This is a genomic window from Futiania mangrovi, from assembly GCF_024158125.1.
In the GTDB taxonomy this organism is placed as follows: domain Bacteria; phylum Pseudomonadota; class Alphaproteobacteria; order Futianiales; family Futianiaceae; genus Futiania; species Futiania mangrovi.
Genome location: NZ_JAMZFT010000004.1, coordinates 110,849 through 166,169 on the forward strand (window position 1 = coordinate 110,849; position 55,321 = coordinate 166,169).

The 55,321-nt window shown below is 67.0% G+C and carries 54 protein-coding genes (2 of these 54 cut by a window edge); 35 read left to right on the plus strand and 19 right to left on the minus strand.

Translation table 11 applies throughout. From position 1 onward, the window contains the following. The 11 genes from pxpA to NJQ99_RS15415 form a co-directional block, all read right to left on the minus strand. Positions 1 to 97: the beginning of a 5-oxoprolinase subunit PxpA gene (gene pxpA, locus NJQ99_RS15365; RefSeq protein ID WP_269333755.1), read on the minus strand. It extends 617 nt beyond the left edge of the window; the window shows 97 of its 714 coding nt (coding positions 1-97); its start codon is at positions 95 to 97; its stop codon lies beyond the left edge, outside the window. A 204-nt stretch (positions 98 to 301) separates the two neighbouring features. After that, positions 302 to 1,741 (minus strand): exosortase, encoded by a 1,440-nt coding sequence (gene xrt / locus NJQ99_RS15370; protein WP_269333756.1) that lies wholly within the window; start codon positions 1,739 to 1,741, stop codon positions 302 to 304. Positions 1,742 to 1,815: 74 nt separating this feature from the next. Next, entirely contained in the window at positions 1,816 to 2,673 is an 858-nt protein-coding gene (locus NJQ99_RS15375) for a sterol desaturase family protein (protein ID WP_269333757.1), read from the minus strand. Between the two features lie 85 nt (positions 2,674 to 2,758). Then, the gene (locus tag NJQ99_RS15380; protein WP_269333758.1) at positions 2,759 to 2,914 is read right to left on the minus strand and encodes a hypothetical protein; all 156 of its coding nucleotides are present in this window, start codon (positions 2,912 to 2,914) and stop codon (positions 2,759 to 2,761) included. 388 nt (positions 2,915 to 3,302) lie between these two features. Beyond that, on the minus strand, positions 3,303 to 4,538 hold the full coding sequence (locus NJQ99_RS15385; RefSeq protein WP_269333759.1) for a M20/M25/M40 family metallo-hydrolase: 1,236 nt from the start codon (positions 4,536 to 4,538) through the stop codon (positions 3,303 to 3,305). Positions 4,539 to 4,554: 16 nt separating this feature from the next. Then, on the minus strand, positions 4,555 to 5,562 hold the full coding sequence (locus NJQ99_RS15390; RefSeq protein WP_269333760.1) for a phosphotriesterase family protein: 1,008 nt from the start codon (positions 5,560 to 5,562) through the stop codon (positions 4,555 to 4,557). 20 nt (positions 5,563 to 5,582) lie between these two features. Further along, positions 5,583 to 6,497: a DUF6282 family protein gene (locus NJQ99_RS15395; RefSeq protein WP_269333761.1), complete on the minus strand. Its 915-nt coding sequence runs from the start codon at positions 6,495 to 6,497 to the stop codon at positions 5,583 to 5,585. 29 nt (positions 6,498 to 6,526) lie between these two features. After that, the gene (locus NJQ99_RS15400) at positions 6,527 to 7,264 is read right to left on the minus strand and encodes an amino acid ABC transporter ATP-binding protein (protein ID WP_269333762.1); all 738 of its coding nucleotides are present in this window, start codon (positions 7,262 to 7,264) and stop codon (positions 6,527 to 6,529) included. Further along, positions 7,242 to 7,931 (minus strand): amino acid ABC transporter permease, encoded by a 690-nt coding sequence (locus NJQ99_RS15405; RefSeq protein WP_269333763.1) that lies wholly within the window; start codon positions 7,929 to 7,931, stop codon positions 7,242 to 7,244. Before NJQ99_RS15405 ends, NJQ99_RS15400 begins: the two co-directional genes overlap by 23 nt. After that, on the minus strand, positions 7,931 to 8,605 hold the full coding sequence (locus NJQ99_RS15410) for an amino acid ABC transporter permease (RefSeq protein WP_269333764.1): 675 nt from the start codon (positions 8,603 to 8,605) through the stop codon (positions 7,931 to 7,933). The genes NJQ99_RS15405 and NJQ99_RS15410 overlap by 1 nt, the downstream gene beginning before the upstream one ends. Positions 8,606 to 8,679: 74 nt before the next feature. After that, positions 8,680 to 9,492: a transporter substrate-binding domain-containing protein gene (locus NJQ99_RS15415; RefSeq protein ID WP_269333765.1), complete on the minus strand. Its 813-nt coding sequence runs from the start codon at positions 9,490 to 9,492 to the stop codon at positions 8,680 to 8,682. A gap of 176 nt (positions 9,493 to 9,668) precedes the next feature. On the opposite strand from NJQ99_RS15415, the gene NJQ99_RS15420 reads away from it, so the two are divergent. From NJQ99_RS15420 to NJQ99_RS15445, 6 genes are read left to right on the plus strand one after another with little or no spacing between them, the layout of a single operon-like run. After that, positions 9,669 to 9,983 carry a (2Fe-2S)-binding protein gene (locus tag NJQ99_RS15420; protein WP_269333766.1) on the plus strand — a complete coding sequence of 105 codons (315 nt, stop codon included), beginning with the start codon at positions 9,669 to 9,671 and terminating at the stop codon, positions 9,981 to 9,983. Then, positions 9,980 to 11,431, plus strand: a complete 1,452-nt coding sequence (locus NJQ99_RS15425) for an FAD/NAD(P)-dependent oxidoreductase (RefSeq protein ID WP_269333767.1) — start codon at positions 9,980 to 9,982, stop codon at positions 11,429 to 11,431. Before NJQ99_RS15420 ends, NJQ99_RS15425 begins: the two co-directional genes overlap by 4 nt. Before the next feature lie 38 nt (positions 11,432 to 11,469). Next, positions 11,470 to 12,573 carry an NAD(P)/FAD-dependent oxidoreductase gene (locus NJQ99_RS15430; RefSeq protein ID WP_407933371.1) on the plus strand — a complete coding sequence of 368 codons (1,104 nt, stop codon included), beginning with the start codon at positions 11,470 to 11,472 and terminating at the stop codon, positions 12,571 to 12,573. Next, complete coding sequence (locus NJQ99_RS15435; protein WP_269333769.1) at positions 12,570 to 13,538, plus strand: dihydrodipicolinate synthase family protein; 969 nt, start codon at positions 12,570 to 12,572, stop codon at positions 13,536 to 13,538. Before NJQ99_RS15430 ends, NJQ99_RS15435 begins: the two co-directional genes overlap by 4 nt. 16 nt (positions 13,539 to 13,554) lie before the next feature. After that, positions 13,555 to 14,967, plus strand: a complete 1,413-nt coding sequence (hydA, locus tag NJQ99_RS15440) for a dihydropyrimidinase (protein ID WP_269333770.1) — start codon at positions 13,555 to 13,557, stop codon at positions 14,965 to 14,967. A 13-nt stretch (positions 14,968 to 14,980) separates the two neighbouring features. Next, a complete protein-coding gene (locus NJQ99_RS15445; RefSeq protein ID WP_269333771.1) occupies positions 14,981 to 15,709 on the plus strand; it encodes a GntR family transcriptional regulator in 729 nt (242 codons plus the stop codon). Positions 15,710 to 15,768: 59 nt separating this feature from the next. Here the strand turns inward: NJQ99_RS15445 and NJQ99_RS15450 are convergent, their stop codons facing one another. Beyond that, a complete protein-coding gene (locus NJQ99_RS15450) occupies positions 15,769 to 16,416 on the minus strand; it encodes a redoxin domain-containing protein (protein ID WP_269333772.1) in 648 nt (215 codons plus the stop codon). Between the two features lie 346 nt (positions 16,417 to 16,762). Here NJQ99_RS15450 and NJQ99_RS15455 point away from each other — a divergent pair, with 346 nt between their 5' ends. From NJQ99_RS15455 to NJQ99_RS15470, 4 genes are all read left to right on the plus strand, one after another. Further along, complete coding sequence (locus NJQ99_RS15455) at positions 16,763 to 17,017, plus strand: hypothetical protein (protein ID WP_269333773.1); 255 nt, start codon at positions 16,763 to 16,765, stop codon at positions 17,015 to 17,017. 211 nt (positions 17,018 to 17,228) lie between these two features. After that, the gene (locus NJQ99_RS15460) at positions 17,229 to 18,200 is read left to right on the plus strand and encodes an AraC family transcriptional regulator (protein ID WP_269333930.1); all 972 of its coding nucleotides are present in this window, start codon (positions 17,229 to 17,231) and stop codon (positions 18,198 to 18,200) included. A gap of 107 nt (positions 18,201 to 18,307) precedes the next feature. After that, complete coding sequence (locus NJQ99_RS15465; protein WP_269333774.1) at positions 18,308 to 19,135, plus strand: Rossmann-fold NAD(P)-binding domain-containing protein; 828 nt, start codon at positions 18,308 to 18,310, stop codon at positions 19,133 to 19,135. A 66-nt stretch (positions 19,136 to 19,201) separates the two neighbouring features. Further along, positions 19,202 to 19,726 (plus strand): anthrone oxygenase family protein, encoded by a 525-nt coding sequence (locus NJQ99_RS15470; protein WP_269333775.1) that lies wholly within the window; start codon positions 19,202 to 19,204, stop codon positions 19,724 to 19,726. Positions 19,727 to 20,017: 291 nt separating this feature from the next. Here NJQ99_RS15470 and NJQ99_RS15475 read toward each other — a convergent pair whose 3' ends face one another. After that, on the minus strand, positions 20,018 to 20,440 hold the full coding sequence (locus NJQ99_RS15475) for a hypothetical protein (RefSeq protein ID WP_269333776.1): 423 nt from the start codon (positions 20,438 to 20,440) through the stop codon (positions 20,018 to 20,020). Between the two features lie 396 nt (positions 20,441 to 20,836). Here NJQ99_RS15475 and NJQ99_RS15480 point away from each other — a divergent pair, with 396 nt between their 5' ends. Both NJQ99_RS15480 and NJQ99_RS15485 read left to right on the plus strand, forming a co-directional pair. After that, complete coding sequence (locus NJQ99_RS15480; protein WP_269333777.1) at positions 20,837 to 21,610, plus strand: hypothetical protein; 774 nt, start codon at positions 20,837 to 20,839, stop codon at positions 21,608 to 21,610. 136 nt (positions 21,611 to 21,746) lie between these two features. Further along, positions 21,747 to 22,466 (plus strand): hypothetical protein, encoded by a 720-nt coding sequence (locus tag NJQ99_RS15485; protein ID WP_269333778.1) that lies wholly within the window; start codon positions 21,747 to 21,749, stop codon positions 22,464 to 22,466. Positions 22,467 to 22,740: 274 nt separating this feature from the next. Here NJQ99_RS15485 and NJQ99_RS15490 read toward each other — a convergent pair whose 3' ends face one another. Together NJQ99_RS15490 and NJQ99_RS15495 are read right to left on the minus strand one after the other, a co-directional pair. Beyond that, on the minus strand, positions 22,741 to 23,067 hold the full coding sequence (locus tag NJQ99_RS15490; RefSeq protein WP_269333779.1) for a YdhR family protein: 327 nt from the start codon (positions 23,065 to 23,067) through the stop codon (positions 22,741 to 22,743). An 88-nt stretch (positions 23,068 to 23,155) separates the two neighbouring features. Further along, a complete protein-coding gene (locus NJQ99_RS15495) occupies positions 23,156 to 23,713 on the minus strand; it encodes a DUF2585 domain-containing protein (protein ID WP_269333780.1) in 558 nt (185 codons plus the stop codon). Between the two features lie 374 nt (positions 23,714 to 24,087). Here NJQ99_RS15495 and NJQ99_RS15500 point away from each other — a divergent pair, with 374 nt between their 5' ends. The 4 genes from NJQ99_RS15500 (at position 24,088) to NJQ99_RS15515 (ending at position 29,403) form a co-directional block, all read left to right on the plus strand. Further along, positions 24,088 to 25,191 (plus strand): efflux RND transporter periplasmic adaptor subunit, encoded by a 1,104-nt coding sequence (locus NJQ99_RS15500; RefSeq protein WP_269333781.1) that lies wholly within the window; start codon positions 24,088 to 24,090, stop codon positions 25,189 to 25,191. Then, a complete protein-coding gene (locus NJQ99_RS15505; RefSeq protein ID WP_269333782.1) occupies positions 25,188 to 28,229 on the plus strand; it encodes an efflux RND transporter permease subunit in 3,042 nt (1,013 codons plus the stop codon). The genes NJQ99_RS15500 and NJQ99_RS15505 overlap by 4 nt, the downstream gene beginning before the upstream one ends. Continuing rightward, a complete protein-coding gene (locus tag NJQ99_RS15510) occupies positions 28,226 to 28,633 on the plus strand; it encodes a potassium channel family protein (RefSeq protein ID WP_269333783.1) in 408 nt (135 codons plus the stop codon). The genes NJQ99_RS15505 and NJQ99_RS15510 overlap by 4 nt, the downstream gene beginning before the upstream one ends. A gap of 107 nt (positions 28,634 to 28,740) precedes the next feature. After that, positions 28,741 to 29,403 (plus strand): cupin domain-containing protein, encoded by a 663-nt coding sequence (locus NJQ99_RS15515; RefSeq protein ID WP_269333784.1) that lies wholly within the window; start codon positions 28,741 to 28,743, stop codon positions 29,401 to 29,403. A 136-nt stretch (positions 29,404 to 29,539) separates the two neighbouring features. Here the strand turns inward: NJQ99_RS15515 and NJQ99_RS15520 are convergent, their stop codons facing one another. The 3 genes from NJQ99_RS15520 to NJQ99_RS15530 all read right to left on the minus strand — a co-directional run bounded on the left by NJQ99_RS15520 (position 29,540) and on the right by NJQ99_RS15530 (position 33,210). Next, complete coding sequence (locus NJQ99_RS15520; protein ID WP_269333785.1) at positions 29,540 to 30,877, minus strand: serine hydrolase domain-containing protein; 1,338 nt, start codon at positions 30,875 to 30,877, stop codon at positions 29,540 to 29,542. A gap of 121 nt (positions 30,878 to 30,998) precedes the next feature. Further along, positions 30,999 to 31,646: a TetR/AcrR family transcriptional regulator gene (locus NJQ99_RS15525; RefSeq protein ID WP_269333786.1), complete on the minus strand. Its 648-nt coding sequence runs from the start codon at positions 31,644 to 31,646 to the stop codon at positions 30,999 to 31,001. 127 nt (positions 31,647 to 31,773) lie between these two features. Then, positions 31,774 to 33,210, minus strand: a complete 1,437-nt coding sequence (locus NJQ99_RS15530; protein ID WP_269333787.1) for an amidase — start codon at positions 33,208 to 33,210, stop codon at positions 31,774 to 31,776. Positions 33,211 to 33,441: 231 nt separating this feature from the next. On the opposite strand from NJQ99_RS15530, the gene NJQ99_RS15535 reads away from it, so the two are divergent. The 16 genes from NJQ99_RS15535 (at position 33,442) to NJQ99_RS15610 (ending at position 50,599) form a co-directional block, all read left to right on the plus strand. Next, positions 33,442 to 34,629 carry a substrate-binding domain-containing protein gene (locus tag NJQ99_RS15535; RefSeq protein ID WP_269333788.1) on the plus strand — a complete coding sequence of 396 codons (1,188 nt, stop codon included), beginning with the start codon at positions 33,442 to 33,444 and terminating at the stop codon, positions 34,627 to 34,629. Between the two features lie 120 nt (positions 34,630 to 34,749). After that, complete coding sequence (locus NJQ99_RS15540; protein WP_269333789.1) at positions 34,750 to 35,550, plus strand: ABC transporter ATP-binding protein; 801 nt, start codon at positions 34,750 to 34,752, stop codon at positions 35,548 to 35,550. Then, positions 35,547 to 36,266, plus strand: coding sequence for an ABC transporter ATP-binding protein (locus tag NJQ99_RS15545; protein WP_269333790.1), 720 nt, complete (start codon positions 35,547 to 35,549; stop codon positions 36,264 to 36,266). The genes NJQ99_RS15540 and NJQ99_RS15545 overlap by 4 nt, the downstream gene beginning before the upstream one ends. Beyond that, positions 36,259 to 37,281, plus strand: a complete 1,023-nt coding sequence (locus tag NJQ99_RS15550) for a branched-chain amino acid ABC transporter permease (protein ID WP_269333791.1) — start codon at positions 36,259 to 36,261, stop codon at positions 37,279 to 37,281. Before NJQ99_RS15545 ends, NJQ99_RS15550 begins: the two co-directional genes overlap by 8 nt. Before the next feature lie 10 nt (positions 37,282 to 37,291). Further along, positions 37,292 to 38,383 (plus strand): branched-chain amino acid ABC transporter permease, encoded by a 1,092-nt coding sequence (locus tag NJQ99_RS15555; RefSeq protein ID WP_269333792.1) that lies wholly within the window; start codon positions 37,292 to 37,294, stop codon positions 38,381 to 38,383. Positions 38,384 to 38,706: 323 nt separating this feature from the next. Next, positions 38,707 to 39,330, plus strand: coding sequence for a trimeric intracellular cation channel family protein (locus tag NJQ99_RS15560; protein WP_269333931.1), 624 nt, complete (start codon positions 38,707 to 38,709; stop codon positions 39,328 to 39,330). A 185-nt stretch (positions 39,331 to 39,515) separates the two neighbouring features. Beyond that, positions 39,516 to 40,712, plus strand: a complete 1,197-nt coding sequence (locus tag NJQ99_RS15565; RefSeq protein WP_269333793.1) for an NnrS family protein — start codon at positions 39,516 to 39,518, stop codon at positions 40,710 to 40,712. Between the two features lie 4 nt (positions 40,713 to 40,716). Further along, positions 40,717 to 41,382 (plus strand): NnrU family protein, encoded by a 666-nt coding sequence (locus tag NJQ99_RS15570; protein WP_269333794.1) that lies wholly within the window; start codon positions 40,717 to 40,719, stop codon positions 41,380 to 41,382. A 115-nt stretch (positions 41,383 to 41,497) separates the two neighbouring features. Next, positions 41,498 to 41,944, plus strand: coding sequence for an RrF2 family transcriptional regulator (locus NJQ99_RS15575; protein WP_269333795.1), 447 nt, complete (start codon positions 41,498 to 41,500; stop codon positions 41,942 to 41,944). A 143-nt stretch (positions 41,945 to 42,087) separates the two neighbouring features. Next, positions 42,088 to 44,271, plus strand: coding sequence for a NosR/NirI family protein (locus NJQ99_RS15580; protein ID WP_269333796.1), 2,184 nt, complete (start codon positions 42,088 to 42,090; stop codon positions 44,269 to 44,271). After that, positions 44,264 to 46,168, plus strand: a complete 1,905-nt coding sequence (nosZ, locus tag NJQ99_RS15585; protein ID WP_269333797.1) for a TAT-dependent nitrous-oxide reductase — start codon at positions 44,264 to 44,266, stop codon at positions 46,166 to 46,168. Before NJQ99_RS15580 ends, nosZ begins: the two co-directional genes overlap by 8 nt. Before the next feature lie 2 nt (positions 46,169 to 46,170). Continuing rightward, on the plus strand, positions 46,171 to 47,433 hold the full coding sequence (locus tag NJQ99_RS15590; RefSeq protein ID WP_269333798.1) for a nitrous oxide reductase family maturation protein NosD: 1,263 nt from the start codon (positions 46,171 to 46,173) through the stop codon (positions 47,431 to 47,433). After that, a complete protein-coding gene (locus NJQ99_RS15595; RefSeq protein WP_269333799.1) occupies positions 47,415 to 48,320 on the plus strand; it encodes an ABC transporter ATP-binding protein in 906 nt (301 codons plus the stop codon). Before NJQ99_RS15590 ends, NJQ99_RS15595 begins: the two co-directional genes overlap by 19 nt. Continuing rightward, entirely contained in the window at positions 48,317 to 49,138 is an 822-nt protein-coding gene (locus tag NJQ99_RS15600; protein ID WP_269333800.1) for an ABC transporter permease, read from the plus strand. The genes NJQ99_RS15595 and NJQ99_RS15600 overlap by 4 nt, the downstream gene beginning before the upstream one ends. Then, positions 49,135 to 49,653 (plus strand): nitrous oxide reductase accessory protein NosL, encoded by a 519-nt coding sequence (locus NJQ99_RS15605; RefSeq protein ID WP_269333801.1) that lies wholly within the window; start codon positions 49,135 to 49,137, stop codon positions 49,651 to 49,653. The genes NJQ99_RS15600 and NJQ99_RS15605 overlap by 4 nt, the downstream gene beginning before the upstream one ends. Before the next feature lies 1 nt (position 49,654). Further along, positions 49,655 to 50,599, plus strand: a complete 945-nt coding sequence (locus NJQ99_RS15610; protein WP_269333802.1) for an FAD:protein FMN transferase — start codon at positions 49,655 to 49,657, stop codon at positions 50,597 to 50,599. On the opposite strand, the gene NJQ99_RS15615 is transcribed toward NJQ99_RS15610, so the two are convergent. Continuing rightward, on the minus strand, positions 50,560 to 51,564 hold the full coding sequence (locus NJQ99_RS15615) for a GlxA family transcriptional regulator (protein ID WP_269333803.1): 1,005 nt from the start codon (positions 51,562 to 51,564) through the stop codon (positions 50,560 to 50,562). The two genes, NJQ99_RS15610 and NJQ99_RS15615, sit on opposite strands and share 40 nt — an antisense overlap. An 89-nt stretch (positions 51,565 to 51,653) precedes the next feature. On the opposite strand from NJQ99_RS15615, the gene NJQ99_RS15620 reads away from it, so the two are divergent. The 3 genes in view from NJQ99_RS15620 to NJQ99_RS15630 are tightly spaced (at most 13 nt apart) and all read left to right on the plus strand, a layout consistent with a single transcriptional unit that may run on beyond the window. Beyond that, complete coding sequence (locus NJQ99_RS15620) at positions 51,654 to 52,904, plus strand: sarcosine oxidase subunit beta family protein (RefSeq protein ID WP_269333804.1); 1,251 nt, start codon at positions 51,654 to 51,656, stop codon at positions 52,902 to 52,904. A gap of 13 nt (positions 52,905 to 52,917) precedes the next feature. Continuing rightward, a complete protein-coding gene (locus NJQ99_RS15625) occupies positions 52,918 to 53,205 on the plus strand; it encodes a sarcosine oxidase subunit delta (RefSeq protein WP_269333805.1) in 288 nt (95 codons plus the stop codon). Then, positions 53,202 to 55,321, plus strand: the 5' portion of a protein-coding gene (locus tag NJQ99_RS15630) for a sarcosine oxidase subunit alpha family protein (RefSeq protein ID WP_269333806.1). 838 nt of this gene lie beyond the right edge of the window; the window shows 2,120 of its 2,958 coding nt (coding positions 1-2,120); its start codon is at positions 53,202 to 53,204; its stop codon lies off the right edge, out of view. The genes NJQ99_RS15625 and NJQ99_RS15630 overlap by 4 nt, the downstream gene beginning before the upstream one ends.

Below are 55,321 nucleotides of genomic sequence, written 5' to 3' on the forward strand. Positions count from 1 at the left end.
CATTGGCGATGTCGATGTGCTTCATCATTTCCGCATCGTCGCAGACCGAATAGATCGCGAACCCTTCGCCCATGTCGCAATTTATCTTGGGGTGCATTGTGAACTCCTTCGGTGGATGTTGCGCAAAAGAACGCGCTCGCGCCGATTTCTGTTCATGCGCGCAAACACGGCCAGAAGGGGATATTACGATTTTTCAGCCGAACCGCATTGACGGATAGAAGGCGGTTGAAAGCGACAGAAGATCGGTTCGGCAGGCGGTGCCATGTGTGGACGGCCGCGACGATGCCATGGCGGCCGGGTGTCAGTGTGTTCCGCGCCGGGCCATGAAGGCTGAGGCGAACTCTAGGAGTACGGCGTCGGGCAGCGGGGCCGTTCCTTCGTGTGCGACGACGAGGACGCCCGCCACGGGATGCGCACCCGCCAGCAGGCGTAGCGTGCGTTCCGCGGCAAGCGCCCGGCGGGAAGGCACGCTCTCGCCGTCGACGTGGAGAAAGGTGTCTGCGAACACCATGCGCGGCCCTTCGGTCTGATCGAGCACAACGGTCTCGCCCTGAAAGCAATAGCCGCCACCGCACACGCGGCGCGGCCGGCGCTCCTTGATCCACCAGAAGGCGTCTGGCGCGAGGTCGAGCGCCGCGCCCGCAACCTTTGCGCCGCGGCGCGCCGCCAGCGCCTGGAAGACCAGGACTCTTTGCCCGCCTTGCTCATAGACGGCCGCCTGGGTTGCGTCTGCATGCGGCGCGGCCGGGCTCCAGTCCTGCGGGCCGGTCACCTTCTCCCATCCGCCCACGCTTTGCGGCGCGGAAATGGAGGGGATGGCGGCGGCCGTCAGGCCCGGTGCCGGCCACGCGTGCGTCACGACGATCGCGGCGGCGGCGGCGGCGCCAGCCAGCGCGACCGCGCGGCGCGGACGCGCAACGCCTGCCTCGCGCACCGGCACGGTATCGCCTGCCTGGTCGCGCATGCGATAGGCCGCGGCAAGGAGCAGCGCGAGAATGACCGCCAGAACCGCCCACCCCACGCCGCGATGGGCGGAGATGTCCATCACCGCGCCCTGCCAGTGATTGTAAAGGACGATCAGGTTCACCCTTATGCCGTTCGCTACAATGGCCGCGACGGCCGCCGCCGCAGTCAGCGCCGCGGTCTTCAACACCGTACGAAACAGCAGCAGGCCGAGCGTCAGGCCAACGAAGGACGTCGCGAGCAATTCTCCCAGGCCGGCGCAGGCAGCGACCACGGCATAGGGCTGACCCGCCACGGTGATGTTCAGGCCGTCGCGTACCGTCTCCAGTCCGGCGAGTGCGCTACCCTGCGCGACGAACCAGGCCGTAAGCGATGTCAGCGCCGGCAGCAATTGCTGGCCTGTCGGAACCAGAAAGACCACGAGCAGCAAGGGCGGCAGCGCCGCCCGGAAGGCATGCGGACCCAATCCCGCGTGCAGCACGCCGACCGCCATGCCGGCGAGCGCAAGGTGGCGGCCCTCGGCAATGCCGGCGAGGTCCGCAACGCTCCAACCTGCGGCGCACGCGATCGTCAAGGCGACGCCTGTCAGGCTGCCCGAGGGCGGTTCCTGCAGGATCCGCCCTCGCCGGTCCCACAAGATGTACAGCAGCGTGGGCAACACGAGGAAGCCATGGTTGTAGGTCTCGTTCGCCGCCCAGATGCGCACCATGTCGGCCGCGGTCGCTGCGTGGGCCGCCAGCAGGCTGACGAGTGCCAGCGCGAGGCCCGCACGTACCATCCCCCATCCGGGTGCGTATGCGGCCTGCGGTGTTGCCGCGAGGCTTCCGGAGGTTCCTGCGGGATGCGCCCGGCTCATTCGGCGGCTTCGCCGGCGGGGGGCTGCGCGCGCCCGGCGTCCGGAACGGGAGCGCCCGCCTGCCGGTCGCGGACGAAGGGCAGCGCGAGTGTGCGCAGGAAGCGCATGTCGTCCGGCTCCCGGAAATACTCGAGGCCCGCCGTGATCTCGTCCAGACGCTCGCTTTCCGGCGCGCGGTAGGTTCCGAATGTCCGGTCCCAGAAGGAGAAGACCACGCCATAGTTGCTGTCGGTCTGCGGCTGCCATGTCGAGTGATGGATGAAATGCATTCCCGGCGTCACGAAAATCGTGCGCACCGCGCGATCCAGACCTGCGGGCCATTGCAGGTTGGCATGCGACCAGATGGTCACGGCGACCGCCAGGATCGCATAAAGCAGGATACCCTCCGCCGTCAGACCGAGGCCGCCCACGATGGCGAGCGTCAGAACCATGCTGCCAAGGGTCTCAAGCGGATGGTGCCGCTCTGCGGTGGTGAAGTCGATTTCGGTTTCCGCGTGGTGGACCAGATGCAGGCGCCACAGGAGGGCGGAGCGGTGCAGGACCACGTGCTCGGCATATTTGCAGGCATCGAGGATCAGGACCGTGGCGGCTGCGGCCAGCCACTCCGACCCGATCAGCGGGCGTAGCAGGCCGTGTTCGGCGGCAAATGCGGACCCCGCGACCTCGATCGCCGTCGCGGGCAGCACGACGCGGTGCAACAACAGCGTCATGGCATAAAGGCCGCCGTTCGTTGTCCAGCGGATCGCAAGGCTGACCCGGTGGCGATGCCACGGTGCGAAAAGCTCCAGCAGCGCGAAAACGATCAATGCGACGTAGAAGGCGTTCGCCTGTACCAGCGTGATGATCTCTGACATCCGTTCTGCCCGGCCTTGTAGCGGCGTCCGGCGAGGAGGCGGCCGGAATCCGGGTGCCCGGTGCCGGCCGCGCCCCGTCTGCCGGTTACTTTCTGCGGCGCGCCAGATAGACGCCGCCAACCACCGCCGCCGCCGCGAGACCCAGAATGCTGGGGCCGGGCAGGGTCGGCACGGGACCGCTCGCAAGCGCCGGCGTTGCAAGCAGCACAGCCGGTGCGATCAGGGTCAGGATACGAGACATGGAACCCTCCATCATTGTCTCTTCTTGTTTGCCGCATCCGAAGAAGCGGCAGGGGCGCGCCAGTCCGGCGTCCCCTGGAGGGTCTGACAAGCAATAATTGTGCCCATTTCGCACTCAAATATTTCAATAACTTGCGACCATATGATTTGAATGGGTGAAAAGAAGGCTGACGGTGCGTTTTCCATTGTGGAAAAGTCCGGAGCGACGGGGCGAATTCAGTCCCCTGCGCCCTGACCTGTTTTCAGCAGTCGCTCGATCAACGGGTGTCTTTGCGACCTGTCGAGCACTTGGGATCGCTATCGCCGCAAGGTCGGGAAATGTCGGCGGCGCATGACGTCGTCCCCCCAGGCGGAGACGGAGGCCCGTTCGCATTGGGCAAAGCGATCTCCTATGCCCGCTCGAGAAGCCTGAAAAGTACCCGGACGATCACCCGTGTGGCCTTCCTGAGATCCTCAAGCGCAACGCGTTCGTCTGCGCGGTGACCGTTGGCCTCCAGAAGTGTTGAAGGACCTGCTCCGTACATGACAGTCGGGATGCCTGCAGCCGCATAGTGGCGCGCATCGGCGTAGAGCGGCACACCTTCAAGCGGCACGTCGACACCCAATTCCACCTGTGCAGCCTCCGCGACGGTTGCCGCCAGCGCATCCGAACCGTGTACCGGGCCGAATGGGCGTGCGAGCAGCACCCGCTGTGTGCGCCAACCGATGCCCGGCAGCCCATCAAGCGCCCTTGCGACGACGGCTTTCAACTCGGCCTCCACGGCCTCGCAGTCCTCTTCGGGCACGATGCGCCGATCGATGCGCAGAGTGACCTTGTCCGGCACCACGTTCGTGTTGATCCCACCCGAGATAAGCCCGATCACCATGGAGGGAGAATCGATGCCCGGTACCGCCGAGTGAATGTCCGCAAGTCCTTTCCGGTAGGCGTAAAGCGCCGCGAGCAATGTCGAGGCGGCCTCCAGCGCATCGTGGCCGGTGTCGGGTCGCGCGGCGTGAGCGGAGGTCCCGGTCACGGTCACCTCCAGGTGAAGGCACCCGTTGTGCGCCACGGTGACGGCGTATGAAAAGCCTGCGCAGATCGCGAAGTCGGGCTTCGACAACCCCGTGTCCAGCAGGCGGCGCGGCCCGATCTCGCCGCCGGCTTCCTCGTCATAGGTCAGGTGGAGTTCGACGGTGCCCGAAAGCTGCACTCCAGATGCAACGAGTGCGCGGAGCGCAAACGCATAGGTCGCGAAATCGGACTTCGAGACCGCGACGCCGCGCCCGTACATCCAGCCGTCCCTGATCTCCGCGCCATAGGGGTCGGTCGTCCATCCCTCTCCTGGTGGGACGACGTCGCCATGCGCGTTGAGCGCTAACACCGGACCATCCCCGAACCGGTGACGCACGATCAGGTTGGTCGCCGATACCATTCCGTGAGCCTCGGCGTCCGCTTCGGGAACCGGATCGCGCGCGACCGTGAACCCCAACTGCTCCAGCAGCGCGGCCGTGCGCTCCGCGTGCGGCGCGCAGTCTCCCGGCGGATTGTCGGATGGCACGCGCACCAGTTCCGCGAGGAAGGCCGTCTCCTGCGGAAAGGCGCTGTCCACCGCGTCGAGGGCGCGTGCAAGGGTGTCACCGGTCATGACTTTGCTCTCCTGCTCATGCCGCGATTGTCAGAAGCCGGCGGGGCGTGTGAACGAACATCTGCTCTATCTCCGCCTCGGTGAACCCGCGTAACCGCATCAACGGGATCACGTTGCGAAACAGGTGCCCATAGCCGTGACCGCCCCCGGAGACGAGGCGCGTGCGCGTGCAGATGTCCTGCGAAACCGCGATGCGATCGAGGTGTCCAGAGTCGGCGAGACCGCGCAGCAGCCGAAGCCGCGTCCCGTCGTTGGGGAGATCGATGTCGGGCTGGAACGGATACCAGGAGCTTTCGATGCCGAAGAAGTCGAACTCGATCACGCAGCCGGTATCCGCAAGCCGGACGAGACCGTCGACGTCAAAGAGCGTCCGGTCGACATGGCTCATGACGAGCCGCTCCGGATCGCCCCCATGCGCCCGGATGAACTCCACCACCTCGACCAGATCGAAGGGACTGCGTGGCGGATGGACATTGAGCGAGGCGCCCGTTCCGCACTGTGCAACAGCGGCGGCGGCGAGCACGCGCTTCTCGGCCTCTGTCCAAGGGCTGCTCAAGCCGATCTCGCCGATGATCCCGGCACGGATGCCTCCCATCCCGTGGCGCACGGCTGCGACCATCTCGCCGGCCAGCCAGTCGACGGACGCACCGCGCGCCGAGGCGTCGAGATATGCCTCCACGTAGAAGCCACAGCCCATGACGATGTGGACGCCGGACGCCGCCGACACGCGCGCAAGGCCAGCCGGGTGGGGTGCGATGCCTGCACAGGTCAGTTCGACCAATGCGCGGCCGCCCTCGGCATGCAGGCGTTCGAGTTCGGCAATGGCGACCGCCTCGTCGGTCAGCCGGTGATTGCCGAGGTGATTGCACCACTGGTGGCGGATCTCCCAGCAGGTCTCCAGCGTGATCTCGGCCTCGGGACCGCCTTTGGCGGCAAGCGCCGGCGGCGTGATGTCGCACAACACGTGCTCGTGCATCAGCGTCGGTCCCAGGGTGTCCGGCGCAATGGGACCGAGAACGGTCATGACGTGTGGCCCGGACTGCGTCACGCGGCCAACTCGCCCACGCGGAACAGACGGGCTGCGTTGGCTGCCGACATGGCGCGCATTTCTTCCGGGCCGAAGCCTGCGCTCTGCACGAGCAAAAGAAACTCGCGAAAGCCTTCCACCGGGGGTGGCAGGACGAAGACGCCACAGTCGCCCGACAGGATCGTATGCTCAGGTCCAGCCGCGCGGATCAATTGCGCGAGTTGAGGAAGTGTCACGGCGTCGACCGTGTGCTTCTCGGCATCAACATGCGTCAGCCCGACCTGGGTCGCGTGGCTCAGGAAGAAGAACGAGAACTCCGCAATCGCGCCTGCGGCGGTAACGGCGCGCACCGTCTCCGCATCGTAGTGTGTCGAGGGCACGAGAATGCGCGTCACGCCCCGGGCGCGTGCCGCCTCGACAACGCGCACGGCCTCCGGTCCCGACACATGGCCCGTGTTCAGGACCACGTCGCGCTCCGCGATCAGGTCGAGGATCTCGGGCAGGGGATCGGGAAGTTCTCCCCGCTCCGGGATGCCCAGGCAGGCTTCGACATAGGCGGGGGAGCGTCCTTCGGCCCGCGCGATGAACCGGGTGTGATGGGTCGGCAGGGAGATGAAGCGCGCCCCGTCGCGCGCCGCGCCATAGCCGTAGCCCAGGGCGATACGCGCAGCCTCCGCTGAAACCCCACCCGCCGGCGGCTCCATGATCAGTCCGCCGAATACCTCCACCCCCAGTCCGCCCAACTCCCGCATGGCGAGGGCGGCGTAGCCCGAGGTGTTGCAGAAATTGTCCATCAGGCCGATCGCCGCCATGCCGGCATCGGCTGCTTGACGCACGGCGGTCAGCACATCGATAGACCGCGCATTTATGTGCGGACAGCAATGCACGTGATTGTCGACGGCGCCGACGAGCATGTCCGCCCCAGGCAACATCGTTTCCTCCCTTGTCCCTGTAAGGACGGCTAGTGCCGCAGGATCTTTCCGACGAAGTCGCGTGTCCGTTCCTTCTTCGGCGCATCGAACAGGTCGGCCGGCGGCGCGACCTCGACGACATGGCCATCGGCCATGAAGACGACCTTCGACGAAACCTCCCGCACGAACGCCATTTCATGGCTCACGATCAGCATGGTCATGCCCTCGGCCGCCAGCATGCGTATGGTGTCCAGAACCTCGTTCACCAGTTCGGGGTCGAGGGCAGACGTCACCTCGTCCAGCAGCAGGATTTCCGGCTTCAGCGCCAATGCCCGGGCGATCGCGACCCGCTGTTGCTGGCCGCCCGAAAGCTGATCGGGATAGGCGTCGAGCTTGTCGGAGAGGCCGACCCGGGCCAGAAGGCGCCTGGCATCGGCCTCGACCTCCGCCGCGGGACGGTTCTGGATCTTGATCGGCGCGACCGTCACGTTGCGCAGCACGGTCATGTTCTGGAACAGGTTGTACTGCTGGAACACGACGGCGCAGCGGCGGCGCACCTCGCGCAGGCTCTTGCGGCTGGCGTAGTCGATCGGCACGCCGTCCACGCGCACTTCGCCTGAAATCGGCGGTAGCAGCCCCATGATGACCCGCAGCAGCGTGCTCTTGCCCGAACCCGACGGACCGATCAGGCTGACGATCTCGCCCTTCGCCACCTCGAGATTTATGCTTTCGAGGACGGTCACCGGGCCATAGTTCGCCTTCAGCTCAGCGATTTCGAGGTGGGGCAAGTTTCTTCTCCATCCAGAAGCCGAAGCGCGCCAGCGGGTAGGACAGCGCAAAATACAGAATGAGGATCGTCCCGAACACGAGGGCCGCGGAGAAGCCCTTGTTGTTCATGACCTTTCCGGCGTAGGTCAGCTCCACGACGCCAATCTGGGACGCGAGCGCGGTATCCTTGATGAACAGGACGAAGAAGCTGAACGCGGGCGGGATGATCACCTTCCAGGCCTGCGGGATGATGACGAGGCGCAGCGTCTGCCAGTAGCTGAAGTTCATGGCTTCGGCTGCGTCCCACTGGTTCTGGTGCACGGACTCGATGCCGCCGCGAACGATCTCCGCGATGAAGGCGGTCGCGATCAGGCAGACGCTGATCACCGCGATGGTGAAAAGCGTGAGGTCGATGGCCAGCGCCTGGAACACGAAGAAGGTCAGCAGCAGCGTAACGAGGAAGGGGATGCGCCGGAACGTCTCCGTGAAAAGGATCGCGAGCCAGCGCGCCCATATGAGCCCCAGCCCCCGCGTCCTGCGCAGCACGGCGAGCGCAAACCCGACCCCGAATCCGAAGAGGCACCCCGCGGCCGACAGCAGGAAGGTCGCGCCCAGCGCCTTCAGCAGGAAGATCAGGTTCCAGTAGGTGAAGAAGGCCGGCGCTTCCTCGACAATGCGCTCCCACATCACACGATCCTCATCTTGGCGCGGAACATGTAGCGCCCGACGAGGGCGAGGATGAGCGTCGCGGCAAAGGTCACGACGACATACAGACCCGCGGTGATGGAGAAGATCTCGATCGAGCGGAACGTCATCGCGTTGATCGTCATGGCGCGTCCGGTCAGTTCCTCGACGCCGAACACGGCGGCCATCGAGGAGCCGAGCGTCATCAGGATGTACTGGTTGGACAGGGGTGGAAAGAGAACCTTCATGATGTGCGGCAGGATCACGTAGCGAACCTGTTGGGCCAGGCTGAAACCCATGGTCTGGGCCGCCTCCAACTCCTCGCGGCGGATGCTGTCGAAGCCGGCCTTCTGGATCTGGGTGAGGTAGGCGCCCGCGTTCAGCGTCATGCCGAGCACGACGGCGGAGAACGGCGAGAGCAGGATGCCCGCGTCGGGCAATGCGAAAAAGATGAAATAGATCTGCACCAGCTGCGGCGTATTGGCGAAAAAGCTGACGTAGATGTCGACGATGCGGACGAGCCAGCGCGGCCCGAAGGAGCGGATCGTCGCGCCGAGAAGGCCGATGACCATGCCGCCGCAGAACGCAAGGAAGGCGATCTGCAGGCTGACGAGCGCGCCCGCCATGAGATAGGGCAGGTGATCGGTAACCTGGCCGAACTGCAGCGTGTAGTTCATGCGTGAGGAATCCGCGCCGGGAATGTCAGCGGGACGCGGGCGTCCGTCGGGAAGGACAGACGCCCGCGCTCAGCTCAGAAGTACGGAGAAGCCTTGACGTCGAAGATCATCGGGATACCGAACCACTTCACCCAGGTCTCGTCGATGAAGCCGCGGCGATGCAGGTCGAAGATCGCCACGTTCAACCAGTTGCGCAGGCTGTCGTTGCCCTTTGCCACGCCGATGGAGCAGTAGTAGACGTCAACCGGCGTTTCCACGACTTTCCAGTCGACCTTGTGCTTGTTCATGTGCTCGCCGACGAAGTCGACGACGTCGACCATGGCGTCGGCCCGGCCCTGCGCGATGGCCCGCACTGCATCCGGGTAGTTGTCGAGTTGCAGCACCTGCGCCTTCGGCAGGTTCTCGGCGATGAACTTGATCGGCGTCGTGCCACGGACCTGAACCAGCTTGACCGCCGGGTCGTTGAGTTCGCGCCAGTCGGTGTAGGGCTTGGCCTCGGTCGTCAGGACACCGAAAACCTCGGTATGGACCGGCAGGGTGAAGTCGATGACCTTCGCACGCTCGGGATTGCGGGTCATCGCGCCCAGGACGATGTCGATCTTGCCGCTCGCCACGAACGGAATCCGGTCAGGGGAGCCGACCTGAACCACCTCGAGTTCGACCCCAAGCATGGCCGCAAGACGCCGTGCGACGTCCACGTCGAAGCCATCGATCTCGTTCTTGTCGTTGTAAAGCCCCAGCGGAGGCAGCGTCGGATTGACGCCGACAACCAGCTTCTTGGAGGAGAGTATTTCGTCAAGCGACCGGGCTTCCCCCTTTGTCGGCGCAAGCGCGGCGAGGGTCACGGCAACCGCGAGCGTCGCGGTACGCAGCAGTGTCTTGAGCATGCATCTGTCTCCCTTTGTGATCGCGGCCATCAGTGGCCGGCGAACGCAACTCTCGTTCAGATCCTCCCATAACATGCCTTTTTTGCATGTTTTTTTAGGTATACGAACTGCACACGCATGTTGTACAGTATGGGAACATCAACGTCTAGGCTTGTCAACGGGAAGAGTTCGCCCGCGTGAAGAGGTCCTCTGAGCAACCACAGGTCGCCGATTTGCGTGTGCGCCGCGGTTTCGTGCGCGGGGCGCACGTGACCTTCATCGTGGACGGCGCCGAGATGGAGGCGCCGGAGGGCGAGAGCCTTGCGGTCGCGTTGTTCGTGAATGGCAGGCGCACGCTCCGCCGCAGCCCGCGCGACGCGAACCCGCGCGGCATGTTCTGCCTCATGGGCTCGTGCCAGGAGTGCGTCGTGACCGTCGACGGGCGGCGGGTGCCAAGCTGCATGGAGCCCGTGCGCGCCGGTATGGTCGTCGTGACCGGAGATCCGGGATGAAGGGCGCCGGCGTCCGTGCGGAGCAGTCCGTCGACCTCGTGGTGCTGGGCGCCGGCCCCGCGGGCGTCGGCGCCGCGACGGCAGCCTCTTCGGCGGGGGCGCGTGTGGTCGTCGTTGACGAGAACGCGCAGGCCGGGGGGCAGGTGTACCGGGCACCTCCCGGGACCTATGGGATCGATGCCCCGGATACACCCGAGGCGCGAGAGGGCGCACGGCAGAGAGCCGCGCTCGGCGAAAGCGGGGTAACGCACGCCGCGGGGCACAGGGCATGGTCGATCTCGCGCGACCTGGCCGTGGATGCCATCGGTCCGCATGGTCTTGTGCGCTGGACGCCGCGGACCCTGATCGTCGCCGCGGGGACGACCGAGCGTGTCATTCCCTTTCCCGGCTGGACCCTGCCTGGCGTCATCGGCCTTGCCGCCGCGACGGTCCTGCTGAAGTCGCAAGGCGTGCTGCCGGGCCGCTCGACGGTCGTTGCCGGATGCGGGCCATTGCTCGCCGCCGTCGCAGTCGGGATCCTGAAGGCTGGCGGCCGTGTCGAGGCCGTGGTGGATCTCGCCGGCGCGCGCGACTGGCTGGCCGGGGTTCCCGACATGCTGTCGCGCCCGGATCTGCTGCGGCAGGGGGCCGGATGGCTGGCCGCGCTGGCAAAGGCGCGCGTGCCCCTCTACCGCCGCCACGCGGTTGTAGCCGCCCGGAGCCACGGAGAGGGCCTCGCAATCGCGATCCGGCCGGTCGATGCTGCAGGTGCCCCTCTGCCCTCGGGCGCGGAACGGATCGTGAGCGCGGATTGCCTCGCCATCGGGCACGGCCTCGTTCCGTCGACCGAGGTCACGCGCCTGCTCGGCGCCCGGCACGGGTACCTGCCGGAACGGGGCGGCTGGATTGCCGAGACGGATGGCGATTTCCGAACCAGTGTGCCGGGTCTCTTCGTTGCCGGAGACGCGGCGGGCATATCGGGCGCGGTTCCCGCGCTCCACAAGGGGCGTATCGCGGGATTCGCCGCGGCACATGATCTCGGTCTGATCGACGGTGCGCGTTTCGACGCGCTCGCCGCCGCCGACCGGCGGGCTTTGGCGCGGGCCGAACGGTTCGGCCGAGCGGCGGCCCGGCTGATGTCGCCGCGCCCGGCCCTTGCCGCGACAATGACACCGGACACTGTCGTATGCCGGTGCGAGGATGTGACGCGCGCAGAAATCGATGCGGCGATGGCTGATGGGGCAGACAGCCTAAATCAATTGAAGGCCTGGACGCGCTGCGGCATGGGGCCCTGCCAGGGCCGGACCTGCGGCGAGGCTGCGGCCATGCTTCTGGCGGCGCATGTCGGCGGGCGCGACCGCGCGAGGTTCTGGACCGGCCGGGCGCCGCTGCGCCCGGTCCCGCTGGCCGACATCGTCGGCGACTTCGACTATGACGACATCCCGATTCCGAAGGCGGCACCGCTGTGACCGGCATCCATGACATCGCGGTGATCGGGGGCGGCGTGATGGGCTCCACGGCCGCGCTGTTTCTCGCGCGCGGCGGCATGTCCACGGCGCTCATCGACCGCGGGCCGCTCTGCCGCGAGGCGTCGGGTGTCAATGCGGGCACGTTGACCCTGCACATGACGCGCGCAGCCCTGATCCCCTACGCGATCAGGGGCTGGGAGATGTGGCAGGCCGCCGAGGACTGGCTCGGCCGCGGCGTCGCGGCGCGGGCGGTCGAGGGGCTATCGCTCGCGTTCACGGAGGCGGAGGAGGACCTGCTGGTCCAGCGCGCCAGGGTCCGCCAGGCCGAGGGCGCGCCGATCGAACTGGTCGATCCGGTGCGCGCCCGCGAGATCGAGCCTGGCCTGAACCCGGCTGTCCGCCGCGCTGCATGGTGCCGCATCGACGGCTTTGCGAGCGCCTATCTGACCGGCAGGGCCTATCGTCACGCCCTCGTCGACGCCGGCGCGGACGTGCGCGAGGGCGCCACCGTGAAGGGGATCGACCGGACCGGCCGGGGTTTCACGGTGCGGATGGAAGGCGGCGAGACCCTCGCGGCCCGCCGCGTCGTCCTGGCCGGCGGCGTCTGGCTGGAGCGCATGCTCGGCTGGCTGGGCGTGCACATTCCGGTCAAGTGCCTAGTCAACCAGCTGGTCGTGACGGAGCGGATCGAGCCGGTGATGCGGACCGTCCTCAGCATCGCCAACGGGCTCCTGTCGCTCAAGCAGTTCGACAATGGCACGGTCCTGATCGGCGGCGGCTGGCAGGGCATCGGCGATCCGGATATGGGCGGGCGTGAGGCGATCCCTGAAAACCTCGTCGGCAACATCCGCCTCGCCTGCCATGTCATCCCGGCACTGCGCGCGACCCGCATGGCGCGGGTCTGGCTGGGGCTGGAGGCAGAAACGGCGGACGCCCTGCCGCTGCTCGGGGATGTCCCGGGGGTTCCGGGCGCATATGTCATCGGCTCCGTTCACTCCGGATACACGAGCGGTCCCTGGATGGGACGTCTTCTTGCACAGCACATCTTGGGAGCCGCGCCCGAGATGGGCCTCTTCGATCCTGCGCGCCTGCTCGACCAAACTCCGGCCGGACAAGAAACAGGGGAGGCAATCCCTCTATGATTCCGAACACCGACAGGCCCTTCGACGGCATCTATGTCGCCACCGTCTGCCCCATGCACTCCGATGGTGCCATCGACGAGGCAGCGCTTGCTCACCATTTTCGTACGGCCATGTCGACCGACGGCATCGTCGGCGTTCTGGTGAACGGTCACGCCGGCGAAAACTTCGCCCTTTCGCGCGCGGAGAAGCGCCGCGTGACGGAGATCGCCGCCGCAACCATCGGCGACCGCGCGATCATCGTGTGCGGCATCAATGCGGAGGACAGCTTCGAGGCACAGCGGCACGCCCGCGACGCAGAGGCGGCGGGCGCCGACGTGCTCATGGTTTTTCCGCCGTTCTCATGGGCCCTATCGCTCACGAGGGACATGGCGCTTACGCATCACCGCATGGTTGCTGAGGCGAGCGGGCTGCCGCAAATGCTCTACCAGGCGAGCGTGGGGTCGGGGCGCATGGCCTATGACGCGGAGACGCTGGCCGCCCTCGTCACCCTGCCGAACGTCGTGGGCATCAAGGAGGGCAGCTGGGAGACCGCACGCTACGAGGCGAACCGCCGCCTCATCCGCGAGGTTGCGCCGCACGTCGCAGTCATGGCGTCCGGCGACGAGCATCTGCTGAGCTGCTTCCTCGCAGGAAGCGAAGGCAGCCTCGTCAGTCTCGCCGTTCTGGTTCCGGACGCGATCGTCGCGCTGGACCGCGCGGTGCGGCGCGGCGACCTCGCGGCGGCGCGCGCCGCGCACGAGCGGATATACCCGCTCGCCAGGGCCGTCTATGGCACGGCCCCTTCCGGCTATGCGGCGGCTCGCCTCAAGACCGGCATGCGGCTTCTCGGCCTGCTCGATTGCGATCGCGTCCGGCCGCCTATCGGCGCGCTCGACGCGACCGAGATCGCGCGGCTTGACCGCGCCATCGCCGCCGCTGGCCTGGATGCCCGCAAACTCTGCCCGAGTACCGACACACCGTCCTGACCGAGGGAGCGAACCCATGACCTCAACCGTGATCCGCAACGGCCGCGTTGTCACCGCCGTCGACGATTATGTCGCCGACGTGCTGATGGAAAACGGGCGCATCGTGTGCATTGGCGAGGCCCTGCAGGTCGGCGCGCACGTCGCCGAGGTCGACGCCACGGGGATGCTGGTGCTGCCGGGCGGGGTCGATTGTCACACCCACCTTGAGAACACCTTCGGGGAGTCGACAACGGCAGACGACTTCAGGTCGGGCACCAAGGCGGCCGCGTTCGGCGGCACGACCACGATCGTGGATTTCGCCTTCCAGGGCCGCGACGTCGGCGTCATGCAGGCGATCGAGGCTGCGAGAGGCCGGGCGGAAGGGAAGGCCGCCGTCGATTACGGCTTTCACCTGATCACGACGCATGTCGACGACCAGGCGCTGGCAGACCTCAAGCTCGCGATACGCAATGAGGGCGTCACGAGTTTCAAGATGTTCATGGCCTATCCCGGCAAGGTCATGGTGGACGATGCGGCGATCTTCCGCGCGATGCGCCTTGTCGGGCAGCATGGCGGCGTCATCTCCCTGCACGCCGAGAATGGCATCGTGATCGAGCAATTGATCCGCGAGGCGCTTGATGCCGGCCATACCGCGCCGAAGTATCACGGCATAACACGGCCCGCGCTCATGGAGGGCGAGGCCACCCACCGCGGCATCAAGCTGGCGGAACTGGCGGAGGCGCCTGTCTATTTCGTGCATCTCTCGGCGCGGGAGGCGCTCGCCCAGGTCGTGGAAGCGCGAGACCGCGGTATTCCGGCGTTCGCCGAGACCTGTCCGCACTATCTCTTCTTCGACGAGAGCGCCTATGAAGACGACGGCTTCGACGTGGCTAAGTTCGTGATGAGCCCTCCGCTGCGCTCCAAGGAGGCGCAGCGCGACCTGTGGCGGGCGCTCAAGTTCGACGACCTCCAGGTGATCGCGACCGACCATTGCCCCTATTGCATGAAGGAGGGCCATCTGGGCCACCTCAAGCAGAAGCCCTTCGGCAAGGACGATTTCTCGAAGATCCCGAACGGTGCGCCGGGACTGGAGGCGCGCATGACGGTGATCTACGACGGCGGCGTGCGGCCGGGCCTAATCTCGCTCAACCGGTACGTCGAACTCACGGCTACCGCGCCGGCGAAGATCTTCGGCCTGTTCCCGCGCAAGGGAACGATCGCGGTTGGCAGCGACGCCGACATCGTCATATTCAATCCGGACGAACGGCACGTGATCTCGGCGAAAACGCACCACAGCGATTGCGACTACACCCTGTTCGAGGGGCGCGAGGTGCAGGGGCGCGTCAAGAAGGTGTTCCTGCGCGGCGAGATGATCGTGGATGGCGATGCATGGTACGGGCGCGACGGCAGCGGCGCATTTCTGAAGCGTGGCGAAACGGTAATGTTCTGAGGACGCAGGGCGAATGGCAGCCAGGTCGCACACACGACGCAAGACGGACATCGCACCAGCACCGCGCGCGGCGTCGAGGGCCGAGTCCGAAGGCAATCTCTCAGAAAGGGTCTACCGGCAATTGTCGGAGATGATCCTGGAGAAGAAACTCCCCGGCGGGACCGCCATCGTCGAGGGGCGGCTTGCGGACGAACTCGATGTCTCGCGGACCCCGATGCGCGAAGCGCTGGGACGGTTGGCTGGCGAGGGGCTCCTGGTCCGCACGACGCCCCGGTCCTACTCCGTGCGGCGGGTTTCACCGTCGGAGTTCTTCCAGAGCATGCGGGTGCGCGAGATTCTCGAGACGGAAGCACTCGACATGGCGATCGACCGCGTGCCCGAAGACGTCCTGTTGGATCTGGCCGCGCGGATCAAGGATCTCGCGGGTGCCCAAGAGCAGGAAAGCGCCCATTGGCAGACCGACGACCGCCTGCACATGCTGTTCCCCGAGTATTCCGGCAATGCCGTCCTCGCCCGTCTCGTCAGCGAAATCCGTGTGACAACGCGCCTGTTCGAACTGTCGCGACCGTTCGATCGGGTGAAGTCCGATGGCGCTGAACATCTGGCAATTATCGAGGCTTGCCTGAAGCGCGACCGACGGGCAGCCAGGGAAGCGCTGCTTCGGCATCTTCGCAATCTGCAGAGAGAAGCCATGCAGATCATGACGGGCGGCAGCAGCACGCTTATCGACAACGCCACGTGAGGTGACTTCAAGAGCGGTTTGGGCTCTCGGGTCCTTTTGGGAAGACGAAGGCCTTGCGTTCAGCGCCCCCGGGAACCCCGACGCGCAAGCCAGCTGCCGAACAGTCCGACGGACAATAGGCCCCAGATCGCGGGTTCGGGAACCTGCGTCCGGCTTGCCACGATCAGGTCGACATAGGAGACCCATTCGGCATCGTTCGCCGCGCGCACGCCGACGATGTTGCCGACAACGTCCAGGTTCGCATCGATGAAGACGAAGGTCGGGAAGGCAATGGAGCCGAGGTCGGAAAGATAATCGTTGAGAATGTCCGTCTTCAGCGTTTCGTTCCCGCTCATGTGCGCCACCTGCGGCACGCCGAACAGCGAAGACCATGCCTGCGCGATGCTCTGCGTGCTCGCGGAACCGGCCCCGTTTTCCATGACCATCGGCAGGATCAGGTCTTTGCCGGGAACCACGGGATAGACGGTTGAGTAGAATGTCTGGCACACGGCGCACCAGACCGTGCAGAAGTCCAGAATGACGCCAGTACCGAGGAAATCCGAAAGATCGACCGTTGCTCCGCTCTGGTCCTGAACGCTGAAGGCCGGGGCTGCCGTGCCGATCGGTGCGGCTTGCGCAGGGCCGGAAGGTGCCAGTGCATTGCCGGCCGTGACCCCGGCGACAACAGCCATGGCAATGGTCCATTGGCGAGTTTTCGAACCGATCATCTGTACTCCCCCCTGCTCCTTCCTCGGATGTGCCGGCAGATCGCTTCGAACAGGATCTGCTGGTGCAGCCCGGCGATTCATCGGCAGACGAGGGCGGCAAGCAATAATTGTACCGATACAAGAAAGTCGAATAGCGGCTTGATTTCCAATGGATGCGGCCTGCCCATAATTCATGACCTGGAAAGCCCGTTTGACGCTTGCGTCAGGCAAACTGTCAGCGAGACGCCAATTCGACAGCGGCGCTTGTGTCTGCCCCACTGTGCCAGGTCGTGCACAGTCGAAGCCGGGGCCGGTGGCTATTCCCCGTTCGATTTTCCTGAATGAACGGTCGAGACGGGCCATGAGGATGGGCGACACGGCCGGCTATCCTCTTTCGTCGTGCCAACGAGCCTACTGGGAGATTGTCTTCGGACCTCGAGAAGATGACGAAGGAGCTGGTCCCGAATTGTCCTCCCTGTTGTCTCTTATCGTCGGCGGCAAGCTCTCCCTCATCGTGAACGCCGCGATGTTAGAGAAGGATCTCAAGAACCGCGAAGAGGTTATCGCCATCGCCTACGTCAGGTGGCCGGACATCCGGTCGACGCCCGTGGAAGACCTGTGAGCTCCAGGCGGTTTCAAAGGGTCTCGGGCCCTGCTCGTCGGGGTCCGGGACACACAGGCGGCTCCTGAAGCCCTCCGCTCCATCTGCCTGGTCACGCTGGCCGGTGCCCGATGGTCGTGTCATGGGCGTTACCCGCTGTTCTGGACCTTTGCCGCTCACCCGGTATCCTTTGCGGCCGATGGGTCATGTCACCTCACTCTTCGCCCGAAAGATGGTGGCCGCGGCGGGGCCGGCAGTAGACGCACGTGCGCTGCTCGCTTCCGTCGGGCTCGACCCCGACGGTCCTTGGGACCCCAAGGTCATGCTTCCCGCCGCGACTTACTACGCATTGCTGGAACGTATTGCCGAGGAGACGGACGTGACCGACCTTCCGCTCCGCGGCGGCGCCTCCATGCGCTGCGACGATTACGGCGCGCTCGGGCTGGCATGGAAGGCCGCGCCGGATCTTCGGGGCTCGTTTTCGAGGGTCGAACGCTACGCGCGGCTCTGGACCAGCGTCGTCGAGTACGAACTTCGACCCGATTCGCGGGGTGCCTTGTTCATCCTGCACAGGGCCGGGCCGCGACGGCTGGGGATGCGGCTGTCGAACGAGGCAACACTGGCCAGCGCGGTATCGCTCGCCCGGCAGGTCTGTCCGGAGCCCTTCTCGCCGCTGGAAGTCCTTATCCGGCACCACGCCCCCAAGACACAAGCAGCGCACGAGGCCTGGTTCGGCTGTCCTGTCCGGTTCGATGCCGGTCTGGACGCGCTTCTGATCTCGCCTGAGGCGCTTGCGCAGCCGAACATCCTCGGCGACGAGGGGATTTCCCGCTACCTGATCTCGCATCTGGATGCCGAACTGTCCGGGATCGGTGACGACGGCTCGCTTGTGGGGCTGGCCAAGGACGCAATCGCTCAGGCGCTGAGCGAGGGCGCGCCGAGGATGGCTGACATTGCCCGCGGCCTCGGCCTCAGCGCACGGTCCCTGCACCGGCGGCTCTCCGAGCATGGTATGAGCTTCCAGGCACTGACCGATGAGACCCGCCGCGAACTGGCGGAAGGGCTCTTGCGCGACCACCGGCACTCGCTCGCCGAGATCGCCTTCCTGACGGGCTTCTCGGAGCAAAGCTCCTTCACCCGTGCCTTCAAGCGCTGGGCCGGGCGGACGCCGGCCAGCTATCGCAAGGACCGCTCCGCCACCTGAGGCGGCCTTGTGGCAGCGGCGGTCAAAACCCTGGCATGGCCGGTCAATACCGTGCGGCGGCCTGGCGCATATCCCTTGGCAGCAACCCGAGCCAAGGAGGCAGTTCCATGCAGACCAAGCCCATTCTCGTCATCGGTGCCACTGGCAAGACCGGCTCGCGCGTCAGCGCCAGGCTGGACGCGCTCGGCCATCCGGTCCGCCGCGGCTCGCGTCAGTCGGCAACACCCTTCGATTGGGACGCGCCCGAGACCTGGCCCTCCGCGCTGGAAGGGGTTGGCTCCGCCTACATCAGCTATTTCCCCGACCTGGCCTTCCCGGGCGCGGTGGAGAAGCTGGCATCGTTGTGCGAGACAGCGAAGGCCGCGGGCGTCGGCCATCTCGTGCTGCTCTCCGGCCGCGGCGAGCATCATGCCCGGCTGGGCGAGGACGTCGTGCGCGCCTCTGGCGTGGACTTCACCATCGTCCGCGCAGCCTGGTTCGCGCAGAACTTCAGCGAAGGCCAGTTGCGCGCCCCGGTGTTGGCCGGCGTGCTGCCGATGCCCGGCGGCGACACGCCCGAGCCGATCGTCGATATCGAGGACATCGCCGACGTGGCCGTCGCCGCGCTGACGCAGGACGGTCACAGGGGACAGCTCTACGAGGTCACGGGGCCGCGCCTGATGACCTTTGCGGAGATGGCGGCGGAGCTATCGGCGGCGATCGGGCGCGAAATCCGTTACATGCCGATCTCGTTCGACGAGTTCCACGCCACTGTCGCCCGGTCTGGCGGGGAATTCGTCGCGGACGTCTTCACCGCGATCGCCCGTGAGACGCTGGACGGACGCAATGCGCATCTCTGCGACGGCGTGCAACGCGCGTTGGGACGGCCGCCCCGCGACTTCGCGGACTTCGCAAGGGCGGCTGCCAGTTCCGGCGCGTGGTCCACTGCGGCATGAGGTTCAGATCGGCGCGGCGGGCGGACGGTTCGCCCCGCCAACCCCGATGCTCACGAGGCTTCCAACATGTCACATGCGATCTTCTTCCTGACGCAATTCGCCATTCTCGCCTATGCGCTGGTTGGCGGTGTCTTTCTCGCCTTTTCCGACTTCATCATGCGCGCGCTGTCCCTCACCGGCGGCGTCGGCGGCGTGGAAGCAATGCAGGCGATCAACCGCGAGGTCTTCCGCTGGGTCTTCATGGCGCTGTTCCTGGGCATGGCGGCCATCTCGCTGGTCCTTGCCGTCTATGCCGTGAGCACGCTCGGCGGCGTGGCCGGGACGCTCATGTTGCTGGCAGGTCTCGTCTATCTGGTGGGGTGCTTCGGGGTCACGGCCGTGTTCAACGTGCCCATGAACGAGGCGCTGGCAGGGATGGACCTGACGTCCGAGGCGACGCGCGATTACTGGGCGGGCACCTACCTGCCGCGCTGGACCTTCTGGAACACCGTCCGCACCATTGCCTGCACGCTTTCCGCGGCGCTTCTGCTCGGTGCGCTCTCCTGGATGCCACACCCGTTCGATGCAGCGCCCCTGGGTCCGTCCTCCTGACGAACCGAAATGCAGTATTGTCGGCGGGGTATTCGGGGAAACAAAGTTCCCGGACACATCCCTGCTCAGGCTCGATACGAGCGGAAACCTGACATCTCGCCGGGCGAGGCGGGAAGATATCACGCCGCTTCCCCACCCGGCACTCGCCCGGCGGCTGCGCGCGAGGCATCGCCCATGAACAAGGGCGGGCTTGAGCATGTGGCGGCCGCGTAAATCGGTTCGATCATTTGCGGTTTTGCCGATCAGTGCGGTGTGAGGCCTCGGCGATAGCGAATGCTTGCGCCGGGTGGTTCAAGTACGGCCAGCGGCGTCCGCGTCTGCAATGCCGGAGCTCGATTTTTGCTGTTCCTGGTAGATCCGAACCTGCGCGGTTTCGGCAGCGACAAAGAATGCCCCCCCGAACGCTGCAATGAGGCAACCAACCCACAGCAGCAACAGGTTCTCCCGCAATTTCCCGATGCGCTTCACGATGCCCTTGATGCCGGCATAGCCGGGCAGGGCGGCGATAAGGAACATGACCAGACCAGCGATCCGCAGTTCGTCTGGCATTTCCGGAGTGGGCACGACATAGGTCTTTGTGAAATAGCTCATCGTGTAGGGATCGAATTGCCATGCTTTGGACCATGCGGACCAGACCAGGCTCGGCAAGAAGACGAAGCCGATTGCGAGCTGCATCGCGGTGGTGAGCGGGCTGTTTGACATGCGTACGAACATTGGCTTTCCCGATACCCAAAAAGTGGCGGCAGCGTGCATCGCTTCGTCAAGGGGCGCAGTTCGGAATAATGTAGCCACTCAACGATAAGGAATGCTTGCATCGGAAGCTTAGATTGCGTGTTCGGGTGTACAGGCATCGGACGGGGGGAGCCGAAGCGCAAAGGCGCATTTATCGCTCGGGCGCGAGAGCAGGGCCTTCAGAAGCTGCCGGGGCTCTTCGGGTGGATGCCGTTCTTCGCCATCCAGCCGCGCCGGTGGCCTTCCGGCACGCAGATGTCACGGCTGCCGGCGGCAGCATCCGCAAAAAGGAGCTTTGCTCTATTTGCAGAGAATTAATCAGTCTGATGCATTATTTTCAAGACGTTTGGCCCAACGTCGCGCATCGGAGTTTTTGTATTGTCGACCGCTGTGTTTACTGTGCTCGTGATCGTTGCATTGTGCTCTGCGGTCGTGGCCTTGAGCTTTCTGGCCGAATGGGAGACGCGCACCGCGGGCAGGGTAGCTGTGGCACCCAAGCTCCTGCTCGGGCTGTTTGGCGGCGTCGTTGGCCTGTTCTACCTCGATGGCGCGATGGTCTCCAGTCGTGGCGCGGACACGGTGCGCCTGCTGTTTCGCCTGCCGGACGATGTCGCACTCGGGCGTATCTATGGCGGCAGCAAGGAGCCCGTTTGCTACAGGCGGGCGGTGTCTTACAGAACGACAGTCGAGTTCACACCCGATCAGTTCGCCCGCTATGTCGCGTTGGTCGATGACCGGAGCGTGTGGCGCCCGGTGAACCCGCCGCACTATCTCGCGGACCGGAGCCACCTGCAATTTTCCGACGACGCCCTTGCATGGCAGGAATTGCCGGAACCGGGATGGAGCGGCAGACAGCAGCTCGTCTGGAACATTGCGGGCACTGGCGTCCGCCGGGGCGTGGCGCTCTGCCAAAGCATTGACCGCGTCGATCGGCAGGCGCCTGCCGAAGCCGTCACGTCGATATTCTCGGTTACACCCTGCAATGCGAGGGCCCGCCCCAGGATCCCCCCCGGCGGAGGCCGCGTTGCGGCAGCACTGGACTTCGACAAGCAGAAACTGACCATCGACATCACTTTCGACAGCAAGCCCGACTATTGCAACAATCGCATCTCCAACTGGCTCGGGGCGGCGCTTGGTCTCGACACGAAGTAGCCGGTACGCGCATCCGGCTACGGCCCATCGTCAGCGGGGCTTGGCCAGTGTGGTTCGCGTGTGCAAGCATTGCGCCGAATGCCAGTTCCCAGGCGAAGCGTAGATCCAACTGAAACGGTCGCAGGACGAGTTGCCCATGTCCGGAAATGCGGAGTTGCCCGGTAAGAAGCCCAGGTCCATTGCTCGCCGAATGTTCTTGGGCTCGCTGACCATGGTCGGTCTTGCATCGCTCGTCCTTTGGATATTGATCAGCCCGCCCAACAGCTTTCATCCGATGTGTACCTATACGGTGAACGCCCAGGTGACTGCGGATGTCGAAATCTCCGGGAAAGTGCGCTCATCGGAAGTCGTGTACCAAAACTCCCGTTCCCGGCAATGGATCTCCATCATGAACTCTGCCGGCTGCAAGCAAAGGTATGGCAATGCACATGTCTACCGGCTGGAAAACGACAGCGTTCTCATCGTCCCAGCCCGACTTTGTTACGCGGCAGAAAAAGCATTCGCTGCATCCGGGCATGTCGACGTTCTGAGCACCTGCACCGGGAAACAGGCAAGACAAGATCGCGCCTTCTTCGTCGACTCCGCAAGCCGGCCCAGGAAATGGCGGCCGGCCATCAATGGGGTCGACTTCCGCATCGTCAGCATGACCGCAACGTCCACGTGGCGCCATCCCGCTGACGACATCGAGACGATCGCGCCAAACCTGCTGAGGGCGTATTTCCAACGTGATCGCAGTCGTGACATTGAATGGGGCGACACCCCTGAAACCGTGATCGATTACCATCGGCGGTACGACATCAAGAAACATCGGCCGGATGGATCGTTCGAGTTCGAGGTGCAATACGGACGCTTCTAGGCTGAAGCGCCATTTCGCTCATGGCGGCGTAATGCGAGCAGGGCGCCTCGGCACGATGACCGTACAGGGGCTGCGCCGCGATGGGAGCGCGTTCCCTATAGGACGATGGCAATGCGCTACGCGGTTCAGTAGCGCGGTCCGGTCGTCGACCGTGCGCAATCCCTCCGCCTAGTGGGAGGTTTGCAGACGATTGCCTGGCCGGTCGGGAGCAGGGGCCAGCGGACGGATCGCCATGCCGTCCTGCCGCAACCCACCATCGGGCGCGACCGGGCACCTAGCCGGGGGCGTTGGCGCCCACGACGATTTCGTCGCTGACGTTGTCCACCACGACGGGCGTTTCGAAATACTGGATGTGAGGCTCAGCGCTGTACTTCTCCCTGATCAGCGCCCGCCAGGCGTCATCGAAGACCGCGTCGGCCGCGGCGCGGGACTCGAACAGGTAACACCCGCCGCCGGTCCCCGTTTCGGGGTCGAACAGGTAGTATTTGCGCACCAGTCCCGACATGCCCCGATATCGCGGTGCGGTGGTCTGGAAAACCGCTGCGGCATGGTCAAGCGACATGGCCTCGCCGAGCTTGAATTGAACGACCGCGGTGATCATGTGCGCCTCCCCATGCGATTGTCGGTGAAGCCTAGCCGGTTTCTCATGGCTGCGGTATGGCCGGAGAGTATTGGCCCCGGTGCGGCGATCATCCTCCGCTTTGCCAATCCAGGACGGCATCCACAGGATAGAGCAGCATCAGCACGTTCAACGCCAGTCCGTCGCGGATCACGATAGCGGTCAGTGCCTCCAGCGCGATCACGATCGCGGCGCTTGCCCAGGCAGGGATTGATCGCGCCAGCCAGAAGCCCAGCACCATCGCGAAAATGTCGAAGACCGAATTGACGACGCTGTCGCCGTAATAGTCCAGAGCGATCGTCACCGTCCGATAGCGTTCGATCACGGTGTCAGAGTTCTCGACGATCTCCCATGCGACTTCGATTGCCGTGGCGAGAAACAGACGAAGACCTGTCGAGGCGCGCGGTACGGTGAGCGCAAGTGCGGCATAGAACAGGATGCCGTGAATGATGTGCGAAGGCGTGTACCAGTCGGTAAGGTGCTGGGAGCTCTCGGCAGACACTGTCGCGCCGTGCCAAAGCTTGACGTATCCGCATTGGCAAATCGGTTCGCGCCCCATCAACAGCAGCGTCACCGCAGCAAGCACGATGAGGATGACGGTGCCCAAATACCAGCCGTGGCGCGCCATGCTTTCGTCCCCCTGGGATTGCGATCGGCAGCTTGCCAGCTTGCCAGATTGAACGAATTGGAGGGGAATGTCCCCGAGCGCGTCCCGGCCCCAACAGAAGTCCATCAGTATTGCAGAGGTGCGCGGTCTGTCAGGCCGTGTGCGGAGGCTGTTTGCGCGCGCAACTGGCGGGTCTTGGGGCTGAAATCGTGGCAGTGGGGTGGGCCGTCTGGCCACCAGTTCGGCTTTCGTGGAATGTCTTCCAATCTTCCCTGTCGCTACTCCCGGTATGGTTGTGATAATTCGGGGCCTTTCTGAGGTCTTGTTCGATCTGTGGCGTGGCGACGAGCGTACCGATAAGGACGCGACGGGCGTGGATTTGAGGAACCGGCTGCATGAGATGCTCTCCACTCACGTTTTCGCTGCTCGCGGCGTTCGCTCTCTATGGTTGCGACGAGGCGCAGCAGACCGCCTCTCCCGAACCTGTTCGTGCCGTGAAGACGATCACGGTCGCTGACGGTGCGCCGGCCGAGCGGCGGGTCTTCCCCGGCGTGCTGGTGACGGCGGAGACGATGCGCCTCGGGTTCCCGGTGGCGGGGCGGCTGCTCGAGGCGCCGCTTCGAGAGGGCGAGGCCATGAAGGCAGGCGACACGGTGGCGCGCCTCGACCCGGCGGAGGCGCAGCGGCAGATCGACGCCGCCCGCGCCCGGCTTGCCGCTGCGCGGGGCCGTCTCACGGCAGCCGAAGCGGAGTTCCAGCGCAAGAAGCACCTGTTCGAGCGGGACCTGATTGCGCGCGCCGCCTTCGACCGGGTGAGCGCGGACGTCACGACGGTGCGGGCCGAACTGCGTGTCGCGGAAACCGAACTCGCGAGCGCCGAGGAGCGGCTGGAACGCAGCACGCTGATCGCGCCGCGCGACGGCGTGGTCACCGCGCTGCTGGCCAACCCGTTCGAGGAACTGGGCGCGGGCAGTCCAGTCTACGAGGTCGCCGTGACCGCCGCTCTCGAGGCCGAAGTGCTGGTGCCCGAGGGATTGGTCGGGCAGATCGGTCCGGGCACGCCGGCCGAGGTGCGCCTTCCTGCCTACCAGGACCGTTCGATCCCTGCGCGCGTGACGGAGATCGCGGCGGAGGCCGAGGCCGGGGCGGCGTTCCGGGTCCGGGTGCGCCTGCAGAACCCGCCGCCGGACGCGCGAAACGGCCTGTCCGCCGCCGTGACATTCGCGCTCGAACGCGCCGAGCCTGCGATTGAGGTGCCGCTGTCGGCGCTGGCCTTCCTCAGCACGCGATCGGAACCGACCGCCGGGGATTCCGCGTCCGTCTACGTGTTCGACGAGGCCGATGGCCGTCTCTCCCTGCGCAAGGTCAGGATCGAGGGCGTGAGCGGCAACCGCGTCCTTGTCACGGAAGGGCTCAGCCCCGGTGAGAGGGTCGTCGTCGCGGGCGTCGCGCTGCTGGAAGACGGCCAGCGCGCACGGCTCTGGATGCCGCCGGAATGAGCGGGCTCACCCGGTTCGCCATCGACCGCTGGCGGCTCACGCTTGCCGCGGTCCTGCTCGTGGCGCTTTACGGCACGCTCGCCTATTTCGAGCATCCGAGCCAGGAGGACCCCGAGATCACGATCCGCATGGCGGTGGTGACGGCGCAGTTTCCCGGACTGCCGGCACGGCGGATCGAGCAGCTTCTCGTCAAGCCCATCGAGGAAGCCGCGCGCACCATCCCGGAGGTCGAGACGATCTCCAGCGCGGCGCAGACGGGCGCAGCCACGGTGAAGGTCGAAGTGGGGCCGGCTGTGACGGACGTGCGCGCGGTCTGGTCCAAGCTCCGCGACCGGATGGACGACCTGGCGCCGCGCCTGCCGCAAGGCACGGTCGGCCCGCAGGTCAACGACGACTACGGCCGCGTGGCAGTGACGACACTCGCGCTGCACGGGGCGGACTACACGCTTGCGGAGATCCACGCCGTCGCCCGCAAGGTGCGCGACAGGCTGGCCGCGACGCCGCTCGTCGCCCGCGTCGACATCTACGGCGCGCAGCAGGAGCGGGTCTGGATCGAGTTCGACCGCGCGCGGCTCAAGCGCGCGGGCGTGAGCCTCGACCAGGTGATCGACGCGATCGCCGCGCAGAACCTGATCCTGTCCTCCGGCGCGCTGGAGACGGAGGAGGGGTTCCGCTACGCCATCGCCACGTCCGGCGCCTTCGACGACTGGCAGCGCGTCGGCGAGGTGCCGGTCGTCACCCCGTCGGGCCGCCTGATCGAGGTACGCGATCTTGCCGACCTCTGGCGGGGCTACGAGGATCCGGTGCGCACGCCGGTCTTCTACGACGGGCAGGAGGCCATCACCCTCGGCATCGCGATGGCGGAAGGCGGGGCAATCCAGGCGTTCGACCGGGCGCTGGCGCAGGCGTTGCGCGACGTGCGCGCCGATCTGCCGGTTGGCCTGTCGCTCGACTTCGTGACGCACCAACCGCCCATCGTCGCGCAATCCGTGGCCGAGGCGACCGAGAACCTGTTCCAGACCATCGTGACGGTGCTTGCGGTGGTGATCGTCTTCCTCGGCCTGCGGGCAGGCGCGATCGTGGGCGCCATCGTGCCGCTCAGCGTGCTGATGGCGCTGGTCGGCATGACCTTCTGGGACGTGCCGCTGCACCGGATCTCCATCGCCGCGGTCATCATCGCGCTGGGGCTCCTGGTGGACAATGGCGTCGTGATGGCTGAGGACATCAAGAAGCGGATCGACGGGGGCGAGCCACCACGCGACGCGGCTCTGGCGGCGAGCCGCTCGCTGTCGGTTCCGCTTCTCACCTCCTCGCTGACCACGATTCTTGCCTTCCTGCCGCTGATGCTGGCGGAAGACGCGACGGGCGAGTTCCTGCGCGCGCTGGCCCAGGTGCTGATCCTGACGCTGCTCGCAAGCTGGCTCTTGTCCGTGACCGTGACGCCGCTCCTGTGCGTACGGTTTCTCGGGCGTGCGACCGTGCAGGCGGCGGCGGGGCCGTCGCGCAGCGAGGCGCTCTACGCCGGTGTCCTGTCCCGTGCGCTCCAGTTCAAATGGCTCGTCCTTGGCGGCGCCGTGCTCGCCTTTGTGGCGGCGGCGGCGGGCTTTTCGCGGGTGCCGACGGGGCTGCTGCCGCCGTCCGAGCGGGCGCAGTTCGTGCTCAACCTCGAGCTTCCCGCCGGTTCGAGCGAGGGCGAGACGGCCCGTGTCGCGCGCCGGCTTGCGGGGTTCCTCGCGGACGTGGACGCCAATCCGGAGATCGCGGGCAGCGTGATCTACGTGGGCTCGGGCGGGCCGCGCTTCTTCCTGGCGCTGTCGCCCCTCGATCCCGCCCCCCATGTGGCCTTCGCGGTCGTGAACACGACAACGCCGGACGCAGTGAGCACTGTCCGCGCGAGGGTCGAGGAGTGGATGGCCGCCAGCCTGCCGGAGGCGCGCGGCTGGACCGAGCGGCTCTTCCTCGGCAGCGCACCGCCCGGAACGGTCGAGATCCGCCTGCTAGGCGATGACGTCGACACGCTGTTCGCCGCGAGCCGGCAGGTGAAGGCGGCGTTCGCAGGCATCGAGGGCACCCGCGACATCCGGTCGGACTGGGCGAACCCGGTACTTCAACTCGATGTTCTCGTGGACGAGGCCCGCGCGCGCCAGGCGGACGTCGCCCCCTCGCTCGTCGCGCGCACGCTGGCCGCACAGTTCGACGGCGTCCAGGTGACAGATGTGCGGGAAGGCGACCGGCTGGTCCCCGTCGTGCTGCGCGCCCGGCCAGAGGACCGGGACACCATCGACGCGCTGGCCGACGTGACCGTGCCCTCCGGCTCGGGCGAGCCGGTCCCGCTGCTCGCCATCGCCGACCTCGGCGGACAACTGCAGCCATGGGTCATCCGCAGGCATCAGCAGGAACGCGCGCTCACGGTTTCGGCAGTGAACCCCGGCCTCCCCGCCGCCAGCCTGCTCGCAGAGGTCGTGCCGAAGCTGGAAAGCGCGGGCCTGCCGGCGGGCGTTCACTGGGACATTGACGGCGAGGTGCAGGCGAAGGCCGAGGCCAATGCGGCGCTCATGGAGAACCTGCCCATCTGCCTGCTCGGGATCGTTCTCTTGCTCGTGTGGCAGTTCGACAGCTACCGGCGGCCCGCGATCATCATGCTGACGATCCCGCTGGTGCTGATCGGTGCGTCGCTGGGGCTCAACCTGATGCGCGGCGTGCTCGACTTCAACGCCATGCTGGGGATCCTGTCGCTCGCTGGCATCGTCGTGAACAACGGGATCGTGCTGATCAAGCGGATCGACGAGGAGCGGCGCGCCGGCCGCGCGCTCGAGGCCGCGCTCGTCACGGCGTCGGCCGCGCGTCTGCGCCCCATCGTGATGACGACGCTGACGACCATCCTCGGCCTCATGCCGCTCTTCCTGTTCGGGGGTGAGCTTTGGCGCGGCATGACCATCGTCATGATGTTCGGGCTGGGCGTCGGCACCCTGCTGACGCTGCTCGTGGTCCCTGCGCTGTTCGCTGTCTTCTTCAGGGACGAGGCGCGGGCGGCATGATCCTCGGCCAGCTCTTGATCGGCGCGATGGCAATCGCGGTCAGCGTGATCATACATGCGAGCTTCATGCTGGCGGCGGCGTCGATCCCTCAGCGCGCCGATCCCAGCCGGCACCCGCAGGCGATAAAGGCCCTGATCATCATCGGGGTGGTTGTGTGGTTCTTCCTGTCGATCTGCGTGCAATGTTGGGCGTGGGCCGTGCTGTTGATGTATCTCGGGGCGATGGAGAGCCTGGAAGCTGCCCTCTACTTCTCCACCGTCACATTCACCACGGTGGGATATGGCGATCTCGTGCTCGGCGAGGACTGGCGTCTCCTCGGATCCTTTGCCGGGGCCAATGGCACGATCATCATCGGATGGACGACGGCCATGGTCTTCCTCGCCGTTCAAAGGATCTATCCCTGAAGGAGCCTGCGATTCTCCGTCATCGCCAGTCTCGGCAGGCTTTATTCGGTCGCTGCCCGCACTAGCATTGACACCGGAGCTATAGACGGGGGCCGATCGACAGAGCCATGCGCGTGAACGCAGACTTCGACCGACGCACGCTTGTCCGTTTCGATGAGAACCACTGGGTCGCATCTCCCATTCCGGGTGTCGAGCGCAAGATGCTCGATCGCATCGGTGGCGAGGTGGCCCGTGCCACGACCATCGTCCGGTTCGCTCCCGGCAGCGCGTTCTCGGCGCATACGCATGACGGCGGCGAGGAATATCTGGTGCTCGACGGCACCTTCCAGGACGAGGACGGCGACTTTCCCGCCGGTTCCTATGTCCGCAACCCGCCAACCTCGTCGCATACCCCAGCCGCACAGGACGGCACCACGATCCTCGTGAAACTGCACCAGTTCGACCCTGCAGACCGTGCTCACGTCCAGGTCGACAGTCGCGCGGCGGACTGGGAACCGACGGCGGACGGTGTGGAGACGCTGCCGCTGCACACGGACGTCCGGGAAGAGGTCTTCATGGAGCGTTGGGCGCCCGGCACGACGCGCACACTGGACGCTTCGGGCGGGCTCGAGGCCTTCGTCATCGCGGGGACGCTGACCGAAGGCGAAGACATGCTCGGGCATTGGGACTGGCTGCGGCTTCCGGTCGGGTCGACCTTCAGGGGGACCGCCGGGGCAGAAGGAGCAGAGGTCTGGATAAAGACCGGTCACCTGCGCCACGTCGCCCGATGACCAAGACGGAAGCCGCGATCGCCGGCCTGTACCGAATCCTGAAACCGAAGCGGCCGCCTGGGGATGAAAACCTGGGGGTGATGGAGACGCCGACACGCCTCACGACGGATCGCCGCATGCCGCTGCCGTGGCCCCTTCACCTTGCCATCAGGAACTCCGCCACCGCCTGGTAGGCCGGCAGGGACGTCGGGTCGATGAACCCGTTCTGCGCGCGCGGGTACGAGGCAAGGCGTACCAGCACCATCTGGGCCACGGGATCGATATAGATCGTCTGCCCGTGGACCCCGCGCGCGGCGAACGCGCCGTGATCGTTGTGGAACACCCACCACTGGCTGGTGTAGCTGCCGTTCGGAATGGTCGGGAAGCCCTTGAACTTGGACGGGTCGCCGCCCGCCCGGATCTTCTGCACGACGGCCGCCGGAAACAGCCGCTCGCCGTTGATAGCCCCTTCGTTCAGCATCAGGAGACCGAGCCGGCCCAGGTCGCGCAGGCCCGCCGTCATCCCGCCGCCCGCGAAGGGAACGCCCTTGGCGTCCACGGTCTGATAGGCGTCCTGCTCGGCACCCATCGGGCGCCAGAGCCGCTCGGATGCAAGGTCGGTCACCGCCTTGCCGCTCACACGGCTGATGACCCAGCCCAGCATGTCGGAGTTGATCGTCTTGTAGTGGAAGGCGTCGCCGTGATTGCCCTCGGGCTTCACCTGCTGGAGATACTCCCAATAGCCGTCCGGGCCCCGATAGCCCTCGGGCTTGGGAAGCGGGCTCGCCGCCCGCGAATAGAGCCAGATGTCGGCGTTCGGATCGGAATAATTCTCCGAATACCGAACGCCCGTTGTCATGTCCATGACCTGCCGGACCGTCGCGGTGGCGAAGGCGCTGTCGCCGATTTCGGGGACGATGTCGCGCACGAGGAGGGTGTCGTCGAGCACGCCCTCGGCGACCAGGATCTCGCCCAGAAGGCCGGTGATCGACTTGGTCATCGACATGATGGCATGTTTGCCGCCCTCTTCGAGACAGCCGAAGTAGCGCTCGTAAACGACCTCGCCCTTATGGATGATGAGCATACCGTCGGTGTAATTGGCGTAGAGCGATGCCTCCCACGTCATCTCTTCGGTCCCGTTCGTGGGCATGAAGGTGAGTGCGTCGATACGGGCGCGAAGATCGGCAAATTCTGCATGTGTCGGATAGTCGAGCGGCACCGGCGCGCCGAGTCCCCGGCCGATCTCCTCGGTGGGCAGGAACTCACGCAAGTGACAGACCGACCAGCGCAGTTTCGGGAAGCTGAAATAATTGGAATCCGGCTGGGTGATCAGCTTGTCGGGCGGCGGCGGGAAGCCCTGCATCCAGCCCATGACACGCGGGTCGGACTCCTGCGCGGACAATGGCGCCGTTTGCGCAGCCGCGCCGGCGGTCGAGCAGAACGCCAGCGCGATCCCGAGGCCAAGGGCGGCGGCACCGGAGTTTGCAGGCGGCATTGGTCGGTCCTCCGGCCAGGTTCGCATCGTTTCTTGCAATCGCGCTTTTGATGGTGGCGCAAGAGGCGGGAGAAACGCAAACCGCTAACGGATCCCCGAGGGCATGGGTGCCCCGGGCCGCTCAGAGGACAGCCCTGATCCAGAGGCTCGAGAGCAGGTCGGCGACCTGTTCCGGCGGGCCCGCATGCGCGACGAGGGCGGGATCGTTGCGGACGTAGAGGTTGGCAAGGAACTCGTCGACCATGCCGCCCATGGCGTAGACGGTCATGATCTGCTCCGGCGTGGCGCCGCCCTTCGTGCCCTGCCGCCGCGCGATGGCCTCGGCCGTGCGCAGGTTCCATGTGCCGTTGAGCGAGCGGTAGATCTCCTCAAACTGGGCCGATTCCTCGGTCATCTGCATGAGGCAGCGCAGCAGGCCGCGGTTGAGATGGAACTGGCGGACATAGACGAGCGTGGTGGCATGAACTGCCGCCGGCAGGTCCGGATGTCCGCGCCCCGCCAAGCGCATCAGTTCGAACACGTGATGGGCGAACCTGGACAAGGTGGCGGTGGCGACGTCCATCTTGTCCTTGAAATAGAGGTAGAAGGTGCCTTGCGAGACGCCGGCGTGACTGCAGATGTCGACGATGCGAAGATTGTGAAAGAAGGTCTCCTGCAGCAGGCCGGCGGTGGCCGCCATCAGGCGCAGGCGCGTGCGCTCGCCCTTGCGCAGGCCCGGCTCGTCCGCCGCCGCGCTGAGAATGTCGCTGAAAGGGGCCTCGTCCTGCATGCGCAAATACGCCTCTGACGGTACACGGGGATGAACTGCTGCCACCGTCTTAGCCTTCAACAACGTGGCGACGCCAGCCTCGGCGGAGGATCCGCCTCTTCCGGCGTCGCGCGCTTTGCGAGTCCCGTCATGCCGGTGCGGCGATCTCCGGAATCCGGTCGATCCAGGGTGCGGCACGTTCGATCTGTCCGGCGAGCTGGAACAGGATGTCCTCGCCCCCGAAGCGCGCCGCGAACTGTACGCCGACGGGAAGGCCGTCCTGAGTCCAGTGAAGCGGCATCGTCATCGCGGGCTGGCCGGTGGCGTTGTAGAGCGGCGTGTAACCGCAGAAGTTCCAGACGGTGTCCGGATAGCCCTTCCCGACGGAGTAATCGAACGCGCTGCGCGGCAGCGGCGGCTTCGTCAGCGTCGGCGACAGGACGATGTCGTATTTTTCGTGGAACTGGGCCATGCGCCGTCCCGCCGCGTGCATCGTCCGCGAGGCAAGGTAGAAGTCGGCGCCGCTCGCCTCGCGCCCTGCCTCGAGGAACGACCAGATCGCGGGCAGGAAGTCTTCCTCGCTGACCGGCTTGCCCTTCATCCGCGCCTTGACCTGGACGTTGGCGTACATGCCGACACCCAGGATGATCGTCGTGGCCCAGCCGATCCCGTCCTTCTGGGCGTCGAGACCGTGGTCGGCCTCCTCGACCGTGTGGCCCAGCGATTCGCAAAGGCGCGCGGCCTGCTCCGTCGCGGCGATGCATTCCGGATCCACGTCGGTCGGGAACGGGGAGCGCAGGCACAGTGCTATGCGCAAGGGACGCGGATCGCGTCCCACGAGGGCGAGATAGCTGTCGGGCGCAGGGGGCGCCCAGTACGGGTCGCCATAGTCGGGCATGCAGCTGGCATCGAGGATCGCCGCGCTGTCGCGCACGGTGAGCGTGCAGGCGTGCTGCGTGCTCATGCCGATCAGTTCCTCGCCGACATCGGGCGCGTAGGTGACGCGGTTCTTCGAGGTCTTCAGCCCAAAGAGCCCGCAGCAGGACGCCGGGATCCGGGTCGATCCGGCACCGTCGCTGGCATGGGCCGCGGGAACGATGCGCGAGGCGACGGCGGCCGCGGAGCCGCCGCTCGACCCTCCCGCGGTGTGGTCCAGCGACCAGGGGTTCATCGTGGCCCCGAACATCGTGTTGTAGGTGTCCGCCGCCAGCCCCATCTCCGGCACGTTCGTCTTTCCGAACATGACCAGGCCTGCGTCCCTGTAGCGTGAGGTGACGGTGCTGTCGAAATCGGGCACGCCCGCCATGAAGGCATTTCCGGCCGTGCTGCGCACGCCCTTGTAGGAGGCGCGCAGATCCTTGAGCAGGAAGGGCACGCCAGCCAGCGGACCCGTGCCGACGCCGGCGTCGATCTGCGCGCGCGCCTTGTCCTCGAACATCGTGATGACGGCGTTGATTTGCGGATTGAGACGTTCGAGACGGCGCAGCGCCACGTCGAGGAGTTCGCCCGGCGTCGTTTCCTTTCTGCGCACGAGGTCCGCAAGGCCCAGCGCGTCGTGCCGGATGTAGTCTCTCTCCTGGATCATCCCCGAAGTCTCCCTGATGTCGTGGCATTCGCCATTGCGGCTTCCGGCGGCTTCGGTCTGCGCGGCCCGGTGTGCCCTGGCTCCGGGAGCCTGCAGCCCGCGTGCTGCCGCGCGTCAAGAGTGTTGCCAAAAACCGAAACTGATGTCAGGTTTATCATTAGAGCGGCGCTGACGGCAAGTCGGAACAAGGCGCGCAATTCCCAGAACACGAACAGGGAAGGGGAGTGGGAGATGAAGAGAGTTCTAGCAGCGGCAATGATCATGCTGGGCAGTGCGACGGCCGCCACGGCGAGCGAGCCCATCAAGATCACGGTCATCCAGGACGCGACGGGGAGCGCGGTGCTGGAGGCCTATGCCACCCAGGTCTACCGGGGCTTCGACCTCGGCATTCAATGGGCGACCGACGGAACGGGCGAGGTTCTCGGCCGCAAGATCGAGGTGATCCGCAAGGACACGACGGTGAAGCCCGACCGCGCCCGCTCGCTTCTGGCCGAAGCCTATGAGGACGGATCCGTCCTCGCCGTCGGCTCCACCTCGTCGGGTATCACGAAGGCGATGCTTCCGGTCGCTGCCGACTACGAGAAGATCCTTCTCGTCGCGCCGGCCGTTGCCGACTCCATCACCGGCGCGGACTGGAACCGCTTCATCTTCAAGTCGTCCCGCAACAACTCCTTCGACATGCAGGCCCAGGCCGTGGCGATGAAGCTCGACGAGAACACCTCGATCGGCATCATCGGCGAGGATTACGCCTTCGTGCGCGACGGGGCGGCGGCCCTCAAGGAGGCCGTGAAGAAATACGGCGCGAAGGTCGTCGCCGAGGAGTTCGTCGAGGTGAACGCGGCCGACCTCACCCCGGCGCTCGAGCGTCTGGGGCAAGCCATGCAGCCGCTGCCGGGGCGCAAGCTGCTGTTCGCCTATTTCGGGTTCCTGCCGAACTACATGGGCAAGATCACCAACTGGGGCCCTGACCGCTACGGGCTTGAGCTGACGTCGATCGTCCTCACGCTGCCGCAGCTCGAGTCCTTCAAGGTCGCCCCCGGCATGGAAGGCGGTGCGTTCTATTACTACGAGCTGGAAAACAACCCGGTGAACGACTGGCTGGTCGCCGAACACCAGAAGCAGTTCGGGTCGCCTCCGGATTTCTTCACGGTCGAGGGCTTCGCCGCCGCGTCGGCCATCGTCACGGGGCTGAAGAAGGCACAGTCGACGGAGACCGAGGATCTGATCGCCGCGATGGAGGGCATGGAGTTCGCCTCCCCGCGCGGCACCATGCGGTTCCGTCCGGAAGACCATCAGGCGATGATGCCGATGTATCACGCAAGGCTTGAAAACCGGGACGGCGTCGCCTGGGCCGTGCCGACCCTGGTGCGCAAGATCGAGCCTGAGGAGTTCGACATTCCGATCCGTAACACGCGCTGAGCCCTTTGTCCGCGGCAGGGAGGCGACCCTCTCCCTGCCGCGGTCCCTCGCACGCCTGCGCACCGGCCCTGCGGGTCGTCCGTGTGCGCCGTTCTCGTCACGCGACCGGGAAGCTCGTCCATGCACACCGAGGCTGCTCCAGGCACCGGCCACTCAGTCATCGAGACCGTCGGCCTCTCCGTTCGCTTCGGGGGCCATCTGGCGGTCAGCGACGTGACGTGCGCCTTCAACGCGGGCACGCTGACCGCCATCGTCGGACCGAACGGGGCTGGAAAGACCACCTATTTCAACCTGATCTCCGGACAGGTGCGCGCGACATCGGGAACCGTCCACCTGCACCGCGAAGACATCACCCGCATGACCGTGGCGCAGCGGACGAAGCGCGGCATCGGGCGCGCCTTCCAGTTGACCAACCTGTTCCCGCGGCTGAGTGCGCGGGAGAACATCCGTCTCGCGGTGCAGGCCCGCGCCCGCACGGGAGACGATTTTCTGGCGCTCTGGAGCAGCCACGTCGAACTGATCGACAAGGCCGAGCACTTCCTCGAGATCGCGGGCCTCGGCCACCATGCGGCGACACCTGCCTCCGCGCTCAGCCACGGGGACCAGCGAAAACTCGAGGTGGCGCTTCTCATGGCGATGGAGCCCGACGTCTACATGTTCGACGAGCCCACCGCGGGCATGAGCGTCGACGAGGTGCCGATCATCCTCGATCTCATCCGGCGGGTGAAGGCGCAAGGGGACAAGACGGTCCTCCTGGTCGAGCACAAGATGGACGTCATCCGCTCGCTCGCCGACCGCATCGTCGTGCTGCACAACGGCTGCGTGGTCAGCGACGGCGAACCGGCGGAGGTCATGGCCTCGGACGTGGTGCGCGAGGCCTATCTCGGCCGGGCTGCCGCGGCGCGGGAGGGCGTGCGATGACCGGGCCCATCCTCCGCCTCGACAAGGTCCACACGCACATCGGCCAGTACCACATCCTGCAGGGCGTCACCTTCGACGTGCCCGAGGGCGCGTTCACGGTGATCGTCGGGCGAAATGGCGCGGGCAAGACGACGACCCTGAGGACGATCCTCGGCCTGTGGAAGGCGAGCGCCGGCTCGATCCGGTTCCGCGACGCGGAGATCTCGCGTCTCGACACCTCCGAGATCTCGCGCGCGGGGATCGCCTATGTGCCCGAGAGCATGGGCATCTTCGGCGACCTGACGGTCCGCGAGAACATGCTGCTGGCGGCGCGCACGGGGCGTTTCGACAAGGACCGCCTCGACTGGGTGCTGGGCCTGTTCCCGCCGCTGCGGAAATTCTGGGGACTGGCGGCCGGCAACCTGTCGGGCGGCCAGAAGCAGATGCTCTCGATCGCACGCGCGATCATCGAGCCGCGCGAGCTTCTTCTGGTCGACGAGCCCACGAAAGGGATCGCGCCGGCCATCATCGAGGACATGATCGACGCCTTCCTCGAACTGAAGCGGATGAACACGACCGTCGTTCTGGTCGAGCAGAACTTCGGTTTCGCATCCGCCCTGGGCGACACGGTGGTCGTCATGGACGACGGCCGTGCCGTGCATCGCGGCGCGATGTCCGATCTCGCTGCCGACCAGGACCTGCAACAGAAATATCTGGGACTTTCGCTCCATGACTGACACGAACCTGCCCGGGACGGAGGGAAGGGCCGGCCTGCTGGCCGGGGTCGACTGGGCGCCCCTGGCGGTCGTCGCGGCGGCTGCCGTTCTCGCGCTCGCCCTCATCGGCTCGCCCAGCGTCTGGCTGACGCTGACGGTCGCGGGGCTCGCCATGGGCATGATGATCTTCATCGTGGCGTCGGGGCTGACGCTCGTCTTCGGCCTGATGGACGTGCTCAACTTCGGTCATGGCGCCTTCGTGACGGTCGGGGCCTACCTGGCGTTCACGATCCTCGCGGTCACGACCGACCTCGTGATGGCGGACAGCCTGGCGCAGAACCTCGCCGCGCTGCTGATGGCGGTTTGCGTGGCGGCCGCGGGCGCGGCGGCCCTGGGCTTCCTGTTCGAGCGGATCATCGTGCGCCGGGTCTATGGCGACCACCTGAAGCAGATCCTCATCACGATGGGCGGCATGATCATCGTCGAGCAGGTGGTGATGATGATCTGGGGTCCGCAGGAGCAACTGGTCCAGCTTCCCGAGACATTGCGCGGTGCGGTTCCGCTGGGCGATGCCATCGTCGAGAAATACCGCCTGCTCGTAGTCGTCTTCGGGGCCGTCCTCTTTGTGTTGATGCACCTGTCGCTGACCCATACGCGCCTCGGTCTGCTGATCCGTGCCGGCGTCGAGGATCCGGAGATGATCCAGGCGCTCGGCTACCGTATCCGCCGTCTGTTCGTGGGGCTGTTCGTTGCCGGTTCGGCGCTGGCGGGGTTCGGTGGCGTGATGTGGGTGCTCTACCGGGGCACGCTCACGGCCGACATCGGCGGCGAACTGATGATCCTCGCCTTCATCGTCGTGATCATGGGGGGGCTGGGCTCGATCAGCGGCTGTTTCATAAGCGCGATCCTCGTGGCGATGGTTGCGAACTATGTCGCCTATCTCGTGCCGGAGGTCGCCATGACCTCCACCATCGTGCTGCTGGTCGCGGTCATCTCGTGGCGTCCGCGCGGCCTTTTCCCGCTGACCCGGCGATAGGAGGAGGCGGATGCTTGACGCGCTGCTTTCGAGGGACTTTCCGCGCAGCCGCCTCGTCACGGCCATGCTGCTCGTGCTCGTGGCCGCAATGCTGTCGGCGCCGCTGGCGGTGGGCGGGCTGCCGATCATGAACGTGTTCGTGAAGATCGCGATCTACGCGGTGCTGGTGGCCTCGTTCGACCTGCTGCTCGGTTACACCGGCATGATCTCGTTCGCGCACACCATGTATTACGGGATCGGTGCCTATGGCGTGGCCATCGCGCTGCGCAGCATGGGCGCCGGGTGGGATGCGATCGCGCTGGGTTTCGTCGTAGCCGCGGTGCTGTGCCTCGTCGTGGCCGCGGCTGTCGGTCTCTTCAGCATGCGGACCAGAACGATCTTCTTCGCGATGATCACGTTGGCCGTTGCCAATTCCTTCGCGGTGCTGGTGAACCAGTTCTACACCGTGACCGGAGGCCACGACGGCCTGATCTTCCAGATCCCCAAGATGCTGAAGCCGGCGTTCGTGATCCTCCCGCGCAGCGTGCTGGGCGTCCCGGTCAACGGTACGGTCCTGACCTATTATGCGATCGTCGTGATGTGCGGCCTGCTGTTCGTCCTGATGCTCCGCCTGGTGAATTCCCCGTTCGGCAGGGTGCTCCAGGCGATCCGGGAAAACGAGTTCCGCGCCGAGGCGCTGGGCTACAATGTGCTTCGCCACCGTGTGGTCATCAGCTGCATCGCCGCGGTGATCGCCTGCATGGCGGGGGCGATGAACGCGATCTGGCTTCGCTTCGTCGGGCCGGAGGTCACGTTCGACCTCCAGGTGATGCTCGACGTGCTGCTGGTCGTGGTCATCGGGGGCATGGGAACGCTTTATGGCGCCGTGGTCGGTGCCGGCCTGTTCGTCATGGCCGAGACCTATCTGCAAGGCGCCATCGCCTCGGCCGCGCCCTGGGTGGAGGGCATCCCCGTCCTCTCGGTCGTCGTGCATCCCGACCGATGGATCTTCTGGCTGGGTGTCCTCTTTGTGCTGAGCGTCTATTACTTCCCGGAGGGGATCGTCGGGCGCTTGCGCAACAGCGCCGTCAATCGGCGAAAGCAGCCCGCGTCGCATCATTGAGGTCCGTGCCGGGAGGGTTGCAGTCTGCGTCCGCCCGCCCGGCATGTGTAGCGCGCTGCGGTTCTGCGCTCCCGTCAGGGCGAAGGCCATCCAAGGCAACGCGGATGCCGCCTGCTGCGACCCATGCGTGCCGGGGGCGGGCGGCCTCGGCGTTGCGCCCGGTGCATCGTCCTTCCCAACAACTGCGAGAGATGTGATGGTGCCGCCGGAATGGCCGGGCGGCGCCTTGCAAGCGAAGTGAGTGGCACCCCGTGCCAGGGTTCGGGCATCGCCTGCGGGCCGGCAGCCTGCACTCGCGGAGCGGGCAATTTGGAGCGTGGATGATGTTCGAGACCCTGGCCGCCGCGCTCAACTGGTTCGGGATCGTCGTCTTTGCGGTGACCGGGGCGCTGGTCGCATCCCGCAAGCAGATGGATATCGTCGGCTTCGTCCTGCTTGGTGTCGTCACAGGGATCGGCGGGGGGACGGTGCGCGACCTGCTGCTCGGCCGGGCGCCCGTGTTCTGGATCGGGCAGCCGGAGTATCTCGCCGTCTGCGCCGCGGTGGCGGCGGTTGTCTTCTTCACCGCGCATATCCCGGAATCGCGCTATCGCCTGCTGCTGTGGTTCGATGCGCTGGGGCTTGCGGTCTTCGCGGTCACGGGTGCCGAGACGGCCTTTCTGGCGGGGGCCGGCGTTGCCGGTGCGATCGCCATGGGAATGATCACGGCGACCTTCGGCGGGATCATCCGCGACATTCTCGGCGGTGAGAGCCCCGTGATCCTCAGCCGCGAGATCTATGTGACCGCCGCGCTGGTCGCGGCCTGTCTCTACGTGGCGCTGGCGGCGGCAGGCGTGGCGCGTGAGGTGGCGCTGTGCGCGGGGTTCGCCGCCGGTTTCGGCCTGCGGGGCGCTGCGCTCACCTGGAACTGGACCCTGCCACGCTACAGACCGCGTCCGGGGCGGTAGGGGGCGGCTGAAAGGCCGCAGCCGGCACCCATTGCGTTCAGGGCCCAAAAGGCCGAGCCTCCACGAAAGGCGCGCGCCACGAATCGCGCATCCGGGAGGCCCAGTCCGGCGCGCCCGGCGTACTGCATGGGCCACCCCAGCCGTTTCGGAAATCGCGAACGGCACCGGGAAAGGACAGGACAGCGATGGCGACCTCGGCCGAACGCATGCGGGCCTGGCAGGGTCCCGCCCTCCTGAGTTTCGGATTCAGACCCTTCTTCCTCGGTGCGGGGCTTTGGGCCGTGCTCGTCATGCTCGTGTGGCTCCCGATGCTGGGCGGCGACATGAGCATGCCGACCGCCTTCGACCCCGTGTCCTGGCATGCGCATGAATTCCTCTTCGGCTATCTCGGTGCGGCGGTGGCCGGCTTCCTTCTGACGGCCGTACCGAACTGGACAGGGCGGCTGCCGATTGTCGGCTGGCCGCTGGGTGCGCTCTTTGCCGTCTGGATCTGCGGACGTGTTGCCATCGCCACGTCGGAATGGTGGCCTTTCTGGCTCGTCGCCCTTGCGGAGCTTGCATTTCCGGTGCTGCTGGCGCTGGCTTTGGCGCGTGAAATCGCGGCCGGGAAGAACTGGCGAAACCTGACCGTGCTGGCGGCCCTTGGGGTCCTGACCCTGGGCAATGGCGTCTTTCTGTGGGAGGCCGCACGGGGCGATTACGCGGCGGGCGGGGCCGGCCTGCGCATCGGCCTTGCAGCGGCCCTGATGATGATCGCGCTGATCGGCGGCCGCATCGTTCCGTCCTTCACGCGCAACTGGCTTGCGCGCCGCGATGCTGGAAGGCTCCCGTCGCCGGTTGGCGCCTTCGACCGTGCGGTGCTGGCGGCTACGGGCGTGGCGCTCGCGGCCTGGGTGGCGGCGCCGGACGAGGCGGCGACCGGGATCGCCCTGATCGTTGCAGGCGTGCTGAATGTGGCGCGGCTCGCCCGCTGGTGCGGCCACCGGACGGGAGCGGAGCCCCTGCTGTGGGTTCTGCACGTGGGCTACGCCTTTCTGCCGCTGGGTGCGCTGGCCGTCGGTGCAGAAGTCTTGTGGCCCGGCCTGTTGGGCATGGCAGCGGCACAGCATCTCTGGATGGCCGGTGCCATCGGGGTGATGACGCTTGCCGTGATGACGCGGGCGACGCTCGGCCACACGGGCCGGTCGCTGACGGCGGGGCAGGGTACGACCATTCTGTTTGTGCTGATCGTCGCGGCGACGCTGCTGCGGATTGCGGCAGGTGCCGCGCCCGACCATGCTTCGCTGTTGCACATGCTGGCCGGCCTGGCGTGGCTTGGAGCGTTCGGCGGCTTCGTGCTGCTCTACGGGCCGTTGCTGCTGCGCCCGCGGGGTGGGCGCTGACACCATGGGCTGGAGCGGTTTCGTTCTGGCCTTTGCGGCCTTTTTCCTGACCCATGCAGTGCCCGTGCGCCCGCCGGTGCGGCCCTGGCTGGTCGCGCGTCTCGGGCCGAGGGGGTTTGCGCTCGCCTACGCGGCGCTTTCCCTCGCCGTGCTGGGCTGGCTGATCGTCGAGGCGGGACGGGCGCCCTATGTCGAACTCTGGGAACCCGCCGCGTGGCAGCGGCACCTGACGCTCGCCGCCATGCTGCCGGCCTGCCTTCTGCTGGCGGTGGCGGCGGGGCGGCCCAACCCGTTCTCCTTTGGTGGCCCGCGGGACGGCTTCGACCCTGCGCGCCCGGGCGTCGTGCGCTGGATGCGCCATCCCCTGCTTGTCGCGCTGGCGCTCTGGGCGGGGGCGCATGTCGTGCCCAACGGCGACCTGGCGCACGTGATCCTGTTCGGAGGCTTCGCGGCCTTCGCCCTGGCGGGCCACGGGCTTGTGAACCGGCGCCGGAGGCGGGAGCTTGGACACATCTGGGCGGACCTCGATGCGCAGGTGCGCGCCGGTTCCCTGTTCCCGCGCCCGCCCTCTTGGCCGCGCCTCGTGCTGAGGCTGGTTGCGGGTGTCGTGCTCTATACCGGGCTGATCGGCTTGCACCCTGTCGTGTTCGGCGTAAGCCCGCTGTCCTGACCGGAGCCCGCCCTGTGCCCGCGCGGCGGAAAGACGTCTTCCGTTTCCGCACCGGCGCGGCATATTCTTTCGCGCCACTTTCCGGCGGGCAGGTCCAGGGAGGAGAAGCGGCACCATGCGTCTGACGTTGCACAGCGACTATGCGTTGCGGACGCTGATGTATGTGGCGCTGGCGCCCGAGCGGCTGGTCAGCATCGCGGAGATCGCGGAGCGCTACGGCATTTCGCGCAATCATCTCATGCGGGTCGTCCAGGAACTGGCGCAGAAGGGCTTCCTTGAAACCCGGCCCGGCCGTGCAGGCGGCATGAAGCTGGCCGCCCGGCCCGAAACCATCCGCCTGGGCGCCGTCGTGCGGGATATGGAGCCCGACTTCGCACTGGTCGAGTGTTTCCATCCGAACGGGAATTGCCGGCTGGCGCCCGACTGCCAATTGGGTGGCGTTCTCGACGAGGCGCTGTCCGCTTTCCTCGCGGTGCTCGACCGGTACACGGTCGCCGACCTGATCGCGCCTGCAAACGCGCTGCGTGCCCGCCTCGGACTGGAGACGACGGCGCGGCAATAACCCGGGGGCGACCTGCGCATCCCCGATCGCGAGCGCCCCATAAGTGCAGAAAATCCTATCTCTTCTGGCCATTGACGCACATCAAGTTTGGTCGGCTTCAAACAATGTATCCAAAATACATTGTTTGAAGCCGAGGACAGGCGATGCGCATCTCACCCCGGACAGGCCGTTGGAAAAGGCTGACTGCCGCCGTCCTGACCGGCTTCCTCTTGCTGTTCGCGGCGATCCCCGCAAGGGCTGCGGAACTGCCCCGCTTCCTCAAGGAGCTTTCGCCCGGCGACCTGGTACCCGGCGCCACCGCCTTCGGCCCGTTGCGGGAGGAGGTGCCCGTCGCCCCCGTCCTCAAGGATGGCGCGACGGTCGGCTATGCCTATCTGACGTCCGATTTCGTTGGCACGACGGGCTATTCGGGCAAGCCGATCCATGTGGTGGCGGCCATGTCGCCCGATGCGGTGCTCACGGGCATCCGCCTCGTCGACCATGCAGAACCCATCGTGCTCGTCGGGATTCCGCAAGCGAAGATGACCCGCCTGGTCGAGGGGTACGCGGGCGTCGACCTTAAGGTCGAGGCCGCGGCAGGCGGATCCGCGCACGACCTCGACATCATCTCGGGCGCGACCGTCACCGTGATGGTGATCGACGATTCGATCATCCGGGCGGGTCTGAAGGTCGCGCGCGCCCTTGGCCTCGGGGGGCTTGCGCCGGAGGTGCGCAGCACCGGGCCCGCGCGTGCAATCGACCGGGAGATGAGAGCGGTCGAGGATTGGGGAACGCTCGCGGGCGACGGCACGATCCGGCGCCTCACGATCGACGTCGGGCAGGTCAACAGGGCCTTCGCCGAACAGGGCGACCCACGCGCCGCTGCCCGCCCGGAACGGGGCCCCGAAACGGACGCCTTCATCGACATGGCTGTCGCGCAGGTCAGCGTTCCCTCGGTCGGCCTCAGCCTTCTCGGGCAGCAGGAGTACGCCAATCTGGAAGCCTGGCTGCAGGAGGGCGAGCACGCCATCCTCGTGGCTGCGCGCGGGCGCTATTCCTTCAAGGGTTCGGGCTATGTGCGCGGCGGCATCTTCGACCGCATCCAGCTGATCCAGGGCGACCGGTCCGTCCGCTTCTTCGACAAGCAGCATCGCCGCCTGGGCGAGATCGCGGCGGATGGCGCGCCCGCCTTCACCGAGATCGATCTGTTCAGGATCCCCGCGGATGCCGGCTTCGATCCCACGCAGCCCTGGCGGCTTCAGCTTCTGGTGCAGCGTGCGGTGGGTCCGGTGGAGAAGACCTTCCTGACCTTTGATCTCGGCTACCGTCTGCCCGACCGCTACACGACACCGGTCGGCGCACCTGCTGCCTTCGACGCCGCGACGGGTGAGGCAGAGGCGAAGGCCGCGCTCTGGCAGCGCATATGGCGCGACCGGCAGGTGGAGATCGCGGGTCTCGCCGTCATGCTGACGGTGCTGACCGGGGCGTTCTTCTTCCAGATGCAGGCGACGCGGAACGAGCGGGCGTTCTTCTGGTTCCGCATGACGTTCCTGACCTTCACGCTGGTCTTCATCGGCTGGTACGCGAACGCGCAGCTGTCGGTCGTGAACCTGATGGCGCTGGCGGGCGCGCTGAAGTCGGGGTTTTCGTGGGATGCCTTCCTGCTCGACCCGCTCGTATTCATCCTGTGGTTCTCGGTAGCCGCCGCGCTGATCTTCTGGGGCCGCGGGGCCTATTGCGGCTGGCTGTGCCCGTTCGGCGCGCTGCAGGAGCTGACGAACCGCATCGCGCAAGCCCTGGGCGTGCCGCAACTCCGCCTGCCCTGGGGGCTGCACGAGCGCCTGTGGCCGCTGAAGTACATCATCTTCCTCGTGCTCTTCGGCGTGTCCCTCGCCTCGATCCCGCTGGCCGAAACGCTGGCCGAGGTCGAGCCCTTCAAGACCGCGATCGTGCTGAAGTTCGCGCGGGCGTGGCCGTTCGTCGCCTTCGTCGTGGTGCTGCTGCTGGCCGGCCTGTTCATCGAGCGGTTCTACTGCCGCTACCTCTGCCCGCTGGGTGCGGCGCTGGCGATCCCCGCGCGGATGCGGATGTTCGACTGGCTGAAGCGCTATCACGAGTGCGGCCACCCCTGCCAGACGTGCAGCAACGAGTGTCCCGTCCAGGCGATCCACCCCACCGGCGAGATCGCGCCCAACGAATGCATCAACTGCCTTCACTGCCAGGTGCTCTACCAGAGCAAGGCCAAGTGCCCGGTTGTCATCCGGCAGGTGAAACGCCGCGAGGCGCTCGCCAAGAGCGGTCTCGCGCCCACAGAAACACCAAAGGCAAAGGAGAAGAGCCATGCCTGACGACCTGAAACCCATCAAGATGTCGCGGCGCGCGATGCTCGGCGCATCGGCGAGCGGGGCGGTGCTCGCCGCCACCGGCGGCACCGTCTACCTGGCGGGCGGCGCCACGCCCGCACACGCGGCCGGCGTCAACCTCGCACCCGGCGAACTGGACGAGTATTACGGCTTCTGGTCCTCGGGCCAGACGGGCGAGTTGCGCATCCTCGGCGTGCCCTCCATGCGCGAGCTGATGCGCGTGCCGGTGTTCAACCGCTGCTCGGCGACGGGCTGGGGCCAGACCAACGAGAGCCTCAAGATCCTCACCGAGGGTCTGCTGCCGGAGACGAAGGCCTTCCTCGCCGCCCACGGCAAGAAGACCTACGACAACGGCGACCTGCACCATCCGCACATGTCGTTCACCGACGGCACCTATGACGGGCGCTATCTCTTCATGAACGACAAGGCAAACACGCGCGTGGCGCGCGTCCGCTGCGACGTGATGAAGTGCGACAGGATCATCGAGATCCCGAACGCGCACGACATCCACGGCATGCGGCCGCAGAAGTTCCCGCGCACGGGCTATGTCTTCGCCAATGGCGAGCACGAGGCCCCGCTCGTCAACGACGGGCAGATCCTCGACAGCCCCGAGGAGTATGTGAACATCTTCACGGCCATCGACGGCGACACCATGGAGATAGCCTGGCAGGTGATCGTCTCGGGCAACCTCGACAACACCGACTGCGACTACCAGGGCAAGTACGCGTTCTCGACCAGCTACAACTCCGAGATGGGCATGACGCTCGCGGAGATGACGGCAAACGAGATGGACCATGTCGTCGTCTTCAATCTCAAGGAGATCGAGGCGGGCGTCGCCGCCGGCGACTACCAGGTGCTGAACGGCGTGAAGGTGCTCGACGGGCGCAAGGGGCAGAACAAGAAGTACACCCGCTACATCCCGATCCCGAACAGTCCGCACGGCATCAACACGGCGCCCGACAAGCGCCATGTCGTCGTGAACGGCAAGCTGTCGCCGACCTGCTCCGTCATCGACGTGACGAAGCTCGACGCGCTGTTCGAGAGCGATGCCGAGCCGCGCTCGGCCATCGTGGCCGAACCGCAGCTGGGCCTCGGACCCCTTCACACCGCCTTCGATGGCAAGGGCAACGCGTTCACAACGCTCTTCCTCGACAGCCAGGTGGTGAAGTGGAACGTCGAGAAGGCGATCCGCGCCTATGCAGGCGAGAACGTCGATCCGATCATCTCCAAGGTCGACGTGCACTACCAGCCCGGCCACAACTCGACCTCCATGGGCGAGACGGCGGAAGCCGACGGCAAGTGGCTGATCTCGATGAACAAGTTCTCCAAGGACCGGTTCTTGAACGTCGGCCCGTTAAAGCCGGAGAACGAACAGCTCATCGACATCTCGGGCGACGAGATGAAGGTGGTCCACGATGGGCCGACCTTCGCGGAGCCGCACGACAGCATCATCGTGCACCGCTCCAAGGTGAACCCGCAGACCGTGTGGAAGCGGGACGACCCGACGTGGGAGGAGGCGCGCCAGCAGGCCGCCGCCGACGGCGTCGACCTGGACTGGGGCGCGGACGTGATCCGCGACGGCAACAAGGTGCGCGTCTACATGCACTCCGTCGCGCCAATGTTCAGCCTCGAGAAGTTCACGGTAAAGCAGGGCGACGAGGTCACGATCTACGTCACCAACCAGGACGACATCGATGACCTGACCCACGGCTTCTGCCTGTCGAACTTCGGCATCGCGATGGAGGTCGCGCCGCAGGCCACCGCCTCGGTCACCTTCATCGCCGAACGTCCGGGCGTGCACTGGTACTATTGCCAGTGGTTCTGCCACGCGCTCCACATGGAGATGCGCGGCCGGATGTTCGTCGAACCGCGGGCGACCTGACGATGCGGCGCCTCCTGCCCGTGCTGGCGCTCGTGCTCTCCGCCCCCGCTTGGGGCGGGGAGGTGCGGGTCCGTGCCGTGCCGGGGGCGCTCGTCGGCGCGGTTGCGGCGGCGGAGGCGGGCGACCGTCTCCGCCTCGCGCCGGGCACCCATGACGGGCCGGTCGTCATCGACCGCCCGCTCACGGTCGAGGGCGAAGGCGGGGCCCGCCCCCGCGTCGACGGGGGCGGCGAGGGCTCGGTCTTCCTCGTCACCGCGCCCGACGTGACGATCCGGGGACTGGAGATCGTCGGCTCCGGCTCCGGCCACGAGGAGATCGACAGCGGCGTGCGCCTGCTCGAGGGGGCCAAGCGCGCTCTCATCGAGGACAACCGCCTCCTCGGCAATCTCTATGGCGTGGACATCCACGGGGCGCAGGACGCCATTGTGCGCGCAAACGTCATCGAAGGACGCCGCGACCGGCGGATGAACGACCGCGGCAACGGGGTCTATGTCTGGAATGCGCCGGGTGCGGAAGTCGTGGGCAACGACATTCGCTGGGGGCGCGACGGCGTCTTCGTCAACACCTCGCGCGCCAACGTGTTCCGTGGCAACCGCTTCCGCGACCTGCGGTTCGCCGTCCACTACATGCACGCCAACGACAGCACGGTCGCGGACAATGTCAGCATCGGCAACGACCTTGGCTACGCGGTCATGTTCTCACGCGGCGTGACCATCGCGGGCAATGCCTCCATCGGCGACCGCGCGCACGGCATCATGCTGAACTACGCCAACGACAGCCGTGTCGAGGGCAACCTCGTGCAGGGTGGCGAGGACCGTTGCCTGTTCATCTACAACGCGCACAAGAACACCATCCTCGGCAACCGCTTCGAGGGCTGCGCCATCGGCGTGCACTTCACCGCCGGGTCGGAGCGCAACGAGATCGCCCGCAACGCCTTCATCGGCAACCGCACCCAGGTGAAATACGTCGGCTCCCGCTGGGTCGACTGGAGCGTCGATGGGGTGGGCAACCACTGGTCCGACCATGCGGGCTTCGACCTAGACGGCGACGGGATCGCGGATGCGCCCTACCGCCCGAACGACACCATGGACCGCATCCTGTGGACCCAGCCTGCCGCGCGCCTGCTGCTCGGCGCACCCGCCGTGCAGTTGGTCCGCTGGGCGCAGCGGGCGTTCCCCGCGCTGCTTCCGGGCGGCGTGATCGATCCCGCGCCGCTGATGGCGCCGCCGCCCCTTCCCGAACCCGCATGGGACATCGCGAAATGAGCCTGATCGTCGACAAGGCAACCCGCCGGTACGGCACCGTTGAGACGGTTTCGGCCGTCTCCCTGCGCGTGGGTGCTGGGGAGCGCGTGGCGCTGCTCGGCCACAACGGCGCGGGCAAGACGACGCTGATGAAGATGATCCTCGGCCTGAACCCGGTCGACGCGGGCCGGATCGAGGTGTTCGGCCATGCACCCGGAACCCGGGCGGGCCGGGCTGCCTGCGCCTATCTTCCCGAGAACGTCGCCTTCCACTCCTCGCTGACGGGGCGCGAGCAATTGCGGCTTTACGCCCGCCTGAAGGGGGAGGCCGCGCGCGCCGCCGACGGCCTGCTGGAGCGGGTCGGCCTCGCGGATGCCGCGAACCGGCGCATCGGCACCTATTCGAAGGGGATGCGGCAGCGGCTCGGCCTCGCCCAGGCAATGCTGGGGCGCCCGAAGCTCACCGTTCTGGACGAGCCGACCTCGGGCCTCGATCCCATCTCGCGGCGCGACTTCTACGCGCTGGTGGACGAACTGGCGGAGCGGGGGGCGGCGGTTCTCCTGTCCTCGCACGCGCTGACGGAACTGGAGGCGCGCACCGACCGCATCGCGATCCTGCGGGACGGGCATCTCGTCGCCGACGCCGCGCTCGACGCCCTGCGCGCGCAAGCCGGCCTGCCGATCCGCCTGACCGTGCGGGCCCGCGCCGATGCGGTGGAGGAAGTGGCGGGGCGCCTGGGCGGCACGCGGCTCAACGGGCGCTCGGTCGAGCTCGCCTGTGCGCCCGCCGAGAAGATGGACCGGATCGGGGACGCCGCCGCTCTCGGCGCGCTCGTCGACGACATCGACGTGGTGCCGCCGAGCCTCGAAGACCTCTACCGCCACTTCAGCCGGAGGGATGTGCCATGAGCGCCGTCCTTGCCATTGCCGCCGCCGAGCTGGCCATCGCGCGGCGCAATCTGTGGATTGCCATCGCCACGGCGCTCATGGTGCTGTTCTCTGCCGTGCTGACCTTCGCAGGCTCGGGGCCGACGGGGACGCTGGGCGTCGACCTGCTGACCGTGGCGGTCACCAGCCTGACGACGCTGTCGGTCTACATCGTGCCGCTGATCGCGCTGCTGCTCGCCTTCGATGCGGTTGCGGGCGAAGCGGAACGCGGCACGCTTGCGCTGATCCTCAGCTATCCGGTGCCGCGCGCGGCGATCCTCGGCGGCAAGTTCCTCGCGCACCTCCTCGTGCTGGCGGGCGCGCTCGCCACGGGCTACGCGGTCGCGGGCGGCATGGCGTGGACGCTCGACCGGGTGAGCGGGGAGAGCCTGGCCGCGCTCCTGCGACTCTTCTGGACCGCGTGCCTGCTCGGCGCGGCGTTCCTCGGCCTCGGCTACGCCGTGTCGGCGCGCGTGCGCAATCCGGGGGCGGCGGCGGGCCTCGCCATCGCGCTGTGGCTGGTGTTTGTGGTGCTCTACGACTTGGGCCTGCTGGGCGCGCTGGTCGCCGATGCGGGCGGAGCCTTCACGCAAACGGTCTTTCCCTGGCTGCTGATCGGCAATCCGGCGGACGCCTTCCGCCTCGCCAACCTGCCGCAGGGCGAGGTTGCTGCGCTTGCGTCGGGCGTTGCAGGGGCTTCGCGTGCGGTGTCGGGGGCAATGGCGCTCGCCTCGCTCGCCATCTGGCCGGCGGGCGCGCTGCTGCTTGCGTGGGCTGCCTTTCGGAGGGTGATGCCATGAGAGCGCTCTTCGCATTGCTTCTCCTGCTGCCCCTTGCCGCTTGCGACGATGCGGCGGTTGCCGTCGCGCCGCCGCCGCCGGCCGAACTCACAGCGGACGCGGCGGGATATTTCTGCCAGATGACCGTGCTCGACCACCCAGGCCCCAAGGGACAGGCGCATCTGCAGGGCCATGCCGCGCCGCTGTGGTTTCCGCAGGTCCGCGATCTCGTCGCCTTCGTCAAATCCGGAGAACGCTCGGCCGACGTCGCGGCGCTCTACGTCAACGACATGGCGCAGGCGGAGAGCTGGGAGCGCCCGGGCCCCGGCACCTGGATCGCGGCGGAGGATGCCTACTACGTCGTTGGGGCAGACATTGCGGGCGGCATGGGCGCGGGCGAGATCGTGCCCTTCGGCACGGCCGACGCGGCGCGTGCCTTCGCAGGGGAATTGGGCGGCGCAGTGCTGCGCCTTGCCGACATCCCGGCCGATGCAGCCCTGGGTGCCGTGACGCCGGTCGCGGACGGGAGGAACTGACATGATCGCACACCTTACACGCCGCCGCTTCCTGACCATCGCGGCCGCTGCGTGCGCGCTGCCATCGGCGGCCGCAGCGGCTGAAGTTGCCCCGGTGTACCGCTGGCGGGGCATCGCGCTAGGCGCGCCCGCGTCCATGACGCTTTCTGGCATCGAAGCGCTGGACGGCGCGCGGATCGCGGCGCGCGTGGAGGCGGAGGTCGTGCGCCTCGAAGCGATCTTCAGTCTTTACCGCCCGGCAAGCGCGCTGCTGCGGCTGAACGCCGAAGGGCGGCTCGAGGCGCCCCCTCCGGAATTGCTTGAGGTGTTCGGCCTTTGCGATGCGCTTTGGTACGCGACGGGCGGTGTGTTCGATCCGACCGTACAGCCGCTCTGGGCGCTGAAGGCCATGGCCGCACGTGAAGGCCGTGCGCCATCAGCGCACGAGCTCGCGGATGCCCGGCGCAGGATCGGCTGGCGCGATGTCGCCTGGGACGAGCGCGGCGTCGCCTTCGCCCGGCCCGGCATGGCGATGACGCTGAACGGCATCGCACAAGGGTTCGTCACGGACCGGATCGCGCGTTTGCTGCATGCCGAGGGTCTCTCCGGCGTACTGATCGACATGGGCGAGATCGCCGCCAGCGGGCATCGTCCCGACGGCAGCGCGTGGCGTGCCGGAATCGCGGACCCGCAAGGCCGGATCGTGCGGGAAGTTCGTCTCGGCGACCGCGCGCTGGCAACCTCGGCTCCGCTTGGCCCGCAGGACGGGCCGGGAGCGCACGTCTTCGACCCGCGCACCGGTGGTACCGCGTCTGCCTGGTCGCTTGTCTCCGTCTCGGCCTCCTCCGCCATGCTGGCCGACGGCCTGTCGACGGCCCTGTGCCTCGTGGAGGGCAAGGCGCAGGCATTTGGCGTGGCCGGAAGATTTCAGGATGCCCGGATCGAGGTGCTTGCGTCCGCCTCCTGACGGCCGGAGCGCGCGCGCCGGAAACTGCCAGGGGTCTCGCCCTGCCGGTTTGCGAAAGCCCGGACGAAGTGCGAGAGGTTCGAAAAGCCGGTGGCACCCGCGACATCGGCGAGCGGCAGGCCCGTGCCGGTCAGCAGCCGGGCGGCAAGGTCGAGGCGCAGCCGGCGATAGAACTCCATCGCGCTCATGCCAAGTTCGGCTGCGAAAAGCCGCTGAAGCTGGCGCTTCCCGATGCCCGAAAGCCGCGCGACCTGGTCGAGGCTCAGGGGATCGGCGAGATGGCTTTCCATCAGTTCGACCGCCGCCGCCAGGCACGGGTTCATCAGGCGGTAGCGGCTGCCCGCGGCTGCCCGCTGTGGATCGTCCGCCGGGCGGATGCGGGTCTGGATGAACCAGTCGCTGACCCGGCGGGCGAGCGCCGCCCCATGCTCGCCCGCGACGATGGCGTGCATCATGTCGAGCGGGGCGGTCCCGCCCGCGCAGGAATAGCGGTCGCGGTCGATGACGAACAGCCGCCGCTCCATCATGTGGTCGGCGGACCGGGCCTGCAGCGCCTCGTAATGCTCCCAGTGCACCGTGAACCGGCGGTTGGCGAGCAGGCCGGCTTCGGCAAGGATCGCCGCGCCCCCGGATATGCCGCCGAGCGGCACCCCGCGGGCGCCAAGCTGGCGCAGATAGGCGGTGAGACCCCGGTGACGGAACCCGACCGGATCGCCGCCCGCGACGACGAACACGAGGTCGAACCCGGTCCCCGCCTGCGCAATCGGCGTGGTGCGGAACAGCGCGCCGACGGACGCATGCGCCTCCTCCCCCTCCAGCGACAGGAAGCGGAGGTCGTAGAGCGCCCGCCCCGACAGCAGGTTTGCCGCCCGCAGCGGCTCGACCGCCGCCGCCGTCGACATCAGCGGGTACCCGTCGACCAGGATGAAGCCGAACCGGCGCGGTCTGGGCGTGTCGGAGCGCATGGCGCTATATGAACATGAAATGTCATTGAGGCAACATTCGTTTCGCCCGCGCGGTGCTAGGTCTTGGTGCGGAAGCATGGGGCCTCGCGATGCGCTACTCGGCACTGCGGCTACTCAAGGAAGGGCTGACCGGCCATCGCGGATGGACGCCCGCCTGGCGCGACGCCGACCCGAAGGCGCACTACGACGTGGTGATCGTGGGCGGCGGCGGGCACGGGCTCGCGACCGCCCACTATCTCGCCACGGTCTATGGCGTGCGCCGGATCGCAGTCCTCGAGAAGGGGTGGATCGGCGGCGGCAATGTCGGGCGCAACACGACCATCGTCCGCTCGAACTACCTGCTCGACGGCAACATCCCCTTCTACGAATTCTCCATGAAGCTGTGGGAGGGGCTGGAGCAGGACCTCAACTACAACGCCATGGTCAGCCAGCGCGGCGTGCTGAACCTCTGCCATACCGACGCGCAGCGCGACGCCTACCGGCGGCGCGGCAATGCCATGCGGCTGCACGGCGTGGACGCCGAACTGCTCGATGCGGACGGCGTGCGGGCGCTGGCGCCTTTCCTCGACTTCGAGAACGCGCGCTTTCCAATCAAGGGCGGGCTGTTGCAGCGGCGCGGCGGCACCGTGCGCCACGACGCGGTTGCCTGGGGCTATGCCCGCTCCGCCGACCGGCACGGCGTCGACATCGTCCAGAATTGCGAGGTCACGAGGTTCCGTATCGAAGGCGGGCGCGTGACCGGCGTCGAGACCACCCGCGGGTTCGTCGCCTGCGGCAAGGTGGGGGTCGCGGTCGCCGGAAACTCGGGCCGGGTGATGGCGATGGCCGGCCTGCGCCTGCCGATCGAGAGCCACGTCCTCCAGGCCTTCGTCAGCGAGGGGCTGAAGCCCGTGCTGCCCGGCGTGATCACCTTCGGGGCGGGGCATTTCTACGTCAGCCAGTCCGACAAGGGCGGGCTCGTCTTTGGCGGCGACATCGACGGCTACAACTCCTACGCCCAGCGCGGCAACCTGCCCGTGGTCGAGGACGTGGCCGAGGGCGGCATGGCGCTGATGCCGTTGATCGGCCGGGCCCGCCTGCTGCGCATGTGGGGCGGGGTGATGGACATGTCGATGGACGGCTCCCCGATCATCGACGTGACGCCTGTCGAGGGGCTCTGCTTCAACGGCGGCTGGTGCTACGGCGGCTTCAAGGCGACGCCGGCGTCGGGCTACGCCTTCGCGCACCTGCTCGCAACCGGCGCGCCGCACCCGACGGCCACCGCCTACCGGCTCGACCGCTTCCGGCACGGCCGCATGATCGACGAGAAGGGCGCGGGCGCCCAGCCGAACCTGCATTGAGGAGGGTGCGCGCATGATGATCCCTCACCCCCTGCTCGGTCCGCGCGACGCGCAGGAGTTCGTCTATCTGGGTGACGCCTCGCTGGTCGCGCGCCCGGACGGCATGGCGGAGGATGCTCTCGACCGCTTCCACGACTACCTCTACCTGCGCGACAATCCCGCGGGCGTCCATCGGGAGCTTTGGTTTCACGAGCATGGCGACCGCTCCTGGCTGGTCGTGACCCGCAACACGCTGACGCACGAGATCCTGAAGGCCGAACTCGCGCGCGACGTGGCGCTGGCCCTGGGGCGGGACCGATGAGCCAGGCGAACCGCCTCGCGGGCGGCCTCGTCGACCGTGGCCGGACCCTGCGCTTCCGCTTCGACGGCAACACGTTCGAGGGGCATCCGGGCGACACGCTCGCCTCCGCCCTGCTTGCGAACGGCGTGCGGCTCATGGGCCGCAGCTTCAAGTATCACCGCCCGCGCGGCGTCTTCTCCGCAGGCTCGGAGGAGCCGAACGCGCTCGTCGAGTTGCGCCGGGGCGCGCGGCGGGAGCCGAACACCCGCGCGACGGTCGCCGAACTGTTCGACGGGCTGGAGGCGCAGAGCCAGAACCGCTGGCCGTCGCTTTCCTTCGACGTCATGGCGGTGAACGGCGCGCTCTCGCCCTTTCTCGCGGCGGGCTTCTACTACAAGACCTTCATGTGGCCGCAGAGCTTCTGGGAGAAGGTCTACGAGCCGCTGATCCGGCGCGCGGCGGGCCTCGGGCGTCTCGCCGTGGAGGCCGACCCCGATCTCTACGACAAGGGCTTCCTGCATTGCGACCTGCTGATCGTCGGCGCGGGGCCTGCGGGTCTCGCGGCGGCGCTGACGGCGGGCCGCGCGGGCGCGCGCGTCGTGATGGCGGACGAGGATTTCGCCCCCGGCGGGCGGCTGCTGGCAGAGACCGCGCCGCTCAACGACGCGCCGGCCGGCGCGTGGGTCGCGGGCGCGCTCGAAGAACTCGCAAGCCTCCCCAATGTGCGGGTCATGCCGCGCACGACGGTCTACGGGGCGTTCGATCATGGCATTTACGGTGCGGTCGAGCGGGTCTGCGACCATGTGGCGGCCCCCCCGCCGGGCAAGCCGCGCCAGACGCTCTGGCGCATCTACGCGCGCCGCACGCTGCTGTGCGCGGGGGCTATCGAGCGGCCGGTCGCGTTCCCGGACAACGACCGCCCTGGCGTGATGATGGCGGGCGCGGTGCGCGCCTATGTCAATCGTTGGGCCGCTGCACCGGGCCGCTCGGTTGCGGTCTTTGCCGCTTGTGACGACGGGCACCGGACGGCGAGCGACCTGCTCGCGCGCGGCGTATCCGTCGCGGCCATTATCGACCCGCGCGCGGATGCGCCGTCCCATGCGGGTTGCGAGGTTCTGTCGGGCGCCTCAATCGTCGGCACGCACGGCCGCCTCGGCTTGCGGGGAATTGCCGTGCGCTGCGCAGATGGCAGCACGCGCACGCTCTCCTGCGACACGCTCGCCGTGTCGGGCGGCTGGAACCCCAATGTGCACCTGACCTGCCATCAGCGCGGGCGGCCAAAGTGGGACGAGGCGCTCTCGGCCTTCGTTCCCGGCCCGGATCTGCCGCCCGGCATGGGCGTCGCGGGCGCGGCTGCGGGTGTCTTTTCCACCCACGGTGCGCTCGCCACCGGCGCGGAGGGGGCGGCGCAGGCGCTCGGCGATCTCGGCATGCGCTGCATGCCCGCCGCGCTTCCCATGGCGGAGGGCGCGCCGGTCCGGCAGGCGGCGTTCTGGCACGTGGGCGAAGGCGAGGGGCGTGCCTGGCTCGACCTGCAGAATGACGTGACCGTGAAGGACGTGCGCCTCGCCCACCGGGAAGGCTTCCGTTCGGTCGAGCACCTGAAGCGCTACACCACGCTCGGCATGGCGACCGACCAGGGCAAGACGGCGAACCTCGGCGCGCTCGCAATCATGGCGGCGCTCGAAGGCAGGACGATCCCCGAGGTCGGCACGACGATCTTCCGCCCGCCCTATACGCCCGTGACCATCGGCGCGCTGGCGGGCCGGTCGCGCGGGCGGGACTTCCGGCCCCGCCGCCTGACCCCCAGCCACGCCTGGGCGGTGGAGCAGGGGGCCGTGTTCACCGAGGCGGGCCTCTGGATGCGCGCCCAGTATTTCCCGAAGGCGGGGGAGACCCATTGGCGGGAGAGCGTCGACCGGGAGGCGATGACCGTGCGCCGCGCGGTGGGCGTCTGCGACGTGACCACGCTCGGCAAGATCGACGTGCAGGGCACGGATGCCGCCGAATTCCTCAACCGCATCTATTGCAACGGCTTTGCGAAACTGCCCGTGGGGCGCACGCGTTACGGCCTGATGCTGCGCGAGGACGGCATGGCGATGGACGACGGCACCGCCGCCCGCCTCGCCGAGGATCG

Excerpts from the sequence above, each read along its gene's own strand:
- xrt (WP_269333756.1), bottom strand. The coding sequence starts at position 1,741 with ATGGTACGTGCGGGCCTCGCGCTGGCACTCGTCAGCCTGCTGGCGGCC.
- NJQ99_RS15375 (WP_269333757.1), bottom strand. The coding sequence starts at position 2,673 with ATGTCAGAGATCATCACGCTGGTACAGGCGAACGCCTTCTACGTCGCA.
- NJQ99_RS15380 (WP_269333758.1), bottom strand. The coding sequence starts at position 2,914 with ATGTCTCGTATCCTGACCCTGATCGCACCGGCTGTGCTGCTTGCAACG.
- NJQ99_RS15385 (WP_269333759.1), bottom strand. The coding sequence starts at position 4,538 with ATGACCGGTGACACCCTTGCACGCGCCCTCGACGCGGTGGACAGCGCC.
- NJQ99_RS15390 (WP_269333760.1), bottom strand. The coding sequence starts at position 5,562 with ATGACCGTTCTCGGTCCCATTGCGCCGGACACCCTGGGACCGACGCTG.
- NJQ99_RS15395 (WP_269333761.1), bottom strand. The coding sequence starts at position 6,497 with ATGTTGCCTGGGGCGGACATGCTCGTCGGCGCCGTCGACAATCACGTG.
- NJQ99_RS15405 (WP_269333763.1), bottom strand. The coding sequence starts at position 7,931 with ATGTGGGAGCGCATTGTCGAGGAAGCGCCGGCCTTCTTCACCTACTGG.
- NJQ99_RS15410 (WP_269333764.1), bottom strand. The coding sequence starts at position 8,605 with ATGAACTACACGCTGCAGTTCGGCCAGGTTACCGATCACCTGCCCTAT.
- NJQ99_RS15415 (WP_269333765.1), bottom strand. The coding sequence starts at position 9,492 with ATGCTCAAGACACTGCTGCGTACCGCGACGCTCGCGGTTGCCGTGACC.
- NJQ99_RS15425 (WP_269333767.1), top strand. The coding sequence starts at position 9,980 with ATGAAGGGCGCCGGCGTCCGTGCGGAGCAGTCCGTCGACCTCGTGGTG.
- NJQ99_RS15430 (WP_407933371.1), top strand. The coding sequence starts at position 11,470 with ATGGGCTCCACGGCCGCGCTGTTTCTCGCGCGCGGCGGCATGTCCACG.
- NJQ99_RS15435 (WP_269333769.1), top strand. The coding sequence starts at position 12,570 with ATGATTCCGAACACCGACAGGCCCTTCGACGGCATCTATGTCGCCACC.
- hydA (WP_269333770.1), top strand. The coding sequence starts at position 13,555 with ATGACCTCAACCGTGATCCGCAACGGCCGCGTTGTCACCGCCGTCGAC.
- NJQ99_RS15445 (WP_269333771.1), top strand. The coding sequence starts at position 14,981 with ATGGCAGCCAGGTCGCACACACGACGCAAGACGGACATCGCACCAGCA.
- NJQ99_RS15450 (WP_269333772.1), bottom strand. The coding sequence starts at position 16,416 with ATGATCGGTTCGAAAACTCGCCAATGGACCATTGCCATGGCTGTTGTC.
- NJQ99_RS15455 (WP_269333773.1), top strand. The coding sequence starts at position 16,763 with ATGGGCGACACGGCCGGCTATCCTCTTTCGTCGTGCCAACGAGCCTAC.
- NJQ99_RS15460 (WP_269333930.1), top strand. The coding sequence starts at position 17,229 with ATGGTGGCCGCGGCGGGGCCGGCAGTAGACGCACGTGCGCTGCTCGCT.
- NJQ99_RS15465 (WP_269333774.1), top strand. The coding sequence starts at position 18,308 with ATGCAGACCAAGCCCATTCTCGTCATCGGTGCCACTGGCAAGACCGGC.
- NJQ99_RS15470 (WP_269333775.1), top strand. The coding sequence starts at position 19,202 with ATGTCACATGCGATCTTCTTCCTGACGCAATTCGCCATTCTCGCCTAT.
- NJQ99_RS15475 (WP_269333776.1), bottom strand. The coding sequence starts at position 20,440 with ATGTTCGTACGCATGTCAAACAGCCCGCTCACCACCGCGATGCAGCTC.
- NJQ99_RS15485 (WP_269333778.1), top strand. The coding sequence starts at position 21,747 with ATGTCCGGAAATGCGGAGTTGCCCGGTAAGAAGCCCAGGTCCATTGCT.
- NJQ99_RS15490 (WP_269333779.1), bottom strand. The coding sequence starts at position 23,067 with ATGATCACCGCGGTCGTTCAATTCAAGCTCGGCGAGGCCATGTCGCTT.
- NJQ99_RS15495 (WP_269333780.1), bottom strand. The coding sequence starts at position 23,713 with ATGGCGCGCCACGGCTGGTATTTGGGCACCGTCATCCTCATCGTGCTT.
- NJQ99_RS15500 (WP_269333781.1), top strand. The coding sequence starts at position 24,088 with ATGAGATGCTCTCCACTCACGTTTTCGCTGCTCGCGGCGTTCGCTCTC.
- NJQ99_RS15505 (WP_269333782.1), top strand. The coding sequence starts at position 25,188 with ATGAGCGGGCTCACCCGGTTCGCCATCGACCGCTGGCGGCTCACGCTT.
- NJQ99_RS15510 (WP_269333783.1), top strand. The coding sequence starts at position 28,226 with ATGATCCTCGGCCAGCTCTTGATCGGCGCGATGGCAATCGCGGTCAGC.
- NJQ99_RS15515 (WP_269333784.1), top strand. The coding sequence starts at position 28,741 with ATGCGCGTGAACGCAGACTTCGACCGACGCACGCTTGTCCGTTTCGAT.
- NJQ99_RS15520 (WP_269333785.1), bottom strand. The coding sequence starts at position 30,877 with ATGCCGCCTGCAAACTCCGGTGCCGCCGCCCTTGGCCTCGGGATCGCG.
- NJQ99_RS15525 (WP_269333786.1), bottom strand. The coding sequence starts at position 31,646 with ATGCAGGACGAGGCCCCTTTCAGCGACATTCTCAGCGCGGCGGCGGAC.
- NJQ99_RS15530 (WP_269333787.1), bottom strand. The coding sequence starts at position 33,210 with ATGATCCAGGAGAGAGACTACATCCGGCACGACGCGCTGGGCCTTGCG.
- NJQ99_RS15535 (WP_269333788.1), top strand. The coding sequence starts at position 33,442 with ATGAAGAGAGTTCTAGCAGCGGCAATGATCATGCTGGGCAGTGCGACG.
- NJQ99_RS15540 (WP_269333789.1), top strand. The coding sequence starts at position 34,750 with ATGCACACCGAGGCTGCTCCAGGCACCGGCCACTCAGTCATCGAGACC.
- NJQ99_RS15545 (WP_269333790.1), top strand. The coding sequence starts at position 35,547 with ATGACCGGGCCCATCCTCCGCCTCGACAAGGTCCACACGCACATCGGC.
- NJQ99_RS15550 (WP_269333791.1), top strand. The coding sequence starts at position 36,259 with ATGACTGACACGAACCTGCCCGGGACGGAGGGAAGGGCCGGCCTGCTG.
- NJQ99_RS15555 (WP_269333792.1), top strand. The coding sequence starts at position 37,292 with ATGCTTGACGCGCTGCTTTCGAGGGACTTTCCGCGCAGCCGCCTCGTC.
- NJQ99_RS15560 (WP_269333931.1), top strand. The coding sequence starts at position 38,707 with ATGTTCGAGACCCTGGCCGCCGCGCTCAACTGGTTCGGGATCGTCGTC.
- NJQ99_RS15565 (WP_269333793.1), top strand. The coding sequence starts at position 39,516 with ATGGCGACCTCGGCCGAACGCATGCGGGCCTGGCAGGGTCCCGCCCTC.
- NJQ99_RS15570 (WP_269333794.1), top strand. The coding sequence starts at position 40,717 with ATGGGCTGGAGCGGTTTCGTTCTGGCCTTTGCGGCCTTTTTCCTGACC.
- NJQ99_RS15575 (WP_269333795.1), top strand. The coding sequence starts at position 41,498 with ATGCGTCTGACGTTGCACAGCGACTATGCGTTGCGGACGCTGATGTAT.
- NJQ99_RS15580 (WP_269333796.1), top strand. The coding sequence starts at position 42,088 with ATGCGCATCTCACCCCGGACAGGCCGTTGGAAAAGGCTGACTGCCGCC.
- nosZ (WP_269333797.1), top strand. The coding sequence starts at position 44,264 with ATGCCTGACGACCTGAAACCCATCAAGATGTCGCGGCGCGCGATGCTC.
- NJQ99_RS15590 (WP_269333798.1), top strand. The coding sequence starts at position 46,171 with ATGCGGCGCCTCCTGCCCGTGCTGGCGCTCGTGCTCTCCGCCCCCGCT.
- NJQ99_RS15595 (WP_269333799.1), top strand. The coding sequence starts at position 47,415 with ATGGGACATCGCGAAATGAGCCTGATCGTCGACAAGGCAACCCGCCGG.
- NJQ99_RS15600 (WP_269333800.1), top strand. The coding sequence starts at position 48,317 with ATGAGCGCCGTCCTTGCCATTGCCGCCGCCGAGCTGGCCATCGCGCGG.
- NJQ99_RS15605 (WP_269333801.1), top strand. The coding sequence starts at position 49,135 with ATGAGAGCGCTCTTCGCATTGCTTCTCCTGCTGCCCCTTGCCGCTTGC.
- NJQ99_RS15610 (WP_269333802.1), top strand. The coding sequence starts at position 49,655 with ATGATCGCACACCTTACACGCCGCCGCTTCCTGACCATCGCGGCCGCT.
- NJQ99_RS15615 (WP_269333803.1), bottom strand. The coding sequence starts at position 51,564 with ATGCGCTCCGACACGCCCAGACCGCGCCGGTTCGGCTTCATCCTGGTC.
- NJQ99_RS15620 (WP_269333804.1), top strand. The coding sequence starts at position 51,654 with ATGCGCTACTCGGCACTGCGGCTACTCAAGGAAGGGCTGACCGGCCAT.
- NJQ99_RS15625 (WP_269333805.1), top strand. The coding sequence starts at position 52,918 with ATGATGATCCCTCACCCCCTGCTCGGTCCGCGCGACGCGCAGGAGTTC.